The 55,672-nt window shown below is 68.9% G+C and carries 56 protein-coding genes (2 of these 56 only partly in view); 11 read left to right on the forward strand and 45 right to left on the reverse strand.

The features are described 5' to 3' along the window. The 17 genes from BFF94_RS09665 to BFF94_RS09745 form a co-directional block, all read right to left on the reverse strand. Window positions 1–1,063 carry the 5' portion of an acetyl-CoA C-acyltransferase gene (locus BFF94_RS09665; RefSeq protein ID WP_219139251.1) on the reverse strand. It extends 143 nt beyond the left edge of the window, so the window shows 1,063 of its 1,206 coding nt (coding positions 1–1,063); its start codon is at window positions 1,061–1,063; its stop codon lies off the left edge, out of view. A gap of 12 nt (window positions 1,064–1,075) precedes the next feature. Then, window positions 1,076–1,567 (reverse strand): MaoC family dehydratase, encoded by a 492-nt coding sequence (locus tag BFF94_RS09670; RefSeq protein WP_128841337.1) that lies wholly within the window; start codon window positions 1,565–1,567, stop codon window positions 1,076–1,078. Continuing rightward, window positions 1,567–2,367, reverse strand: coding sequence for an SDR family oxidoreductase (locus BFF94_RS09675; protein WP_128841322.1), 801 nt, complete (start codon window positions 2,365–2,367; stop codon window positions 1,567–1,569). The genes BFF94_RS09670 and BFF94_RS09675 overlap by 1 nt, the downstream gene beginning before the upstream one ends. Beyond that, window positions 2,364–3,566 (reverse strand): acyl-CoA dehydrogenase family protein, encoded by a 1,203-nt coding sequence (locus tag BFF94_RS09680; protein WP_128841323.1) that lies wholly within the window; start codon window positions 3,564–3,566, stop codon window positions 2,364–2,366. Before BFF94_RS09680 ends, BFF94_RS09675 begins: the two co-directional genes overlap by 4 nt. Continuing rightward, entirely contained in the window at window positions 3,563–4,798 is a 1,236-nt protein-coding gene (locus BFF94_RS09685) for an acyl-CoA dehydrogenase family protein (protein ID WP_219139252.1), read from the reverse strand. The genes BFF94_RS09680 and BFF94_RS09685 overlap by 4 nt, the downstream gene beginning before the upstream one ends. Window positions 4,799–4,907: 109 nt before the next feature. After that, window positions 4,908–5,798, reverse strand: a complete 891-nt coding sequence (locus BFF94_RS09690) for an SDR family oxidoreductase (RefSeq protein WP_128841324.1) — start codon at window positions 5,796–5,798, stop codon at window positions 4,908–4,910. A gap of 33 nt (window positions 5,799–5,831) precedes the next feature. Next, on the reverse strand, window positions 5,832–6,983 hold the full coding sequence (locus BFF94_RS09695; RefSeq protein ID WP_128841325.1) for an acetyl-CoA C-acetyltransferase: 1,152 nt from the start codon (window positions 6,981–6,983) through the stop codon (window positions 5,832–5,834). After that, window positions 6,983–8,050: an acyl-CoA dehydrogenase family protein gene (locus tag BFF94_RS09700; RefSeq protein WP_219139253.1), complete on the reverse strand. Its 1,068-nt coding sequence runs from the start codon at window positions 8,048–8,050 to the stop codon at window positions 6,983–6,985. The genes BFF94_RS09695 and BFF94_RS09700 overlap by 1 nt, the downstream gene beginning before the upstream one ends. 35 nt (window positions 8,051–8,085) lie before the next feature. Then, window positions 8,086–9,255, reverse strand: coding sequence for an acyl-CoA dehydrogenase family protein (locus BFF94_RS09705; RefSeq protein ID WP_128841326.1), 1,170 nt, complete (start codon window positions 9,253–9,255; stop codon window positions 8,086–8,088). Further along, entirely contained in the window at window positions 9,252–10,061 is an 810-nt protein-coding gene (locus BFF94_RS09710; RefSeq protein ID WP_219139254.1) for an enoyl-CoA hydratase family protein, read from the reverse strand. The genes BFF94_RS09705 and BFF94_RS09710 overlap by 4 nt, the downstream gene beginning before the upstream one ends. 25 nt (window positions 10,062–10,086) lie before the next feature. Next, the gene (locus tag BFF94_RS09715) at window positions 10,087–11,175 is read right to left on the reverse strand and encodes an NAD(P)H-dependent flavin oxidoreductase (RefSeq protein WP_219139255.1); all 1,089 of its coding nucleotides are present in this window, start codon (window positions 11,173–11,175) and stop codon (window positions 10,087–10,089) included. After that, a complete protein-coding gene (locus BFF94_RS09720; RefSeq protein ID WP_128841328.1) occupies window positions 11,172–12,098 on the reverse strand; it encodes an enoyl-CoA hydratase in 927 nt (308 codons plus the stop codon). Before BFF94_RS09720 ends, BFF94_RS09715 begins: the two co-directional genes overlap by 4 nt. Window positions 12,099–12,106: 8 nt before the next feature. Next, complete coding sequence (locus tag BFF94_RS09725; protein WP_128841329.1) at window positions 12,107–12,904, reverse strand: CoA-transferase subunit beta; 798 nt, start codon at window positions 12,902–12,904, stop codon at window positions 12,107–12,109. 10 nt (window positions 12,905–12,914) lie between these two features. Beyond that, window positions 12,915–13,808 (reverse strand): CoA transferase subunit A, encoded by an 894-nt coding sequence (locus BFF94_RS09730; protein ID WP_128841330.1) that lies wholly within the window; start codon window positions 13,806–13,808, stop codon window positions 12,915–12,917. Between the two features lie 9 nt (window positions 13,809–13,817). Next, entirely contained in the window at window positions 13,818–14,714 is an 897-nt protein-coding gene (locus BFF94_RS09735; RefSeq protein WP_128841331.1) for a VOC family protein, read from the reverse strand. A gap of 267 nt (window positions 14,715–14,981) precedes the next feature. Continuing rightward, window positions 14,982–15,398, reverse strand: a complete 417-nt coding sequence (locus tag BFF94_RS09740; protein WP_201260341.1) for a type II toxin-antitoxin system VapC family toxin — start codon at window positions 15,396–15,398, stop codon at window positions 14,982–14,984. Beyond that, the gene (locus tag BFF94_RS09745; RefSeq protein ID WP_128841333.1) at window positions 15,385–15,621 is read right to left on the reverse strand and encodes a FitA-like ribbon-helix-helix domain-containing protein; all 237 of its coding nucleotides are present in this window, start codon (window positions 15,619–15,621) and stop codon (window positions 15,385–15,387) included. Before BFF94_RS09745 ends, BFF94_RS09740 begins: the two co-directional genes overlap by 14 nt. On the opposite strand from BFF94_RS09745, the gene BFF94_RS09750 reads away from it, so the two are divergent. From BFF94_RS09750 to BFF94_RS09760, 3 genes are all read left to right on the forward strand, one after another. After that, a complete protein-coding gene (locus BFF94_RS09750; RefSeq protein ID WP_128841334.1) occupies window positions 15,620–15,799 on the forward strand; it encodes a hypothetical protein in 180 nt (59 codons plus the stop codon). The genes BFF94_RS09745 and BFF94_RS09750 overlap by 2 nt on opposite strands. A gap of 196 nt (window positions 15,800–15,995) precedes the next feature. Then, window positions 15,996–16,298: an ArsR/SmtB family transcription factor gene (locus BFF94_RS09755; protein WP_128841335.1), complete on the forward strand. Its 303-nt coding sequence runs from the start codon at window positions 15,996–15,998 to the stop codon at window positions 16,296–16,298. A 61-nt stretch (window positions 16,299–16,359) separates the two neighbouring features. Then, entirely contained in the window at window positions 16,360–17,370 is a 1,011-nt protein-coding gene (locus BFF94_RS09760; protein WP_128841336.1) for a zinc-dependent alcohol dehydrogenase family protein, read from the forward strand. A gap of 141 nt (window positions 17,371–17,511) precedes the next feature. Here the strand turns inward: BFF94_RS09760 and BFF94_RS09765 are convergent, their stop codons facing one another. The 6 genes from BFF94_RS09765 to BFF94_RS09790 all read right to left on the reverse strand — a co-directional run bounded on the left by BFF94_RS09765 (window position 17,512) and on the right by BFF94_RS09790 (window position 24,982). Further along, window positions 17,512–19,098, reverse strand: a complete 1,587-nt coding sequence (locus BFF94_RS09765) for a FadD3 family acyl-CoA ligase (RefSeq protein WP_281426126.1) — start codon at window positions 19,096–19,098, stop codon at window positions 17,512–17,514. Window positions 19,099–19,139: 41 nt separating this feature from the next. Beyond that, the gene (locus tag BFF94_RS09770) at window positions 19,140–20,183 is read right to left on the reverse strand and encodes a ferredoxin--NADP reductase (RefSeq protein ID WP_128843878.1); all 1,044 of its coding nucleotides are present in this window, start codon (window positions 20,181–20,183) and stop codon (window positions 19,140–19,142) included. Between the two features lie 15 nt (window positions 20,184–20,198). Next, window positions 20,199–20,717: a flavin reductase family protein gene (locus BFF94_RS09775; RefSeq protein ID WP_128843879.1), complete on the reverse strand. Its 519-nt coding sequence runs from the start codon at window positions 20,715–20,717 to the stop codon at window positions 20,199–20,201. Continuing rightward, window positions 20,714–22,474, reverse strand: a complete 1,761-nt coding sequence (locus tag BFF94_RS09780) for an FAD-dependent oxidoreductase (protein WP_219139256.1) — start codon at window positions 22,472–22,474, stop codon at window positions 20,714–20,716. Before BFF94_RS09780 ends, BFF94_RS09775 begins: the two co-directional genes overlap by 4 nt. Window positions 22,475–22,484: 10 nt before the next feature. Continuing rightward, window positions 22,485–23,678 (reverse strand): acyl-CoA dehydrogenase family protein, encoded by a 1,194-nt coding sequence (locus BFF94_RS09785; protein WP_128843880.1) that lies wholly within the window; start codon window positions 23,676–23,678, stop codon window positions 22,485–22,487. Between the two features lie 164 nt (window positions 23,679–23,842). Further along, window positions 23,843–24,982 carry an LLM class flavin-dependent oxidoreductase gene (locus BFF94_RS09790; protein WP_128843881.1) on the reverse strand — a complete coding sequence of 380 codons (1,140 nt, stop codon included), beginning with the start codon at window positions 24,980–24,982 and terminating at the stop codon, window positions 23,843–23,845. Window positions 24,983–25,242: 260 nt separating this feature from the next. Here BFF94_RS09790 and BFF94_RS09795 point away from each other — a divergent pair, with 260 nt between their 5' ends. Continuing rightward, complete coding sequence (locus tag BFF94_RS09795) at window positions 25,243–25,593, forward strand: VOC family protein (protein ID WP_128843882.1); 351 nt, start codon at window positions 25,243–25,245, stop codon at window positions 25,591–25,593. A gap of 60 nt (window positions 25,594–25,653) precedes the next feature. On the opposite strand, the gene BFF94_RS09800 is transcribed toward BFF94_RS09795, so the two are convergent. Further along, window positions 25,654–26,514, reverse strand: coding sequence for a LysR family transcriptional regulator (locus tag BFF94_RS09800; protein WP_219139257.1), 861 nt, complete (start codon window positions 26,512–26,514; stop codon window positions 25,654–25,656). Between the two features lie 159 nt (window positions 26,515–26,673). Here BFF94_RS09800 and BFF94_RS09805 point away from each other — a divergent pair, with 159 nt between their 5' ends. Next, window positions 26,674–28,062: a DHA2 family efflux MFS transporter permease subunit gene (locus BFF94_RS09805; protein ID WP_219139258.1), complete on the forward strand. Its 1,389-nt coding sequence runs from the start codon at window positions 26,674–26,676 to the stop codon at window positions 28,060–28,062. A 9-nt stretch (window positions 28,063–28,071) separates the two neighbouring features. Here BFF94_RS09805 and BFF94_RS09810 read toward each other — a convergent pair whose 3' ends face one another. The 7 genes from BFF94_RS09810 to BFF94_RS09840 all read right to left on the reverse strand — a co-directional run bounded on the left by BFF94_RS09810 (window position 28,072) and on the right by BFF94_RS09840 (window position 33,959). After that, window positions 28,072–28,452, reverse strand: coding sequence for a DUF4377 domain-containing protein (locus BFF94_RS09810; RefSeq protein WP_128841843.1), 381 nt, complete (start codon window positions 28,450–28,452; stop codon window positions 28,072–28,074). A gap of 371 nt (window positions 28,453–28,823) precedes the next feature. Then, on the reverse strand, window positions 28,824–29,612 hold the full coding sequence (locus BFF94_RS09815) for a c-type cytochrome (protein WP_128841844.1): 789 nt from the start codon (window positions 29,610–29,612) through the stop codon (window positions 28,824–28,826). Further along, the gene (locus BFF94_RS09820) at window positions 29,609–31,234 is read right to left on the reverse strand and encodes a b(o/a)3-type cytochrome-c oxidase subunit 1 (RefSeq protein WP_219139259.1); all 1,626 of its coding nucleotides are present in this window, start codon (window positions 31,232–31,234) and stop codon (window positions 29,609–29,611) included. The genes BFF94_RS09815 and BFF94_RS09820 overlap by 4 nt, the downstream gene beginning before the upstream one ends. Continuing rightward, window positions 31,224–31,793: a cupredoxin domain-containing protein gene (locus BFF94_RS09825; protein WP_128841845.1), complete on the reverse strand. Its 570-nt coding sequence runs from the start codon at window positions 31,791–31,793 to the stop codon at window positions 31,224–31,226. Before BFF94_RS09825 ends, BFF94_RS09820 begins: the two co-directional genes overlap by 11 nt. Before the next feature lie 10 nt (window positions 31,794–31,803). Continuing rightward, window positions 31,804–31,983 (reverse strand): hypothetical protein, encoded by a 180-nt coding sequence (locus BFF94_RS09830; protein WP_128841846.1) that lies wholly within the window; start codon window positions 31,981–31,983, stop codon window positions 31,804–31,806. A gap of 10 nt (window positions 31,984–31,993) precedes the next feature. Then, a complete protein-coding gene (locus BFF94_RS09835) occupies window positions 31,994–33,259 on the reverse strand; it encodes a cytochrome c (protein ID WP_128841847.1) in 1,266 nt (421 codons plus the stop codon). A 13-nt stretch (window positions 33,260–33,272) separates the two neighbouring features. Next, the gene (locus tag BFF94_RS09840; protein WP_504740287.1) at window positions 33,273–33,959 is read right to left on the reverse strand and encodes a c-type cytochrome; all 687 of its coding nucleotides are present in this window, start codon (window positions 33,957–33,959) and stop codon (window positions 33,273–33,275) included. A gap of 526 nt (window positions 33,960–34,485) precedes the next feature. Between BFF94_RS09840 and BFF94_RS09845 the strand changes: the two genes are divergently transcribed. Genes BFF94_RS09845 through BFF94_RS09860 form a run of 4 tightly spaced genes read left to right on the forward strand, consistent with a single transcriptional unit; the run spans window position 34,486 to window position 38,741 of the window. Then, window positions 34,486–35,712: a CaiB/BaiF CoA transferase family protein gene (locus BFF94_RS09845; protein ID WP_246637263.1), complete on the forward strand. Its 1,227-nt coding sequence runs from the start codon at window positions 34,486–34,488 to the stop codon at window positions 35,710–35,712. Between the two features lie 52 nt (window positions 35,713–35,764). Beyond that, on the forward strand, window positions 35,765–36,514 hold the full coding sequence (locus BFF94_RS09850; RefSeq protein WP_128841848.1) for an acetoacetate decarboxylase: 750 nt from the start codon (window positions 35,765–35,767) through the stop codon (window positions 36,512–36,514). A gap of 33 nt (window positions 36,515–36,547) precedes the next feature. Then, window positions 36,548–37,750, forward strand: a complete 1,203-nt coding sequence (locus BFF94_RS09855) for an acyl-CoA dehydrogenase family protein (protein ID WP_128841849.1) — start codon at window positions 36,548–36,550, stop codon at window positions 37,748–37,750. A 37-nt stretch (window positions 37,751–37,787) separates the two neighbouring features. Then, window positions 37,788–38,741 carry a 3-hydroxyacyl-CoA dehydrogenase NAD-binding domain-containing protein gene (locus BFF94_RS09860; protein WP_128841850.1) on the forward strand — a complete coding sequence of 318 codons (954 nt, stop codon included), beginning with the start codon at window positions 37,788–37,790 and terminating at the stop codon, window positions 38,739–38,741. 18 nt (window positions 38,742–38,759) lie between these two features. On the opposite strand, the gene BFF94_RS09865 is transcribed toward BFF94_RS09860, so the two are convergent. Continuing rightward, entirely contained in the window at window positions 38,760–40,007 is a 1,248-nt protein-coding gene (locus tag BFF94_RS09865; RefSeq protein WP_372454169.1) for a PucR family transcriptional regulator, read from the reverse strand. A gap of 398 nt (window positions 40,008–40,405) precedes the next feature. Here BFF94_RS09865 and BFF94_RS09870 point away from each other — a divergent pair, with 398 nt between their 5' ends. Further along, window positions 40,406–43,147 carry a winged helix-turn-helix domain-containing protein gene (locus BFF94_RS09870; protein WP_219139260.1) on the forward strand — a complete coding sequence of 914 codons (2,742 nt, stop codon included), beginning with the start codon at window positions 40,406–40,408 and terminating at the stop codon, window positions 43,145–43,147. A gap of 13 nt (window positions 43,148–43,160) precedes the next feature. On the opposite strand, the gene phaZ is transcribed toward BFF94_RS09870, so the two are convergent. The 13 genes from phaZ to BFF94_RS09935 all read right to left on the reverse strand — a co-directional run bounded on the left by phaZ (window position 43,161) and on the right by BFF94_RS09935 (window position 54,601). Then, window positions 43,161–44,063 carry a poly(3-hydroxyalkanoate) depolymerase gene (gene phaZ / locus BFF94_RS09875; protein WP_246637265.1) on the reverse strand — a complete coding sequence of 301 codons (903 nt, stop codon included), beginning with the start codon at window positions 44,061–44,063 and terminating at the stop codon, window positions 43,161–43,163. Continuing rightward, the gene (locus BFF94_RS09880; RefSeq protein WP_128845234.1) at window positions 44,050–44,487 is read right to left on the reverse strand and encodes a phasin family protein; all 438 of its coding nucleotides are present in this window, start codon (window positions 44,485–44,487) and stop codon (window positions 44,050–44,052) included. The genes phaZ and BFF94_RS09880 overlap by 14 nt, the downstream gene beginning before the upstream one ends. A gap of 61 nt (window positions 44,488–44,548) precedes the next feature. Then, window positions 44,549–46,252 (reverse strand): alpha/beta fold hydrolase, encoded by a 1,704-nt coding sequence (locus tag BFF94_RS09885; RefSeq protein ID WP_128845224.1) that lies wholly within the window; start codon window positions 46,250–46,252, stop codon window positions 44,549–44,551. Between the two features lie 47 nt (window positions 46,253–46,299). After that, entirely contained in the window at window positions 46,300–46,764 is a 465-nt protein-coding gene (locus tag BFF94_RS09890; protein ID WP_128845226.1) for a MaoC family dehydratase, read from the reverse strand. Window positions 46,765–46,784: 20 nt separating this feature from the next. Next, a complete protein-coding gene (locus tag BFF94_RS09895) occupies window positions 46,785–48,428 on the reverse strand; it encodes a fatty acid--CoA ligase (protein ID WP_128845228.1) in 1,644 nt (547 codons plus the stop codon). A gap of 294 nt (window positions 48,429–48,722) precedes the next feature. Further along, window positions 48,723–49,121 (reverse strand): lysozyme inhibitor LprI family protein, encoded by a 399-nt coding sequence (locus BFF94_RS09900; RefSeq protein WP_128845230.1) that lies wholly within the window; start codon window positions 49,119–49,121, stop codon window positions 48,723–48,725. 163 nt (window positions 49,122–49,284) lie between these two features. Next, the gene (locus BFF94_RS09905; RefSeq protein WP_027791772.1) at window positions 49,285–49,503 is read right to left on the reverse strand and encodes a YXWGXW repeat-containing protein; all 219 of its coding nucleotides are present in this window, start codon (window positions 49,501–49,503) and stop codon (window positions 49,285–49,287) included. A gap of 62 nt (window positions 49,504–49,565) precedes the next feature. Beyond that, on the reverse strand, window positions 49,566–50,729 hold the full coding sequence (locus BFF94_RS09910) for a DUF1501 domain-containing protein (RefSeq protein ID WP_219139261.1): 1,164 nt from the start codon (window positions 50,727–50,729) through the stop codon (window positions 49,566–49,568). 2 nt (window positions 50,730–50,731) lie between these two features. Further along, window positions 50,732–52,126, reverse strand: coding sequence for a DUF1800 domain-containing protein (locus BFF94_RS09915; RefSeq protein ID WP_219139262.1), 1,395 nt, complete (start codon window positions 52,124–52,126; stop codon window positions 50,732–50,734). 247 nt (window positions 52,127–52,373) lie between these two features. Continuing rightward, complete coding sequence (locus BFF94_RS09920) at window positions 52,374–52,877, reverse strand: periplasmic heavy metal sensor (protein WP_128849129.1); 504 nt, start codon at window positions 52,875–52,877, stop codon at window positions 52,374–52,376. Beyond that, entirely contained in the window at window positions 52,874–53,293 is a 420-nt protein-coding gene (locus BFF94_RS09925) for a hypothetical protein (RefSeq protein ID WP_219139263.1), read from the reverse strand. Before BFF94_RS09925 ends, BFF94_RS09920 begins: the two co-directional genes overlap by 4 nt. Beyond that, window positions 53,290–54,075, reverse strand: a complete 786-nt coding sequence (locus BFF94_RS09930; protein ID WP_219139264.1) for an RNA polymerase sigma factor — start codon at window positions 54,073–54,075, stop codon at window positions 53,290–53,292. The genes BFF94_RS09925 and BFF94_RS09930 overlap by 4 nt, the downstream gene beginning before the upstream one ends. A 226-nt stretch (window positions 54,076–54,301) precedes the next feature. Next, window positions 54,302–54,601 (reverse strand): YXWGXW repeat-containing protein, encoded by a 300-nt coding sequence (locus tag BFF94_RS09935; protein WP_219139265.1) that lies wholly within the window; start codon window positions 54,599–54,601, stop codon window positions 54,302–54,304. Window positions 54,602–54,926: 325 nt separating this feature from the next. Here BFF94_RS09935 and BFF94_RS09940 point away from each other — a divergent pair, with 325 nt between their 5' ends. Next, window positions 54,927–55,672 carry the 5' end (the start) of a purple acid phosphatase family protein gene (locus BFF94_RS09940; RefSeq protein WP_128845451.1) on the forward strand. It continues 940 nt past the right edge of the window, so only the first 746 of its 1,686 coding nucleotides appear in the window; it begins with the start codon at window positions 54,927–54,929; its stop codon lies off the right edge, out of view.

Consider the following 55,672-nt stretch of genomic DNA (forward strand, 5'->3'; position numbering starts at 1 on the left):
CGAGCGCGATCGCGCCGCCATCCACGTTCAGGCGCTCGTCGGGGATGCCGAGCGTGTCGCGGCAATACAGCGCCTGGCACGCGAACGCCTCGTTCAGCTCCCACAGCCCGACGTCGGCCACGGTCATCCCGAAGCGCGCCAGCAGCTTCGGGATCGCGAACACCGGGCCGATGCCCATCTCGTCCGGCTCGCAGCCGGCCACCGCGAGACCGCGGAACGCGCCGAGCGGCGTCAGCCCGCGGCGTGCCGCCTCGCCGCGCGACATCACGACCACGGCCGCCGCGCCGTCCGACAGTTGCGACGCATTGCCGGCCGTCACGAACTCGCCCTGCTCGACGACCTTGCCGCCGCTCCACGACGGCTTCAGCCCCGCGAGCCGCCCGGCTGTCGTGTCGGCGCGCACGCCTTCGTCGCGCGCCGCGCGCAGGCTCTCGTGGCCGGCCGGGTTGCCTTCCTTGTCGAACAGCGCGCGCCGCACGTCGAGCGGCGCGATTTCCGCGTCGAAGCGGCCGGCCGCCTGGGCGTCGGCCGTGCGCTGGTGGCTCTGCAGCGCGAATGCGTCCTGCGCCGCGCGCGAGATCCCGTAGCGGCGCGATACGATCTCGGCCGTTTCCATCATCGCGATGTACGCGGCCGGCTGGTGGTCGAGCACGGCCTGCGAACGCGCGCGATACGCGTTCTTGTGCTTGTTCTGCGTGAGCGAGATCGACTCGACGCCGCCCGCGACGACGATCCGCGCGTCGCCCGCGCCGATGCCGCGCGCGGCGCTCGCGATCGCCATCAGGCCCGACGAGCACATGCGGTCGATCGCCATGCCGGGCACCGACGCCGGCAGCCCGGCTGCCGCGGCCGACAGGCGGCCGATGTTGTAGCCCTGCGTGCCCTGCTGCGCGGCGCAGCCGATCACCACGTCGTCGACGTCGGCCGGCGCGACGCCCGCGCGTTCGAGCGCGGTACGCACGACGTGGCCGCCTAGCGCGGGCGCCTCGGTGTCGTTGAACATGCCGCGAAACGCCTTGCCGATCGGCGTGCGTGCGACGGAAACGATGACTGAGTCTTCCATAAGTCTGGCTCTCTAGAAGTAATAGCGGCTGATCGTGTCGGCGACGCAGCCGGGCTTGCCCTCGCCTTCGCCCTCGATCTCGACGGTCACGCGTATCCACGCCTGCACGCCGCCGTCGAGCGGCTCGACGCGCAGCAGCTCGCCGACGCCGCGCACGCGCGCGCCGACCGTCACCGGCGCCGGGAAACGGATCCTGTCGCAGCCGTAGTTGACGCCGAGCCGCGCGCCGTCGATGCGCACGATCTGCGGCAGGAAGTGATTGACGAGCGACAGCGTCAGGTAGCCGTGCGCGATGCACACGCCGAACGGGCCGTCCTTCGCGCGCACCGGATCGACGTGCACCCACTGGTGATCGCCCGTCGCGTCGGCGAAACCGTCGATGCGGATCTGGTCGATCGCGAGCCACGCGCTCGCGCCGAGCGTGTTGCCGACGGCTGCCACAAGTTCGCCGGGATGCGCGAACACGCGGGGCGTCGCGCACACGGGGTCGAGGGTCGTGTCCATCATGCGTGCTGGCTGCTGACCGACAGCACTTCGCCCGTCATGTACGACGCGTAATCGCTTGCAAGAAACACCATCACGTTCGCGACCTCCCAGACTTCGGCGGCGCGCCCGAAGGCTTCGCGCGACGCCAGTTGATTCAGCAAGTCGGCCGGCGCCGACTTCTTCAGAAAATCGTGCATCGCGATGCTCGGCGCGACCGCGTTGATGCGCACGCCGTATGGCGACGCCTCGAGCGCCGCGCAGCGCGTGAGCGCCATCACGCCCGCCTTCGCCGCCGCGTAGTGCGCCTGTTCCGCCTGCGCACGCCAGCCGAGCACCGATGCGTTGTTGACGATCGCGCCACGGCCTCGGGCCTGCATGTGCGGCAGCATCGCGCGCGTCATCCGGAACGTCCCGGTCAGGCTAATGTCGATCACGCGCGACCATTCGGCATCGTCCATATCGACGATGCGGGCCGCCCCGCCGAGCCCGGCGTTGTTGATCAGCACGTCGACGCCGTCGAGCTGGTCCTGCGCGTCCGCGACGAGCGCCTGCACGTCGGCCTCGACCGCGACGTTGCACAGGCGGCCGTAGACCTGTTGCAGCCCCGTCTCGGCGCGCAGCGTCTGAACCGCCTGTTCGAGGCGCTTCTCGTGGATATCGGAGATGAACAGCGCGCGACAGCCTTCTTCCGCGCAGCGGCGCGCGGCCGCGAAGCCGATGCCGGCGCCGGCGGCGGCCGTGATCAGCACCGATTTGCCGGCGAGCAGCTGGTGGCCGGGTACGTACGCCGGTGCTTTCTGGATCTGGGGTTCGGTCATGCTGTGCCTCGCGGTTCCCTTGGCATGCCGAGCCCGCGCTCGGCCATGATGTTGAGCTGGATTTCGTTGGTGCCGGCGTAGATCGTGTCCGCGCGGGAGAACAGGAATACGCGCTGCAGGTGGGTGAGCTTTTCGTCGGCCGGATCGATCACGTTCGCGCGCGGTCCCAGCGCGTCCATCGCGAGCTGGCCGAGGTCGCGGTGCCAGTTCGACCAGTAGTACTTGTAGATCAGCGCCTCGCGGCGCAGCGGCGCGCCGGCCCCGCCGTCGGCGTCGTCCGAGCAGGACAGCATCCGCAGCGCGTTGTAGCGCATCACGCGCAGCCCGGCCCAGGCGCGGCCGATCCGCTGGCGCAGCACGGGGTCGCGGTCCGCGCCCGATTCGCGCGCGGCGTCGATCACCCATTCGAGCTCGCGGACGAACTGCATCTGCTGGCCGAGCGTCGACATCCCGCGCTCGAAGCCGAGCAGCGTCATCGCGATCCGCCAGCCGTCGCCCGGCGCGCCGACGAGGTCGCGTGCTTCCGCGCGCGCGCCGTCGAAGAACACTTCGTTGAATTCCGCGCCGCCGTTGAGCTGCCTGATCGGCCGGATCTCGATGCCCGGCTGGTCGAGCGGCATCAGCAGGAACGACAGCCCCTTGTTGCCCTTCGACGCGGGATCGGTACGCGCGAGCACGAAGATCCAGTCGGAATCGTGCGCGAGCGACGTCCACACCTTCTGGCCGTACACGCGCCACGTGCCGTCCGCATCCTGTTCGGCGCGCGTGCGCACGTTGGCCAGATCGGAGCCCGCGCCCGGCTCCGAGTAGCCCTGGCACCAGAACTGCGTGCCGGCCAGGATGCCGGGCAGGAAGCGCGCGCGCTGGTCGTCGGTGCCGCATGCGACGAGCGTCGGCCCGAGCAGCCCTTCGCCAATGTGACCCATCCGCCCCGGGCCGCCTGCTCGCGCGTATTCCTCGTGGAAGATCACCTGCTCGGCAACCGTGAAGCCGCGCCCGCCGGCGCCGGTCGGCCAGCCGAGCCCGGTCCAGCCGCCCAGCGCCAGTTCCCGTTCCCACGCCTTGCGCAGTTCGGGCCACGCTTCCTCGTCGCCGGGGCCGCCACGGTATTTCAGGCACGCGAATTCGCCGGTCAGGTGCGACTGCACCCAATCGGCCACTTCGTGCCCCAATTGCTGTTCGCGCGTTTCGCTGTTCATTGGAGTGCTCCCGCGCGTGTGGTCGATGGGCGGGATGCCGCCGCAGCCGATGGTTCGAACGCTTCGTCGCGATGCGATGCGCCGCCGTCGATCGCATGGCATGCGATCCATTCGAGCAGTTGCGGCGTGCTGCCGAACTGCGCGCCCGACGCCTGCGCGCGCTTGAAGTAGAGATGCGGGTCGTATTCCCACGTGAAGCCGACGCCGCCGTGCAACTGGATCGCTTCCTGCGCGCAGAACGCATACGCGTCGTTCGCGGCGGCTTTCGAGGCCGCGATGTCGGCGCGCAACGCGGCGCCCGGCGTCGCGCCCGGTTCTGCATCCCATGCATGCGCGGCGCCGAGCACGGCCGAGCGCGCCGATTCGATCAGCACCATCATCTGCGCGCAACGGTGCTTGACCGCCTGGAACGACGCGATCGCACGGCCGAACTGCACGCGCTGGCTCGTGTAGTCGAGCGTCAGGTCGAGGCATTGCTGTGCGCCGCCGAGCTGTTCGGCGGCCAATACGAGCGCCGCGAACCACCCCGCTCGTTCGAGCACCTGTGCGGCAACGGCGCCGCTGGCGAACAGCGCGTCACGGCTCACACGGGTTTCGTCGAGGACGACGCGCGCGATCGGCCGCGTCGTGTCGAGCGTGTCGAGCGGCGTGACGCTCAGGCCGGCCGCCGTCGCGACGTCGATCGCGAACAGTCCGATCGCCTGCCCTTCGTTCGCGATCCGCGCAGGGATCAGCAGCAGGTCGGCGCGCACTCCGTCGATCAACTGTTCGATCGTGCCGGACAGCGCGTAACCGCCCGCCGCTTCCTCCGCGACGACCGGCAGCCGCCATGAACCGGCCGGCACGCCGAACGGCAGCGCCAGCGTCGCGCTGCACGCGCCTTCGGCGATCCTCGCGAGCCAGCCGGTTGCCGGCGGCGCGGCGGCGCAGCCCGCGAGCGCGGTCGCCGCGAGGCATGCGGTCGAGAAATACGGCACGCACGCGATGCGCCGGCCGAGCTGTTCCATCAGCACGGTCTGCTCGAGCGCACCGAGCCCGAGGCCGCCCGCCGCTTCCGGCAGCGCCAGCGCGTTCCAGCCGAGCTCGCCCGCGAGCGCGGCCCACAGCGCATCGTCACGGCCGGCCGACTGCTCGAGCGCGCGGCGCACGTCGGCGGACGCACTGCGTTCGGCGAGCACGTCGGCCGCCGCGTCGCGAATCATCGCCTGTTCGTCGGTGAGCGAAAATTTCATCAGTTGCTCCGAGAAGCGTGGCCATTTCCCCCCAAGGAGACTTCCTTCGGGGCGCATGGCGGGGAGGAGTGGGAATCCTTCGCCTTCAGGCGGCGGAGGACGTCAACGGTCAGCTCCCGTACACGCACTGCGCGGGCCGCGCGTCGGCGAGCAGTTGCACCACCGCCGGGCCGACCTCGGCCGGCGCCCAGCGCGTGCCGCGATCGACGCTCGGGCCCGTGCGCCAGCCCTCCGCGACCGCGATCATCCCGCCCGCGACCTCGAATACCTGGCCCGTCACGTCGGCCGACAGCGCGCTGCCGAGCCACACGACGAGCGGCGCGACGTTGGCCGGGTCGAAATAGTCGAAGCCGCCGTCCTCCGGCTTCTTCATCATGTCGGCGAACACGCCTTCGGTCATCGACGTGCGCGCGGCCGGCGCGAGCGCGTTCACGCGCACGCCGTAGCGCTGCAGCTCGGCCGCCTGCATCAGCGTGAGCGCGGCGATCCCGGCCTTCGCCGCGCCGTAGTTCGACTGGCCGATCGAGCCTTGCAGCCCGGCGCCCGAACTCGTGTTGACGATCCGCGCGTCGACCGGGTGGCCGGCCTTCGCGGCGTCGCGCCACACGCGCGCCAGCACGCTCGACAGGCAGAAGTGACCGCGCAGGTGCACGCGCATCACGTCGTCCCAGTCGGCTTCGGTCATGCTCGTGAACATCTTGTCGCGGCAGATGCCCGCGTTGTTGACGAGCACGTGGATGTCGCCGAACGCTTCGCGCGCGGCGTCCGCGATCCGCTGCGCGGTATCGACGCGCGTGATGTCGTCCGAATTCGCGATTGCGCGGCCGCCACCGCTTCCACCTCGATTGGCGATCTCGTCGCACACGGCCTGCGCGGCGTCGTGCCGGATGTCGTTGACGACGACCGCCGCGCCTTCGGCCGCGAACGCGAGCGCGTATTCGCGCCCGAGCCCGCCGCCCGCGCCGGTGATGATGACGGTGCGTCCGTTACAGATTCCCATGCTTGTGCCTCGTGGATCGTGAAAGTGACGCGCTCACAGGCGCTCGATGATCGTGACGTTCGCGAGGCCGCCGCCTTCGCACATCGTCTGCAGGCCGTAGCGGCCGCCCGTGCGCTCCAGCTCGTGCAACAGCGTCGTCATCAGCCGCGCGCCCGTCGCGCCGAGCGGATGGCCGAGCGCGATGCCGCCGCCGTTCGGGTTGGTCTTTTCGTGCGGGAAACGCGTGTCGGCGAGCCAGGCCAGCGCGACCGACGCGAACGCCTCGTTCATTTCGACGCTGTCGATCTGCGACCAGTCGAGGCCGGCCTTGGCAAGCGCCGCCTTCGTTGCCGGGATCGGCGCGGTGAGCATCCACAGCGGATCGTCGCCGAGCACGCTCAGGTGATGGATGCGGGCGCGCGGCGTGAGCCCGTAGCGCTTGAGCGCATCCTCCGACACGATCAAGAGCGCGGCGGCCGCATCGCAGGTCTGGCTCGCGACGGCGGCCGTCAGCGAGCCGCCCGGCGCGAGCGGTTCAAGCGTCGCCATTTTTTCGAGCGACGTGTCGGGGCGCGGCGTTTCGTCGTGCATCACGCCTTCGAGCGGCACGATTTCCCGCCTGAAATGACCGGCCTCGATCGCCGCGACCGCGCGGCGGTGGCTTTCGAGCGCATAGCGCTCCATCGCGTCGCGCGACAGGTTCCAGTGATCGGCGATCCGCTGCGCGGCGGCGAACTGCGACACCGGCGCGTCGCCGAAACGCGCGCGCCAGCCGGTGCTGCCCGAGAACGGATCGGTGAAGCCGAGCGGCGCCGCGCAAGTCATCGCGGACGAGATCGGGATCTGCGTCATGGTCTGCACGCCGCCCGCGACGACGACGTCCTGCACGCCGCTCATCACGGCCTGCGCGGCGAAGTGCACGGCCTGCTGCGACGAGCCGCACTGGCGGTCCACCGTCACGCCCGGCACCTGCAGCGGCAACCCGGCCGCGAGCCAGCAGGTGCGCGCGATGTTGCCCGCGAGCGGGCCGATCGTGTCGACGCAGCCGAACACCACGTCGTCGTATTCGTCGGCCGGGATCGCGTTGCGTTCGACGAGCGTCTTCAGCACGAAGCCGCCGAGGTCCGCCGCATGCACGTGCGCGAGCCCGCCCTTGCGGCGGCCGGTCGGCGTGCGCAGCGCGTCGACGATATAGGCTTGTTTCATCAATTCGTTTCCTCGAGGTCGAAGGTCTGCGCGGGGCCGATCGGCAATGCGTCGCCGAGGATCGCTTCGGCCACGCGGGCCTTGTGGAACGCGCTGTCGCCCCAGCTTCCGGCGAGCGCCCAGATCCGCTTCATGAAGATCTGCAGGTCGAGCTCCCACGTGTAGCCGATCGCACCGTGCACCTGCATCGTGTGGCGCGCGGCCAGTTGCGCGGCCGAGGTCGCCGCGAGCTTCGCGTGCGACACGAACACCGCGCGCTGCGGGTGATCGTCGGCGATCGCCTGCGCGGCGCGCGCGACCACCGGCCGCGCGAACTCGTAGCGGATCGCGACATCGGCAAGCAGATGCTTGAGCGCCTGGTACGAGCCGATCGCCTTGCCGAACTGCTTGCGCTGCGCGCTGTAGTCGATCGCGACGTCGAGCACGCGCTGCGTGAGGCCGAGCAGTTGCGCGGCGACCGCGAACGCGCCGTGGTCGAGCGCGCGATCCAGCAGCGGCGCGGCTTCGTCCGCGCCCGCGATGCGCGTAGCCGGCGACGGTTCCCAGTCGAGCGTGAACAGGCGCCGCGACGGGTCGACGCTGTCGACCGCGCGCCATGCGCACTGGGCGGGATCGACGCGGTGCAGCTCGCCGCGGTGTTCGCACAGCAGCGTCTGCGCGACGTGCACGTCGGCCGCATACGGGTTCACCGGATGCACGAGCGCGACGCGCGCGCGCCCTTCGGCGATGTCGCGCAGCAGCGCGTCGCGCCAGTCGCTCGCAGGCAACCGCGCGAGCACGCCGGCCGACACGAGCGCCGTGTCGAGCAGCGGCTCGGGGCTGCCGAAGTAGCCGTACGCCTGAGCGAGCAGCGCCCATTCCGCTTCGGTCAGGCCAAGGCCGCCGTGCGCCTCGGGCACCGACACGGCGGTCAGGCCCTGCGACGCGAACAGCGCCCAGAGCGCGTCCGAGCGCCCGGTCGGCGTGGCCCAGAGCTCGCGGATCAGCTCGGGCGTCATCTCGGTCATCAGCAGGCGCTTCACGCTGTCCGCGAGCGCTTCCTGGTCTTCATCGAATACGAAATCCATACGATGTCCGTTCAGTGAGGGGAGCGCCGGCGCCGTTACGCGCGCGGCATGCCGAGCATCCGTTCGGCGACGATGTTGCGCTGGATCTCGTTGGTGCCCGCGTAGATCGTGCCGGCCTGCGCGAACAGGAAACCGTCGAGCCAGTGGCCGAGCGTCGCGTGCTGCGCGGGCGTCTGCGGGACGACCTCGCCGTGCGCGCCGAGGATGTCGAGCGCGGTCTGGTGCATGCGCAGGTCGAGCTCCGACCAGAACACCTTGTTGGTGCTCGACTCCGCGCCGATGTGGCCGCCCTTCAGCAGCCGGCTCGCGGTCGCGTAGGTCGACAGCGCATACGCCTGCGCATCCATCCACGCCGACACCACGCGCTCGCGCAGCGTCGGGTCGCGGTCCGCGCTGTCGCGATGCGCGAGATACAGGTCGCGCAGCGCCTGCGCGGTGCGCTGGAAGCGCGCGGGCGAACGCAGCATCAGCCCGCGCTCGAAACCGGCCGTCGCCATCGCGACCTGCCAGCCCGCGCCTTCGGCCGCGAGCCGGTTCCCGACCGGCACGCGCACGTCGTCGAAGAAAATTTCCGCGAAACCGGTCTGCCCGTTCAGCTGCCGGATCGGCCGCACGGTGATGCCCGGCGCGGACAGCGGCACCATCAGGAACGTGAGCCCGTGGTGGCGCGACGATTCGGGATCGCTGCGGAACAGCCCGAACAGCCAGTCGGCCCACACCGCGCGGGTCGACCAGATCTTCTGGCCGTTCAGCACGTATTCGTCGCCGATGCGGATCGCCGTCGTGCGGATCGCGGCCATGTCCGAGCCCGCGTTAGGCTCCGACCAGCCCTGCGCCCACACGTGCTCGCCGGCCGCCATCGCCGGCAGGAAGCGCGCCTTCTGCTCCGCGGTGCCGAAATCCATCAGCGTCGGGCCGAGCAGGAAGATGCCGTTCTGGTTCACGCGCATCGGCGCGTCGGCGCGCCAGTACTCTTCCTCGAAGATCAGCCACTCGATCAGGTCGCAGCCGCGCCCGCCCAGCTCGCGCGGCCACGTGACCATGCTCCAGCGGCCCGAGTGCAGCGTGCGCTCCCATTCGCGGTGTGCGGCGAAGCCTGCCTCGGTATCGAAACTCGGCAGCCGCTCGCGCGGCACGTGCGCGGCGAGCCATGCGCGGATTTCCGCGCGGAACGCCTGCTGCTGCGGCGTATAGGTCAGGTTCATGCGCGTGCCTCCCCGGCGCTCGCCTGCGCGTCGAAGCGCGCGTCGCGCTTCTCGACGAACGCGGCGCGCGCCTCGGTCGAGTCGTTCGTCATGTACGCCTGCAGCGTGAAGCCCTGCTCCCAGCGGTACTTGTCCTCGAGATCGCCGTCCTCGACGCCGTTCAGCGCTTCCTTCGCTAGCCGGACCATCGCCGGGCTCTTCTCGGCGATCCTGCGGGCGATCGCGAGCGCCGCGTCGCGCAGCGCGTCGCGCGCGACGACCTGCTCGATCGCGCCGAGCCGGTACGCTTCGGCCGCGTCGATCATCTCGCCCGTGAAGTACATCGTGCGCACCTTCTGTACGCCGAACAGCCGCTGCAGGTGCGCGCCGCCGCCCATCGCGCCGCGGTCGATCTCGGGCACGCCGAAGCGCGCGCAGTCGGCCGCGACGACGATGTCCGCCGCGCCGCAGATGCCGATCCCGCCGCCGAGCACGAAGCCGTGCACCGCCGCGATCACCGGCTTCGGGTTGCGGTGCACCGCGCGGAACGTCTCGTAGTTGCCCGCGTTGACCGACACGATCCGCTCCGGATGCGCGGCCAGCTCCTTGATGTCGACGCCCGCGCAGAAGCCGCGGCCTTCGCCGCGCACGACGATCACGCGCACGTCGTCGTCCGCGCCGAGCGCGTCGAGCGCACGGGCGAGCGCATGCCAGCCCTGCGCGTCGAGCGCATTCACGGGCGGCTGGGCGATCACCAGTTCGGCGATGCCGTCGGCGCGATCGATCCGGAACGGCGTCGCGCCGGCCGGTTGGTTGGATGCTGTCATCTCCTCTGCCTCCCTGTGATTGTGTTCACGCGGCCTGCGCTGCCGGCGCGCTACGCAGCGCGGCCAGTGCGTCGAGCCGCTCGCCGGCCTCCGCGACGATCCGCGCGATCAATGCGTCGCACGATTCGATCGCGCCGATCATCGCGGCCGCCTGGCCGCTCGGCAGCACCCCCTCGTCGGGGCGGCCTTCGACGATCGCGCGCTGGATCAGGAACGGCGCGTTCGCGGCCATCAGCGTCTGGCTGGCGGTGTAGTCGTGCGAGCGCAGCGCCTTGATCGCGAGGCCGAGCATGTCGCTCGTGCGCAGGCCGTTCTGGCGCCGCCAAGCTTCGGCCGTCTTCAGCGCGAACAGCGTGCGGCGCAGCGGGCCGAAGCGCTCGAGCTTCAGCAGGTACGGGTTGTCGATCATCCGTTGCGGCAGCCCGTCGAGCGCTTCCGATACGCGGATCCGAGCCGGGTCGCCGACCGCGACGTAGCGGTCGAGCGTCTCGCGCGGCACCGGCGATTCGGCGGTCATCAGGAAGCGCGTGCCCATCGCGATGCCGGCCGCGCCGTACGCGAGTGCGGCCGCCAGCCCGCGCCCGTCGAAGAACCCGCCGGCCGCGACGACCGGCACCCGCACCGCGTCGAGCACTTTCGGCAGCAGCAGCGTGGTCGGCACCGAGCCCGTGTGGCCGCCGCCTTCCGCGCCCTGCACCGTCACGATGTCCGCGCCGAGTTCGACCGCCTTCGCCGCGTGCTTCGGCGCGCCGACCGTCGGCATGCAGACGATGCCGGCGTCCTTGAAGCGGCGGATCGTCTTCGCGTCCGGCCCGCGGCCATAGCTGACCGCGCGCAGCCTGTGCTTGATCGCGAGATCGACCACCTGCGCTGCGTTCTTCTGGAACATGTGGAAATTGATGCCGAACGGCTGGTCCGTCAGCGACTTCACCTTCAGGATCTCGGCCTCGACCTGTTCGGGCTCGAGCGTCGCGCCGGCCAGGAAGCCGAAGCCGCCCGCGTTGCTTGTGGCCGCGACGAGCCGTGCGTCGGCCACCCAGCCCATCGCGGTCTGCACGATCGGGTAGCGGCAGCCGAGCAGGTCGCACAAAGGGGTATGCAGCGTCGTGCTCATGCGGCCGCTCCGTTGACGGCGACCGGTGCGGCGTCGGCCAGCGCTTCGCCGTCCGCCGGTTCCGGCCGGCGCTGCGAGCTGGCCATCTTGCGCGCGTCATAACCGCCGAGGCGGTCGCCGCTGACGAGCTCGTTATGCGCATGCGCGAAGTGATGCCACGCGAATGCCGCGTCCATCGCCGCGCGCTTGCCCTGCAGTTCCTCAACGTGGTTCAGCGCCTGCTTGGTCAGCGTGAGCCCGAGGCGCGGCATCGTCGCGATCTTCGCGGCGATCGCGTAGGTCGCATCGCGCAGGCGCTCGCGCGGCACCACGCGGTTGACCATCCCCATCTGGTACGCGCGCTCGGCCGGCATCCGCTCGCCGAGGAACAGGAATTCCTTCGCGATGCGCGGGTTCAGCTCGTACGCATGCGCGAAATACTCGACGCCCGGAATCCCCATCCGCACGACCGGATCGGCGAAGAACGCATCCTCCGACGCGACGATCAGGTCGCACACCCACGCGAGCATCAACCCGCCCGCGATGCACGCGCCCTGCACCATCGCGATCGTCGGCTTCGGCAAGTCGCGCCAGCGCCGGCACATCCCGAGGTACACCTCCTGCTCGCGCGCATAGAGGAACTCGCCGCCGTCCTTGTCGACGTGGTCGTACCAGAGCGACGCGCGATCGAACGACTCGTGGATGTCGCGGCCCGGCGTGCCGATATCGTGCCCCGCCGAGAAGTGCTTGCCGGCGCCCGCGAGCACGATCGCCTTCACCGCGTCGTCGTGCGCCGCGCGCCGGAACGCCGCGTCGAGCGCATACGTCATCTTCGAGTTCTGCGCGTTGTGATACTCGGGACGGTTCATCGTGATCGTCGCGATGCCGTCCTCTGCCGCGTAGTCGACGACACCGTCGCCGAACGTCATCCGGGTCGCTTCCATGTGGGGCCTCATCCTCGGCGCGGCGCCGGATTGTTGCGCACGATCGTCGCGCGCAGGTTGTGCGGATCGAGCGAGCGCACGATGCGCAGGTCTTCCGGGTTCGGCGCGGCCGTCGTGCCGATGTCGGACGCAGCGATCAGCGGGAACCCCGTCGCGTCCTGCACCTCGTCGAAGCTCACGCCCGGATGCAGCGAACGCACGCGGATCGCGTGGTCGGGCCCGCCGAAATCCATCACGCACAGGTCGGTGACGATGCTGCGCAGGTCGACGAAGGTCTTCATCCCGGGCAGTCGGCGCGCGGGGTTGTAGCCGACCGTGCACACCATGTCGACTTCGCCCGCGACGAACGTGCGCTTGCCGTGGCCGCTGACGAAGAACGAGTTCGCGTGGTTCGTCGTGTTGCCGGGGAAGCCGCGCGCGCCGAGCAACTGCGTCTTCGGCTGCGCGTAGTCGTCGCCAAGCCACGAAATGTTGGCCTGGCCGAAGCGGTCGATCTGCGTCGGCATCACGAGCGCGTGGCGGCGGCCGTGCCACAGGCAGTCGAACACGCGTTCGTACGTCATCCACCCGCTCGCCTTCACGCGATAGCCGTCGGAGCGCGGGCCGAGCGGCACCGGCTCCTCGACGAGATACGCTTCGCCGTCGGTCAGCATCAGCCCGTTGTTGTACGCGAGCCGCGCGAGGCCAGCCGCGAGCCGCGGGCCCGTGCCGATGCCGGTCGCCAGCACTTCGCCGTCGTCGCGCCAGAGTCGCGCGGACGCGACGATCATCAGTTCCGCGAGGGTATGGTCGAGAGATTCGCTCACAGGCGCTCCTTTACAGAATCGGCAACGGCAGCGTCGTCACGTGCGACAGCCCGCCGACGCCTTCGAGGTACTGGCGTTCGTCCCGGCCGACCACGTCGCGCAGGTACGCCGCCGTCTTCGCGTCGTCTTCCGCGCTGGCGCAGTACGCGCGCAGGTGCGGCAGGTCCCAGCCGTAGGCCGGCCCGCACGAGCTCGGATGCGCGCCGCCCGGCGCGTGCACGACGCCCGTGACGAGCGAGCGCTCGAACGGATGGCGTTTCGCGGCGTCGAGGTCTTCGCTCGCGAGCGACGCGTCGACCGTTTCGGCCGACACGTAGCAGCGCTGCGCGGCGCGCGCCATCCACGCATCGAAGAACGGATCGGGGCCGTCGATGCGCGTGTTGCCCATCCGGTCGGCCGCGTTCACGTGCAGCAGCGCGACGTCGAGTTCGATCGCGGGCATCGCGAGCAGCGTCTCGCCGTCGTCGTACGGCGATTTCACCGTACGCAGTTGCGGCGCGTGATCGAGCAGCGCGGTGCCGAGCCCGGCGCGGGTCGGCAGGAACGGCAGGCGCGCGGCGGCCGCGCGCAGGCCGAGCTGCAGCATCCCTTCGTCGAGTTCGAGCACGTCGATACGGCCCTGTTCACGGGCCCGGCGGAAATGCGGTTCGAGCGGAATCACGTCGAGCGACACGAAGCCGAACACCGCCTTGCGCACCTTGCCCGCCGCGCACAGCAGGCCGACATCGGCGCCGCCGTACGCGACGACCGTCAGGTCCTTCAGGCTCGAGCGCGCGATTTCGCGCACCAGCGCCATCGGCTTGCGCCGCGGCCCCCATCCGCCGATGCCTATCGTCATGCCGTCGGCGAGTTGCGCGACCACGTCGCGCGCGGACATCGTCTTGTCGAGAGGTTTCATCGTCATCGTGCTGGCTTACCGGTATCCGATGCTGAAATCGTGGCCCCACTGGCTCACCTGGGTGGCCTCGAACACCGCGTGCTTCGACCAGTCGACCGTGAGGCCGCCGAAGCCGTATTCGAGATCGAAGCCGCCGGGGGTCTTCATGTAGAAAGAGATCATCTGGTCGTTGCAGTGCCGGCCGAGCGTCGCGGACATCTTCACGTCGTGCGCGGCGACGCGATCCAGCGCGCGGCCCACTTCGTCCATCGAGTCGACTTCGGCCATCACGTGCACGCAGCCCGACGGCACGGCCATCTCGAACAGCGCGAGGCTGTGATGGCGCGCGTTGCGGCAGTGCATGAAATGGATGCGCTTTTCGGGTTCGGCCGGATCGGGCGTGAACTTCACGCGATAGATGTCGGACAGCTCGAAGCCGAGCACGCCGCGCACGAATGCGTCGGTCGCGTCGAACTGCGGCGCGGGCAGCACCGCGTGGCCGAGCCCCATGTCGCCGGTGACGAAACGCGCGACGCCCAGCGGCGACACGAAGCGGCGGAAGTCGCAGCGCGCGCCCCAGTACAGCTCGTGACGGTTGCCGGACGGGTCGGTGCACCACGCCATCGCCTGCACGCGGCGCAGCGCGGCTTCGTCGCGGGTGGCGCGCACCGGCTCGACGCCCGCCCGCTGCAGGGCCGCCAGCGCGGCGTCGAACGCGGCGCCGTCGGGCAGTTCCCAGCCCGACGCGAAATAGCGGTCGGTCGAGCCGGGGACGATCACGTAGCGGAAATCGCGCTCGTCCATCTTCAGGTACAGCGCGCCGTCGGGCGCGTCGAGCGCCTGCATGCCCAGCACGTCTTCCGCGTAGCGGCGCCACGCATCGACGCGCGTCGCCTCGACGACGACATAGCCAAGCGCACGGACATCGATCATGTCGGCCTCCTCCTGGTTCAGAATCCGTTGTTCGTGAAAGGATTCTGGCCGGTCGGGGGTGGCGTTACATCGTCTGTTGGGACGAGAGGACGGGCGAGAAAAGGCGGGAGTTGCGACGCGGAACGTGCGCCGGAGGGGAAGGCGGTGCCGGCGCGTCGCATGCGCCGGCCGTGCCGGGCCCGATCACGGGAGCCGGCGTGCGAGCCGGGGCGGCCTGCCGGCCGCCGCCCGAATCATCGCCGTGCAACGCTGACCGGCGCGGCGACGCTAGTCAAACGGGTTCAGCAACCGGACACCGGTACGAGCAAAATCGTCGACGTTGCGCGTGACCACCGTGAGATCGTTGATCAGCGCGGTGGCCGCGATCAGCTTGTCGAGCTCGTGGGTCGGATCGGGCACGCGCAAATGCCCCCACATCTGGCCGATCTCGATATCGACCGGCAGGATGTTCGGCGCATAGCCGGACAGGATCATCGCGATCCAGGCTTCGAGCGCCGACGCCTGGCTGTGATCGCCGCGATGACGGACCAGGTCGACGCCGCGCCGAAGCTCGGCCACCGTCACGACGGACAGGTAAAGCGGGCTCGCGTGGGCTTCGGCCTGCCTGAAGAACGCCCGCACGCCGCGGTTGGTTCGCTTGCCCTTCCTGATTTCGCTGATGACATTCGTATCAATCAAAAACACGCCTGACCTCGCCGGAATCCTGAACACGTTGGAAATCCGCGTCTTCGCCAACCTCGGGCATGCTCATCAGCGCTTGCGCAAATGTCCGCCGCTTCGGCCGGCCGAGCGCATCGGCCAGGATGGCCCGATGCTCCGCTTCGGCGCTCCGGCCGTTTGCCGCAGCCTGCTCGCGCAGGCTCTGAACGATACTGTCTTCCACGTTACGCACCAGTAGATTTGCCATGGTTACCTCCATTCAGGTTGCTATCAATGATAGCGCCATGACGGTGGATTGCAAGCATTGCTATCATCGTCACGATGAATGGAAGGCGGTGGTTGGCGTCGGCGAGCAGCAACGGCAGCATGAATCCATCCCGCTTCCGCCGCTCGCCCGACACGTCGAACTGCTGTCAGCAAGGTAAGCCGGATCGAAGCAATGAAATAGACGGCCGAATGGCTATTCGCGGCAGGATGCTTGCGTGGTACGGCGTCATTCACCGCCGCCGGTCGGTACGCACCACGACAACTCAACCGCCTGGAGGCCGGTTCAAAAAGACCCCGCATGACGGCGGCAGGCGCTCGCATTGACATATCGGTAAATTTCGATATGATCGCGTGATGGACTTGCTCGAAATATTCAAAGCCCTCTCGAACCGTACACGCCTTGAAATCCTGCAAGGGTTGAAGGATCCCGCGAAGAACTTCCCTCCGCAGGATGAAGGTGACGTTCTGACGGTGGGCGTCTGCGTCAGCAGTATTCAAGAAGGTGTCGGACTGTCGCAGTCAACGGTGTCCGATTATCTTGCAACCCTGCAACGGGCAGGCCTGGTCGAAGTCAGGCGCATCGGTCAGTGGACCTACTACAAGCGCAACGAAGCAGCCATCAGTGCGCTTGCCAAGACCATCGGGAAAGAACTGTAATTTTTTACCCCATTATATCGACAATTCCCGATATCCCTTTTTACCGAAACGAGGATGTGCGATGAAAGCAATGCGACTCAAGTCATTTGGCGGCCCGGAATCGTTCGAACTTTGCGACGTGCCCAAACCTGTCCCGCAGACGGGACAAGTCCTGGTCCGGGTACATGCAACGTCCATCAATCCGCTGGATTACCAGGTCCGACGGGGCGACTATCCGGACCTGGTACGACTACCGGCCATTACCGGACACGACGTCTCCGGCGTGGTCGAGGAAGTCGGGCCGGGCGTGACGACCTTCTCTCCAGGAGACGAAGTCTGGTACACCCCGCAAATATTTGACGGGCCGGGAAGTTATGCCGAGTACCACGTTGCCGCCGAAAACATTGTCGGGAAGAAGCCGCCGTCGCTGAGCCATCTTGAAGCGGCAAGCCTGACCCTGGTTGGCGGGACGGCGTGGGAAGCACTGGTCGTGCGAGCGGCGCTAAGCGTGGGGGAAAGCATTCTGGTACACGGCGGCGCGGGCGGCGTCGGTCATGTGGCGATCCAGCTCGCAAAAGCCATCGGCGCAAGGGTGTTCACAACCGTGCGCGAAGCCAACTTCGAGTTCGCACGAAGCCTGGGGGCCGACGTGATAATCGACTACGAAAAGGAGGACTATGTCGACGTCATCATGCGGGAAACGGGTGGCCGCGGAGTCGATGTCGTGTTCGACACTATCGGCGGCAACACATTGTCGCGCAGCCCCGACACGCTCGCGCAACTCGGCCGCGTCGTCACGATCGTGGACATCGCACAGCCGCAAAACGTCCTTCAGGCGTGGGGCAAGAACGCGAGTTATCACTTCGTGTTCACACGACAAAACCGCGGGAAGCTCGATGAGTTGAGCGCATTGATCCTGCGAGGTCAGTTGCGGCCACACGTCGGCGCAGTCTATTCGCTTGCCGACATTCCGCTCGCCCATGCCCGGCTGGAAAGTCCCCGCAACGGTGTTCAAGGAAAAATCGCGATTGCAGTCGGGCCGTCTGCTCATCTCGCCGGCGTGACCTGCCCCAGCGGAGAAAGGAAGTCATGAAGAAGGGCCGGTTTACCGACGAACAGATGGTGACGCCCTGCCCGATCCCACCGCTGCCGCCGAATACCAGCACAGCGCCCTGCGGAAACCCGTTGTCGTTCATGCATTCATCCCGTTCGTCCGCTTCTGCTGCTTCGTCGATCAGGCCGCCGCCTCGGTCCCCGCGCGCAGCCGGTACTTCAGCACCTTCCCCGCGGCGCTCGTCGGCAGTTGCTCGACGAACGTGAAATGCCGCGGCACCTTGTAGTTCGCCATGTTGCGGCGCGCCCAGTCGTTCAGTTCGTCGGTGTCGGCATGCGCGCCCGGCCGCAGCACGACATACGCGTGCCCGACTTCGCCCAGCCGCGTGTCGGGCACGCCGACCAGCGCGACCTGCGCGATCGCCGGATGCGCGGCGAGCAGCCGCTCGATCTCCGCCGGATAGCAGTTGAAGCCGCCGACGATGAACATGTCCTTGATGCGGTCGGTGATCTTCAGGTTGCCGTTCGCGTCGACGCAGCCGAGATCGCCCGTATGCAGCCAGCCCTCCGCATCGACGGCCTCGCGCGTCGCGTCCGGCTGGTTGAAGTAGCCGCGCATCACGTTGTAGCCGCGCACCCAGATCTCGCCGGTCTCGTCCGGCCCGAGCGGCTCGCCGCCCGGCCCCGCGATGCGCAGCTCGACCTCCGGCATCGGCCGGCCCGACGTATAGGCAACCGTCTCCGCATCGTCGCCTTCACGGCACAGCGTCGCGAAGCCGCACGATTCGGTCAGCCCGTAGCCGGTCAGCACCGTCTCGAAGCCGAGTTCCACGCGCATCCGCTCGATCAGGCTCGGCGCGATCGCCGCCGCGCCCGTTACCGCGATCCGCAGCGACGACAGGTCGCGCGTCGCGCGATCGGGCGCGTCGAGCAGCGCGTAGTACAGCGTCGGCGGGCCGGGCAGCACCGACACGCGATCGTCGGCGACGCGCCGCAGCACGTCGGCCGGCTGGAACACGAGATGCGGCAGCACGGTCGCGCCGCTCGACAGCGCGGCGAGCCAGCCGGCCTTGTAGCCGAACGTATGGAAGAACGGATTGACGATCAGGTAGCGGTCGTCGTGACGCACGCCCGCGATCGTCGCCCACGCCTGCGCGGCGCGCAGGTTCTGGCCGTGCGCGGTCATCACGCCCTTCGGGCGACCCGTCGTGCCGGACGTGAACATCAGGTCCATCACGGTGTCGGGCGTCACCCGCGCCTCACGTTCGCGCACCGCGGCCAGCGGCACCGCCGCGCCGCGCGCGAGGAACGCGTTCCAGGTCTCGTCGCGCGCGCCGGGCGGCGGCTCGCCGTCGAACACGACGACGCGCTCGAGCGTCGCGGGCCGGTGCGGCGCGAGCATCGCCGGATACGATTCGCCGAGGAAGGTGCCGCAGCAGAACAGCAGCCGCACGCCACCGTCGTGCAGGATGCCGCTGACCTCCATCCCCTTCATCCGCGTATTGACCGGCACGAGGATCGCGCCGACGGTGTGGATCGCCAGCGCCGCGACGATCCATTGCGGCAGGTTCGGCGCCCAGACCGCGATGCGGTCGCCGGCCTCGATGCCGCTTGCCAGCAGTGCGCGGGCCGCATCGAGGCGCGCGGCGTCGAGTGCCGCGTAGGTCAGCCGGCCATGCTCCGACTCGATCGCCGGATGCGCGCCGTGGCGCGCGGCAGCCCGCGCGATCAGCGCGGGCGTCGTCAGGATTTCATTGTCCATCGTCATAGGCATCAGGATTGCCGTGCGCGCCGCCGGCGCGCCGCGGCTCAGTCGGGAAACACCACGCGCAGCGCTTCGCTCGCGGGCCGCGCGCAACAGGCAAGCGTCCAGCCGGCCGCGATCTCGTCGTCGTCGAGCACGTGGTTGCTGTCGAGCGCGACCTCGCCGCGCTCGATCCGGCACATGCACGCGCCGCATTGCCCCATCCGGCAGGAATTCGGCGCCGGCACGCCCGCGCGCAGCATCGCGTCGAGCAGCGTTTCGCCGGGCGCGCTGTCGAACGCGAACGCGTCGCCGTCGAGCACCGTCTCGATCGCCGCGCCGTCGCCGGGCGCCGCCGTTGCCTCGGCCGACGCCACGGTATCGGCCTGCGCCGGCGCATCGGGCAGCGACGCGAAACGCTCGACGTGCACGCGCGCACGCGGCAGCCCGAGGCCGAGCATCGCGGCCAGCGCGTTCTCCATGAACAGCGCGGGCCCGCAGATGAACGTCTCCTGCTGGCTGAACGGCCGCGCGAGTTCCTCGAGATGGCGCTGCTGCGGGATGCCCTGCACGCTGTCGAGCCAGTGGATCACGCGCACGCGCCCCGGATGGCGCTGCGCGAGCTGCTGCAGCTCGCCGCGGAAAATCACCGAACGCTCGTCGCGGTTCGCATAGATCAGCGTCAGCATCCCGCGCCCGTGCACGAGCGCCGATTTCAGGATCGACAGTACGGGCGTGATGCCGCTGCCGCCCGCGAACAGCAGCAGGTCGCCGTCGAGCGTGCGCGGCGTGAACACGCCGGCCGGCGGCAGCACGTCGAGCGCGTCGCCCGCGTGCACGCGGTCGCACAGCCAGTTCGACGCGCGGCCGTCGCGCACGCGCTTGACGGTGATCTTCGGCGCGGCGTCGATGCCGGGTGCGCTCGACAGCGAATAGCAGCGCGCGACGCTCGCGTCCGCGCACGGCACGTTCAGCGTCAGGAACTGCCCGGGCCGGTACGCGAATGCGTCACGCAACGCGGCCGGTACGTCGAACACGAACGAGCACGCGTCGTCGCTTTCGGCAATCACTTCGGCAACGGTGAGCCGGTGAAAGCGTGAATCGCTCATGGCCGGTTCCTCACGTCACGCGGCCACACGGCTCGCGGGCGCGCCGGGCGTCGTATAGGCGCCGTCGAGATAGACGAGCGGATCGACCTCGCCGCTCATCAGCACCTCGCGGATGCGCCCGATGAACACCGTATGCGTGCCGTACTCGAAGCGGCCGTCCTGCTCGCACACGAGGCTTGCCTGCGAGTCGCGCAGATACGGCACGCCGTGCGGCGACGTGTGCCAGTCGCCGGTCGTGAAGCGCGCTTCGCCCTTCAGCCGGCCGCTGCAGTCGATCGCGACGCCTTCGTGGCGCGCCGACAGCACGTTCACGCAGAACGGTGCGCCCGCATCGAGCGGCGGATACAGCGACGCGGTGCGGTTGATGCAGATCAGCAGCGACGGCGGATCGGTCGACAGCGAATCGACCGCCGTCGCGGACATCGAGTAGCGCCGGCCGTCGTGCGCGCTGCTGATGACCGTGACGGAGCGCGCGAGGCGGCGCATCGCGAGCAGCATGTCGGTGCGCAGCGGATGGGTGGTGAGATCGCTCATGGTCGTACTCCGTCAAGTTCAGTCGTGGATGGCCGGGCTGGCCGGCCGCCGGCATCGGCCGCCTGCGCGGCCAGGTGGTCGGCGGCGATCACCCCGAAGGTCATCGCCGGGCCGAGCGTCGAGCCTGCGCCGGGGTAGCTCGCGCCCATCACCGATGCGCTGGTGTTGCCGATTGCGTAGAGGCCGTCGATCGGCTCGCCGTCGGCGCGCAGCACGCGGGCCAGCGCGTCGGTGACGAGCCCGCCCTTCGTGCCGATGTCGCCCGCATCGATCCTCACCGCGTAGAACGGCGCCTGGTCGACCGGCCCGACGCACGGGTTCGGCTGGTTCCGCGGATCGCCGTAGTACGTATCGAACGCGTTGTCGCCCTTGCCGAACGCTTCGTCGATACCGGTGGCCGCATAGCGCGCCATATCGCGCAGCGTGTCGTGCAGGCCGGCCGCATCGACGCCGATCCGCGCGGCGAGCGCGTCGATCGTGCCGGCCTTCACGAGCACGTCGCGAAACGCGGCCGGAATCTTCGCGTCGGGCATGATCGACGCCGGCATGATCGGCCCGCACGGATACTTGCGGCGAAAGCGCGCGTCGAACACCATCCACGCCGGTACGCTCACGCCGGTGCGCGCATGGTCGCGATACATCGCCGGCACGAATTCGGAATACGGCGCGGCTTCGTTGACGAAGCGCTTGCCGAGGCGGTTGACGATCACGCAGCCCGGCAAGTTGCGTTCGACGAACAGCGCGCGCTGCTTCTCCTCGCCGGCGACACCGACCGTCGGCGCGCCCCATACGTGCTCCATCAGCGCCAGCGCGCCGCCGAGCCGGTGGCCTTCGGCGATCGCGTCGCCGGTGTTGGACGGCGGCGTCGCGCTCCAATGCGCCTGCGTCGGCTGCGGCAGGTAGCGTTCGCGCATCGGCTGGTTGCGCTCGAAGCCGCCCGCGCCGAGGATCACGCCGCGCCGCGCGGCGATCGTCACGGGCTGCCCGAAGCGCTGCGCACGCACGCCTGTCACGCGGCCGTCCACGTCGAGCAGGTCGCGCATCGGCGTGTCGAGCCACACCGGCACGTTGCGGTCGAGCAGCGCGCGGCGCAGCCCGCCGATCAGCGCATTGCCGAGCGTCAGGCGCCGGTCGCGCCGCGTGCGGCGGCGCATGCCGATATCCAGCCAGTAGCGGCCGAACTGCGCGATCGCGAGCTTCATGAAGCCGGGCCCGCGCGAGAACAGCGTGTGCGCTTCCTTCGACGTCACCGCGACGCGCCCGCCGATCAGCGTGCCGGGCGACGGCGGCCGCAACCGGTCGAGCTCGTCGCCGAGCAGCCCGCCGTCGAACGGCAGCGGGTCGAGCGCGCGATAGCCCGGCATCGCGCCCGGCAGCTTCTGGAAATAGTCCGCGTACTTCGGCAGCGCCTGGTAGCGTACGGGCGTCTTCGATTCCAGGTAGCGCAGCATCTCCGGCGCGCGGTCGAGATACGCGTCGAGCTTGTCGGGCGTCGACGCGCCGGCCACGCACGCGTCGATGTAGCGGCGCGCGGCCTCGCGCGAATCGGTCGCGCCGAGCTCGGCGATATGGTGGTTGCACGGCACCCAGATGCCGCCGCCCGATACGGCCGACGTGCCGCCGTACAACGCCGTCTTCTCGATCACGACGACGGACAGGCCGCGGTCGGCCGCGCGGCATGCGGCGAGCAGCGCGCCGGCGCCCGAACCGACCACCACCACGTCGAACGCGTATTGCTGTGCTTGCGTGTCGTTCATCTCGGCCCCGTCAGATGAAGAAATCCGTGTTCTCGCGGCCGAGCATCACGGCGCCGAGGTTCTGGCCGAAACGGTCTACGTTGTTCGCGTAGTGCGCGCGGGCCGCATGCAGGTCGAGGAAACGGCGCACCAGCGGATTGCGGTGATAGATGCCGTTGCCGCCCGCATAGCGCAGCAGCGCGTTCGCGGCCTGCGCGCAGCGCTCGGCGACCTGCGCGGACTGGTAGCGGAAATGCACGCGGCGCTCGATCGACACGGCCGGGCCGCCGGTGACCGACGCCATCAGCTCGGCGAAATTGCGCTTGAGCAGCACCTTCATCTCGTCGATCGCGACGGCCGCGTTCGCGCAGGCGTTTTGCGCGCCCGGATCGTCGGTCGTCTTCGCGCCGCTGTTGGCCGACACGCGCGTGGCCGCATAGCCGGTGAAATCGTCGAGCGCGCCCTGCAGCGCGCCGATGCACGACGTGCACACCGCGCGCACGAAGATCTGCGCGAACGGCAGCTTGAACAGCGGCGCGTCGTTGACCGCCAGGCCGGGGCTCGTGCCCATCATCCCGTCGATCGCCTTGTGCGTGCGGTACGCGGGCACGAACACGTCGTCGACGACGATGTCGTGGCTGCCCGTCGCGCGCAGGCCGAGCACATCCCAGTCCTGCTGGATCCGGTAATCGGATTTCGGCAGCAGGAAGGTCCGGTATTCCGGCGGCTGGCCGGCTTCGGCCGGCGGCACCAGCGCGCCGAGGAACACCCATTCGCACAGTTCGCTGCCGCTCGAGAACTTCCAGTGGCCCGACAGGCGGAAGCCGCCGTCGACCGGGCTCACGCGGCCGACCGGCATGTAGGTCGACGCGATCAGCGTCGCCGGATCGTCGCCCCACACGTCCTGCTGCGCGTGCTCGTCGAACAGCGCGAGCTGCCAGTTGTGCACGCCGACGACGCCGTACACCCACGCGGTCGACATGCAGCCGCGCGCGAGCGCCATCTGGATGTCGAAGAAGGCCTGCGGATCGAGCTCGTAGCCGCCATAGCGCTTCGGCTGCAGCACCTTGAAGAAGCCGGCGGCCTGCATGTCGGCGATCGTCTCGGCCGGGAGGCGGCCCTGCGCTTCCGCCTGCGCGGCGCGGCCGGCCAGCGTCGGCGCCAGCGCCTCGGCCCGGGCGATCAGCGTGGCGGCCAGTGCGTTCGAATCGTTGTCGCGATGCACGAATGTCTCCTGTGGAACGGAGCGCGCGCGGCGGGGCCGGCTCCGGTCTCTCTCAAAGTTGTTCGTCGCGGCCCGCGCCGCGAGCGATGGGTCCTGCCGCCGATGGTCGGCGTCGCGCGGCCGCGCCGCATCGTCCAACCGGACGACGGGCGCGGCCCGGTGCATCATGCGCAGGCGCGCTCCGTCTCGCTGTTGAAGAACGGGATCACGTGCTCGCCGATGTTGCGGATCGTCTCCATCTGCGCTTCATGCGGCACCGTGCCCATCTGGCACAGGAACAGCACTTCGTCGACGCCGGCTTCCTGCAGGCGGCCGACATAGCCGATGCAATCGTCCACCGTGCCGTACGCGTGGTTCGGGTTCATCATCGCGAGCGCCGGATCGGCGAAGTTCACGACGACTTCCTCCGACGCGAAGCGCGAGCGGATCACCATCTCGCCGGTGTCGGCCTGCACGAGGTCGTCGCCCCACTTCGCCGGGTCCGGACGCTCGCCGCCCGTGTACCAGTACGCGAGCGATTCCATGAAGTAGCGCTGGCCGCGGATGCCGATCTTGCGGGCGGCCTGGCCGTCGGCCATCACGACCGTCGGGCACAGCGCCGCGAGGTGCTGGGTCGGGCGGAAGCCGACCTGGTCTTCCGGCTTGCGGTTCGCCCACGCTTCGCGGTACACCGCGTTCTTCTTCGCGACTTCGTCGGGGCCGCCGAAGCCGAGCACCAGCGCGCCCATTCCGCGCTGGCCGGCGCGCAGCAGCGCATCGGTGTTGGTGCACGCGAGGTACATCGGCGGGTGCGGATCCTGGAACGGCTTCGGGTGGATCGGGCGCTTCGGGATCTTGATGTACTTGCCGTCGTGCTCGATCTCGTCCTGCACGAACATCTTCGGCACGAGATACATCGACTCGTCGATCATCGGTTGCAGTTCGTTGAGGTCGTAGCCGAACGCGCCGGCTTCCTGCTGGCTGCCGCCCTTGCCGACGCCGAAATGCACGCGGCCGCCCGACAGGATGTCGAGCAGCGCGACGCGCTCGGCGACCTTGATCGGGTGGTTCATCGCCGGCGGCAGGCACACGACGCCGTGGCCGAGACCGATGCGCGTCGTGCGGCCGGCCAGGTACGCGAGGAAGGTTTCCGGCGCGCTCATGTGCGCATAGTTGGTCAGCGACGTGTGCTCCACGCACCAGATCGTGTCAAAGCCGACCTGCTCGGCGAGCAGCGCCTGTTCGACCGTCTCCTTGAACACCCGGTGGTCGCCCTCGCGCGACGCGTCGGTGGTCTGGGCTTCGTAGATGAGGGAAAACTTCATTGCGTGCGTCTCCATGTATGTTGGACGAGTCGGGGTCGCGCAGGCCGCCCGCACGGTACGGACGAATAGCGACGGTCCACGGATGGGAGTGTCGGCGCGCGGGCGGCCGCGGACATCGTCTGTTTGGAGTAACGGCATGCCGGCGGGGACAGAGGGGTTTCACGGTCATCCGATCGGACTGCGTGAGCGCGCGAACGGCGCGCTAGCATCGAACGGCGGCGCATTGCACGCCGCCGAAATCAAGACAAGGGAGAACCGAGATGAAGGTATCGATGCTGCTGTATCCGGTCGACGACATCGACACGGCGCTGCCGCTGTTCGTCGACGGGCTGGGCCTGAACGTGAAGTTCCGCGACGGCGACCGCTATTGCGCGCTCGACGGCGGCCCGCTGACGATCGCGCTGGTCGCGGGCGACGAGCAGATCGTCGAGCGCGCGGCGCTCGCGCTGCGCGTCGACGCGGACGACGACCTGTATGCGGCGATGGCGCGGGTCGTGAAGGCCGGTGCATCGGTGCGCGTGCCCGTGCAGGCCGGGCCGCACGAGTACCGCGCGGTGCTGGAGGACAAGAACGGCGCGCTGCTCGTGATTTCGCAGAAACGGGCCGCATGACGGTGCGCGGCGCGGGCGCCGGATGCGGGCGCCTCACGCGCTTGACGTGCACGACGTCCGTTACGCGTGCGAGCCCGATGCGCGCAGGTCGCTGGTTTCCAGCAGTTCGAGCAGCGTGCCGGCCGGCTGGCTGAGCCGCTTAGCGGCCAGCGCGATGAATTCGACGTCGGGCAGCACCGGCAGCCCGTCGCCGTTCACGGGCGGCGCCAGGCCGCGCGCGGACAGGTATTGCGACGTCGCGGTCAGCCCGAGCCCGGCGCGCGCGGCCGCGATGCAGCCCGGCTGGCTGCTGCTCGAACACACGACTTCCCAGCCGATCCCCTTTTCCGCGAGCGCATTCAGCACGACCGCGCGCGTGACGCTCGGCTCGGCCACCAGCACGAGCGGCAGCGGCCGTTCCAGATCGACGACGGTGCCGGGCCTTGCGACCCACTCGAGCCGCGCGCGCAGCAGCGGCGTGCCGCGCCGCTCGCCGAGCCGCCGCTTGCCGACCATCAGGTCGAGCGCGCCCGCATCCATCAGTTCGTAGAGCCGGCTCGTCATGCCGGTCGTGATCTCCAGCGCGACGTCGGGATGCGCGGCGCGGAACGCGGCGAGCACGTCCGGCAGCGCGACGAGCGCGAGGTCGTCCGACGCGCCGAGCCGCACGCGCCCCTGCAGCCGCGGCTTGCGGAACTGCGATTCCGCGCGGTTCAGCGCCTGCAGGATCACGTTCGCATGCACGAGCAGCGCCTCGCCGTCGGCCGTCATCGCGATCGAATGCGTGTCGCGCACGAACAGCCGCCGGCCGACGCTCTCCTCGAGGCGACGAATGTGTTCGCTGACGCTCGACTGGTTGAGCCCGAGCTGCCGGCCCGCTTCGGTGAAGCTGCGGCAGTTCGTGACGGTCGCGAACGTCTTGAGCCAGACGGGATTGAGCATCCTGCATTATCATCGGCATCAACGATGACAGTCAATGCCTTGAGGCAGCTTCCCGATGACCATCGGAATCGGTACCATCGAGCGCTTGAAGACCGGCAGGCGCCGCGCGATCGCGCAAAGGCGCCGCCCGCGCCGGCCTGTCGCCCCACCGATTTCGTCATGTCCCGGGAACCCACACACTCCGCGCTGCTCTGGATCGTCGCCGCTGCATTCTTCATGCAGTCGCTCGACACGACGATCGTCAACACCGCGCTGCCTTCGATCGCGCAAAGCCTGCACGCGTCGCCGCTCGCGATGCAGCCCGTCGTGGTCGTCTATACGCTGACGATGGCGATGCTCACGCCGGCGTCCGGCTGGCTCGCCGACCGGTTCGGCACGCGCCGCGTGTTCTCGGTCGCGATCCTCGTGTTCGTGCTCGCGTCGATCGGCTGCGCGGCGTCGCATACGCTCGGCCAGCTCGTCGCCGCGCGCGCCGTGCAGGGCATCGGCGGCTCGATGCTGCTGCCGATCGGGCGGCTCGCCGTGCTGCGCCGCGTGCCGGGCGAACAGTACGTCGCGGCGATCGCGTTCGTGTCGATTGCCGGCCAGCTCGGGCCGATCGTCGGGCCGACGCTGGGCGGCTGGCTCACGCAGGCGATTTCGTGGCACTGGGTGTTCATCGTCAACGTACCGGTCGGCGTGGTCGGCTTCGTCGCCGTGCAGCGCTACCTGCCGCACGACCAGGCGACGCAGCCGCCGCCGTTCGACTTCGTCGGCTGTGCGCTGCTGTCGGTCGCGATGATCGCGCTGTCGCTCGCGATCGACCCGCCGATGCCCGCGCATCGCGCCGCGTGGGCGGCCGGGCTCGCCGGGCTCGGGCTGGCGAGCGCGCTCGCGTACCTGCCGCATGCGCGGCGGCGCGCGCAGCCGCTGTTCCGGCTCGGGCTGTTCCGCGAGCCGAACTTCGGTTCGGGGCTGCTCGGCAACCTGCTGTGCCGGATCGGCACGAGTTCGGTGCCGTTCATGCTGCCGCTGCTGATGCAGGTGCAGCTCGGCTATACGCCGCTGCAATCGGGGCTGATGATGCTGCCCGCCGCGATCGCGGGCGTCATCGCGAAACGCTGGATCGCGCCGCTCGTGAAGCGCTTCGGCTATGCGGCGTTCCTGGTCGTGAATACCGGAATCGTCGGCTGCGCGATCGCGGGGTTCGCGCTGGTGTCGGCGCGGCCCGCGCCGGTGCTGGAAGGCGTGCTGCTGATCGTGTTCGGCGCCGCGAACTCGATGCAGTTCGCGGCGATGAACGGCGTGACGCTCAAGGGGCTGTCGCATGCCGACGCCGGCAGCGGCAACAGCCTGTTCACGATGATGCAGATGCTCGCGATGGGGCTCGGCGTGTCGATCGGCGGCGGGCTCGTCAACCTGTTCGCCGCCTATTGGGGCTCGATGGCGCACGGGTTCATGCTGTCGTTCGCGTGCATGGGTGTGGTGACGCTGCTGTCGTCCGCCGTGTTCCGGCGGATCGATACGGCCGCGCCGCCGCATGCGGTGGCATCGCGGCCGGCCGCGTGAACCCGGCCGTCAGTTCGCCTGGCGGCGCTCGACGACACGCTTGAGCACCCAGCGGATCGACGAACCGTCGGCCGGCGGCCGCGCGACGCGGTATTCGTCGATTTCGAGCGTGTACAGGTAACCGGGCTGGTACGCGAAACCCTCGATGCCCGCGTACCACAGGCTCCACGGCTCGCCCGGGCTGCTGCGCACCTGCAGGCATTCCATCGGCGCGACGCCCGTGCAGCGCGCGGATTGCGGCGCGACGTAGACGGTCTTCGTCACCGGCTTGCCGTCGGCCGGACGGGCCGCGTTCGGCGCGGTGACGGCCGCGTCGGTCTGGCATCCTGCGAGGAGCGTGCTGCCGGCAAGGACGGCCGCGCCGAGCAGCGTTCTGGATTGGCGAATCATCTAATGGTCCTCTGGGAGCGTTGGAGGGCCGGTTAGACGACCGGCGCGGCGCGAAAATTCACAAATACCTTACAGAAAGCGATCCGCCACCCTCATTCGTGGGATGTCGCGTGCGCGCCGGTACATTACCGTGCTCCGGTTCCGCCGCGCGCATCGCCGGCGGCGGCCGCTACAGGAGACAACCCGAATGACCACGGCGCCCGCGGCCATGTGTCGCTCACGACGACGAGCCAGTACCTGCACGCGGACGACGACTGGCGGCATCGCGAAACGGAGGAGAAGCACCGGATCGGGTGGTGAGGTTTCGGCCGGCCGGGCTCGTCCCGTCCGGCAGCGACGCTGCGCTGCCGCCCGACCGCCTGGCGATCCGGTTAGCGCACCGCGCCCGCGTACCAGTCCGCAGCCGCCGCGATTTCATCGGGTGTCAGATTGCGCGCGATATTGCGCATCTGCTCGGAGGCATCGTTGTGTCGTGCGCCGCTCGCGAAATCGGTCAGTTGCGCCTTCGTATACGCGGCCGGCAAGCCGTCGAGCCACGGGCTGCCCGCCTGGTGGTCGATCCCGCCGTGGCACGTCGCGCACGCCGGGACATTGCGCATCGGCGCACCGTGCCCGACGATGTCGGGCGCGCCGCCCGTCCGCGACGGTGCACGCGACAACGACGCATAGTACGCGGCGAGATCGCGCAGGTCCTGATCGTCGAGCCCGCGCACCATCGGCGACATCACCGCGTTCTGTCGCGCGCCGCTCGCGAAATCGCGCAGTTGCTTGTACACGACGATCGCGTACTGCCCGGCCAGGTTCGGCGAGTTCGCATTGCTCATTCCCTTCTCGCCGTGGCACATCGTGCAGCGAAGCGACAGCGTCGCGCCGCGCCCGACCGACAGCCGCGTCGTGTCCGCCAGCAGTTGCGGCGTCAGCTCCACGCGGCTGACCTGGTACGCGGGCGTCACCGTCTCCTCGCCGCCCGCGAGCCATTTGCGCGGCACGCCAGCCGCGCTGCAGATCGCATTCCACACGCCCTGGAACTGCGGATCGCGCTGAACCGACGGCAGCCACACGAACCCGATCAACGCGGACACCAGCGCCACGCCGAGCGTCCCGCCGACGCTCGCGCGAAACCACGGATTGCGCAACGAGAACAGGCGTTCTTCGCTCATCGCCGTGCTCCGATCATGATCGCCGGAACCGACGTGTCGTCGCGCGCCATCAGTTGCACGATCGGATAGCCGTAATTGACAACCGTCAGGCCGATCATCAGCGTGAGCCACAGTGCGAACCCGTTGAGCGCAACGGGCACCGACGGCGATTCGTGCACCGGCGTACTGAAGCGATATGGGTCGGGTTCGACGCGCGGCGCGGTGTGCCCGCGGATCAGCACGACGAAGAACAGGATCGCCGAAGCGACCAGCACGAGCCCGCCGACCGCCGACATCACAACCCACACGGCCTGCGCCGCCAGCGCCGGATCGCCGTAGTCGTAGTAGGCCATCCGGCGCGGCATCCCGAGAATGCCGACCCAGTGCCACGGAAACGTCGTGACGATCATCCCGATGAACCACAGCCAGAGCTGCCAGCGCATCAGGCGCCATTGTTTGAGCGCGCGTCCGGTCAGGTGCGGCCACAGGTCGTAGGCAATCGCGAAGTACATCGTGACGATCGCGCCGGCAAAGATCAGATGGAAGTGCCCGGTGATCCACTGCGTGTTGTGGATCGTCGTATCCAGTTGGTAGCTCATGTTGATGAGGCCGCCCGCGCCGCCGAACCCGAGCATCACGAACGAGAACGCAAGCGCGAGCATCTGCGGGTTGTCCCACGGCAGTGCCGCGATCCAGCCGAATGTGCCCTTGCCGCCGCGCAGCCGCGCGGCGATCTCGACCGACGCACAGATCGTGAAGACCGTCAGCAGGGTCGGCACCGCGACCAGCGACGTGAAGACCGACTGCAGGAACTTGAACCCGGCGCCGACCTGCGGATCGGTGAACAGGTGATGAATGCCGATCGGCATCGACACGACGAGGAACAGGATGAACGAGATGCGTGCCATCCCGTCGCTATACAGGCGGCCGCCGATCGCGCGCGGAATGATCGTGTAGTACGCGATGTAGGCCGGCATCAGCCAGAAGTAGACGATCGCGTGCAGCGTCCACGAGAAGAACACGCGCGCCAGCCCCGCGTCGATGGTCGTCCTGAAGCCGAGCGCGACCGGCAGGATCTGGAACAGCACCTCGAGTGCCGCGCCGACCGCGGTCCAGCCCCACAGGTATGCGCCGGCCACCGTCGCGAACATCGCGAGCGGTACAGTCTGGCCCGGGTGGTCGCGCTTCCACCCGGCCAGATTGATCGACATCAGCGCGACCCAGATCCACGACCCGACCACGACGAGCACCACGCCGATGTAATAGAACGCGTCGCCGATCATCGGCGGATAGAACGTGTACAGCACCGATGCCCGCCCCATCGCCACCGGCACGCTCGCCGACACCGCGCCGAGCGCCAGCAGCGCCAGCCCGCCCCAGGCCCAGCGCGGACCGATCAGCGGCCGCTTCAGCGCGAGTTCGGTCACCGCGTAACCAAAGCCCATCGCGATCAGCGTCGGGAATACGTAACCCATCACGGTGCCGTGTTCGGTCACCGACCGGTAGTACAGCTCGGGGTCGCGTAGCCATGAATGAAGCGGGCTGCGCACGATCATCTGCCATGCGCCGAGCGGCAACGCGACGCCGAACGAGATGAACGCAAGCCAGAAATGCGCGAGGACGAGGCGTCGGCTATTTAACACAGCTCAGTCTCCGGGTGCCGGCGGCCATCTGCTGGAAAGCCGCCTTGTCGATGACCTTCACGTGCGCCCACATGCCCTGGTGGCCGGTGCCGCAATACTCGTGGCACGGCATCAGGTGATCGGCGGGTTCGGGAAAGCGCGTCCTGAATGTCGCGATGTAGCCGGGCTCCACCATCGAATTGAGGTTGGTCCCGGTCACGAGGAAGCCGTGCACGACGTCGGCGCTCGTCGCGCGGAACGTGATCGGCGTATCGGCGGGCACGAGCACGCATTGCGGCGTGAACGAATACTGCTGCGCGACGATCCGCACCGTCACCGAGCCGTCTGCTTCCAGCGCGCTGCCGAGATTGCTCTCGACGAACTCGCCCGCGACGTGCAGCGACTCCGGCCGGATCGTCTCGACGCGCGACGGCGGCATCATGCCCCAGTGCAGGCCCGTATAGATGACCATGCAGACCATCACCGTCACGATGCCCACGGCAACCGTGGCCCAGCGCCGTTCGATGCGGGCAGCGATATCGGCGGAGGCCGTCGGTTCGTCGATGGAAGGATTCTTCATGGTGATCTGGCTAGCGGATCACGCCGCGCGGCAGGAAGACCAGGAAGTAGAACGCGAACCATAGCGCGACGACGATCGCCGTCGCAGTGCCGGCCAGCGCGATCGCGCCGCGCGGGCCGCGCCTGACGATCTCGTCGACGCGTTCGTGTTCCGGGTCGGAAGCACCGTCGTGCGGCGCGGGCGATGGCATCGTCGTGTCCTCAGAAGATCGGCGCCGAGCGCAGCGCGTTGACGTCCTTCGCGCTCACCGGCTTGCCGTGATTACCCCATGTGGTGCGGACGAACGTGACGACGGCCGCGACCTCCTCGTCCGACAGCAACTGCGCGAACGGCGGCATCCCGTACGGCATCGGATTGCGGCGCGTGCCGGGCGCATAGCCGCCGTTCAGCACCATGCGGACCGGGTTGACCGACGACGTCATCTGGATCGACTGGTTGCCGGCGAGCGGCGGAAAATGCGGCGGCTTGCCGCGCCCGTCCGACGCATGGCAGATCGCGCATTGCGCGTCGTAGATCTTGCGGCCGAGCGGTGCGAGGCGATGGGTCTCCTCCGCAACGGTCGCCGGCGGCGGCGCCGTATCGACTTCGCCGCCCGAGCGCCCCGGCAACGACTTCAGATACACGGCGACCGCACGGACGTCCTCGTCGTTCAGGTACTGGAAGCTGTCGTAGACGACCTCGGCCATCGGCCCGTAGACCGCGCCGCGATGCGACACACCGGCCTGCAGCAGATCGACGATCTCGGTCAGGCTCCAGTCGCCGAGGCCCGCTTCGCGATTCGACGTCAGCGACGGCGCATACCACTGCTGCAGCGGAATCAGCCCGCCCTGGTACGCTTTCGAGCGCGAGTTGCCGCCCAGTGCGTTGATCTGCGTATGGCACATCGTGCAGTGGCCAAGCCCCTCCACGAGATACGCGCCGCGATTCCATTCCGCGGATTGCGCGGGATCGGGCTTGTACTCGCCTGCGTGGAAGTACAGCGTGCGCCAGCCGAGCAGCAATTGCCGCTGATTGAACGGGAAACGCAGTTCGTGCGCACGGTTCGGCTGATGGACCGGCGGAACCGACAGCAGGTACGCATAGATCGCATCGGAATCGGCGCGCGTCACCTTCGTATACGACCCGAACGGCATTGCCGGATAGATGAACTGGCCGTCGCGCGAACGGCCGTCGTGCATCGTCCGGTAGAACTCGTCGGCCGTCCAGGCGCCGATGCCGGTTTCCTTGTCCGACGAGATGTTCGGCGAATAGATCGTGCCGAACGGTGTCTCCATCGGCCGGCCGCCGCCGAACAGCTTGCCGGCGGGAATCGTGTGGCACGCGATGCAGTCGCCCGCGCGCGCCAGATATTCGCCGCGCGCGATCAGTTGCGCCTGCCCGTCCGGCTTCGGCGCATCGGCCGCCTGCGCAGGCACGATGCACACGAGCAGGACGGCGAGCGCTTCGAGGATGCGTGAACGGATCACGGTGCGGCTCCGGCTAGTGGCCCATGCTGCCGCAGGCGAGCGGCAATTTCGCTGTGTCTTGCGCCGCCGGCATCGGATTCTGCGGCGCCGGTTGCGCGGCGAGCCACGCCGCGACCGCCGTGATGTCGTTCCCGGACAGCTTCGATGCGATGTCGTGCATGCAATCCGGCGCCAGCGCTCGGCGCGTGCCGTAACGCCACGCACCCAGTTGCGCGCTGATGTAGTTCGCGTGTAGCCCCACCAGCCCGGGAATCGCCGGCGCCATGCCGGTCAGTTCGCGGCCGTGGCAACTCGCGCAGGCAGGCACGCCGCGCTCGGGATCGCCGGCCGTGACGAGCGCGCGCCCGCGCTCGAGATCCTTCGGATCGGCGGCAGGCGCTGCTGGCGGCGGATACGGCGGATGCTGCGCGGCGAAGTGCTCGGCGATCTGGCGCAGGTACGGGTCGGGCAGATACGCGAGCAGGTAATTCATCGGCGGATACTTGCGGCCGCCGTCGCGAAACGCACGCAGCTGCAGGTACAGGTAGCCGGCAGGCTTGCCGGCGAGACGCGGGAAGTAGTCGCTGTCGGTGCCCTCGCCATGCGCGCCGTGACACGCAGCGCAACCCATCACGCGCGCCTGCATCGTGTCGGGAGCGGCCTCGGTCGCCGGTTCGGCCGCGCAGGCCGGGGCGCTCCACCGGAGGCATGGCACGATCAGCGCGACGATGAGCAATGCGATGCGATACGTCACCGGCGTCCTCGTTTGTCTGACTTTTGTGGGAGCAACAACGTCGCACCGTGCGGTCGTTCGCGTGGCACGCGCTCGCGACCGCAACTTGCATCGCCTCGATCGTGTTGTCGGGCGAAGTGCGTTTAACCTTAGGAGCTAACCGGGACAGTTTCAAGAAATCCGTTCGTCAACCTGGCGCAAGCAAAATGAATGCGTCGACGGCTGGTGGCCCCAACCATTCGACGCACCTTCACCGTGTTCCGATGCCTGTCCGCTTCGCACCATTGGATGCATGCGCAACGACCCGGAAAGCGATGCTTCCGCTCGACCGGCGCCCTCTGTTTTACTCGATCGGCTCGCGACGCCGCTTTGTGTCTTTCCACAAATCGCATTGGTGATTTCAACAGTTCGGCGCGCGCATCGCGTTGCTAGAGTTCAGCACGACCGCTCGCGCAGCCGGTCGGCGATTCCCGGCAGGATTCCCCGGGTACTGGAACGCGGCAAGGGAGGCATCGTGAAGGCAGACAATATCTTCTCCGACCTGAAGGTCGTCGACCTCGCCAGCTACATCGCCGGGCCGGCCGCCACCACGATCCTGTCGGACTACGGCGCGGACGTGATCAAGGTCGAGCCACCCGGTCAGGGCGATCCGTATCGGCAGTTCTATGCGACGCCGCCCAATCCCGTGTGCGAGCGCAACTATGCGTGGCAGCTCACTAACCGGAACAAGCGCAGCCTCGCGGTCGACCTCAAGCATCCGGCCGCGAAGGACGTGCTCGCGCGGCTCGTCGAATGGGCCGACGTGCTGGTCACGAACTTTCCGCCGAAGGTGAAGCATGCGCTCGGGCTGACCTATGAGCAGGTCGGCCCGCTGAACCCGCGCCTGGTCTATGCGGACATCACGGGTTACGGCGCGCACGGCCCGGAAGCCGATCGGCCGGGCTTCGACATCACCGCATACTGGGCGCGCACCGGCCTGATGGAAGTCACGCACGACGCGGGCAGCCCGCCGACGCTGCCGATCCCCGGCATCGGCGATCACGCCACCGCGAGCACGCTGTACTCGGCGATCGTCACGGGCCTCTACCGTCGCGAGAAGACCGGACGCGGCGGCCATGTCGGCACGTCGCTGATCGCGGAAGGCGCGTGGGCCGCGGCCGCGTGGATCGAAGGCGGCCTGAACGGCGCGCGCTTCTTCGGCCAGCACAACCGCAAAAACCCGCCGAACGCGCTGCTCAATCCGTATCGCACCGCCGACGACCGCTGGGTGCTGCTCGTCGCCGCGCAGGAAAAGGACTGGCCCGGCTTCGTCGGCGCGGTCGGCCTGCCGGACCTGCCGCGCGATCCGCGCTTCGCCGACGTCCGCCTGCGCGTGCAACACGCCGCGGCCCTCGTCGAGATCCTCGATCCTGTCTTCGCGAGCCGCCCGCTCGCCGAATGGAAGCAGGCGCTCGATGCGCAGCGCGTGATCTACGGCGTCGTGCAGATCGCCGAGGAGATCGTCAACGATCCGCAGATGCACGAGAACGGCGTGTTCCTGCCGATCGACGATCCGGCGGTCGGCGCACGGCATACCGTCGCGAGCCCGCTGCACGTCGCCGATACGCCGAAGGAGCCGCCGCGCCGCGCGCCGCGCCTCGGCGAGCACACGCGCTCGGTGCTCGCCACGCTGGGGTTCTCGGCCGCCGACACGGACGGCCTGCTGCAGAGCGGCGCGGTCAGGCAGGAAGGCGCCGACTGATCCGTATCCGTTTGCATGGCGGCACGTGACGCCGCCCATAGAGGGGAACACGATGACCGAAGCCGAAGTGCTCGCATCCGCATTCGCGATGCCGCTGACCAGCCCCGCATACCCGAAGCCGCCGTTCAGGTTCGTCGACCGGGAATTCATCATCATCACGTACCGCACCGACCCGGCCGCGCTCGAACGCGTGGTGCCCGCGCCGCTGAAGATCGTGGAGCCGGTCGTGAAATACGAGTTCATCCGGATGCCCGACTCGACCGGCCTGGGCTCGTACACCGAATCGGGCCAGGTGATTCCGGTGACGCTCGACGGCGCGCCAGGCGGCTACACACATGCGATGTATCTCGACAACCTCGCCGGCATCGCGGCCGGGCGCGAACTGCTCGGCTTCCCGAAAGTGCTCGCGTCGCCGAAGCTCGAAGTGCGCAACGACAGCCTCGTCGGCACGCTCGATTACAACGGCGTGCGCGTCGCGACCGCGACGATGACCTACAAGTACCATGCGCTCGATATCGAACAGGTCCGTCAGTCGTTCGAGACGCCGGGATTCCTGCTGAAGATCATTCCGCACGTGGACGGCGTCACGCCCCGCCTGTGCGAGCTCGTGCGCTTTCACTCGTTCGACGTGAACATCAAGGGCGCATGGACGGGCCCGGCCTCGCTCGAACTGCATCCGCACTGCCTCGCGCCGGTCGCGAAGCTGCCTGTGCTCGAAGTGCTGTCGGCCGTGCACATGGTCACTGACCTGTCGCTCGGCAACGGCGAGATCGTCCACGACTATCTGCGCTCGGCCGCCTGACGCCGCGCCTCTTCCGTTACCCGGAGCCCCGCCATGACCACCCGCGATCATGCTTCCCCCCCGCTACCCGAAGCGGACGGCGATTTCTACCAGCTCGCGCGCACGCTGCCCGACGACGAAAACCAGATCCGGCTGAGGGTCCGCGCGTTCATGGAGAAGGAAGTCCAGCCGATCATCAACGAGTTCTGGATGCGCGACGAATTCCCGTTCGAGCTGCTGCCGAAATTCAAGGCGCTCGGCATCGCGGGGCTGCCGTTCCAGGGTTATGACTGCCCGGGCAAGAGCACGACGCTGATGGGCTTCGTGATGATGGAGCTCGCGCGCGTCGACGCGTCGATCTCGACGTTCTTCGGCGTGCATACGGGGCTCGCGATGGGCTCGATCGCGATCTGCGGCTCGGACGAGCAAAAGCGCACGTGGCTGCCGCCGATGGCGGCGCTCGACAAGATCGGCTCGTTCGGCCTGACCGAGCCGCTGGTCGGCTCGGGCGCGTCCGGCGGCCTGACGACGAGCGCGCGGCGCGACGGCGACACGTGGATCCTGAACGGCCAGAAGAAATGGATCGGCAATGCGACCTGGGGCGATCTCACCGTCATCTGGGCACGCGACGTCGCCGACAACCAGGTCAAGGGCTTCATCGTCGAGAACCGTACGCCCGGCTTTCACGTGGAAAAGATCCAGCACAAGATGGCGCTGCGCGTCGTGCAGAACGGGCTGATCACGATGACGGACTGCCGGGTTTCCGAGGCGAACCGGCTGCAGAACGCGAATTCGTTCAAGGACACCGCGCAGGTACTGAAGATGACGCGCGCGGCCGTCGCGTGGGAGTCGGTCGGCTGTGCGACCGGCGCATACGAACACGCGTTGCGCTACGCGCAGCAGCGTCAGCAGTTCGGCCGGCCGATCGCGTGCTTCCAGCTCGTGCAGGACCTGCTGTTCCGCATGCTGTGCAACATCACGTCGACGCAGGCGCTGTGCTTCCGGCTCTCGCAGATGCAGGACGCCGGCATCATGCAGGACGAACACGCGTCGCTCGCCAAGGGCCTGTGCACGGTGCGCATGCGCGAAACCGTCGGCTGGGCGCGCGAACTGCTCGGCGCGAACGGCATCCTGCTCGACCATCACGTCGGCCGCTTCGTCGCCGACGCCGAAGCGCTCTATTCGTATGAAGGTACCCGCGAAATGAACGCGCTGATCGTCGGTCGTGCGGTCACGGGCTTCAGCGCATTCGTGTAATTCCGCCGCCGTTCATCCTGCTGAAAGGAGCGTCTCCATGGCCACCCCGATCAAGCGTGTCGCGGTCATCGGTACCGGCGTCATCGGCGCGAGCTGGGCCGCGCTGTTTCTCGCGAAAGGGCTCGACGTCGCGGCGACCGACGTCGCGCCGGACGCCGAAGCGCGGCTTCGGCAATATCTCGACGCGGCCTGGCCCGCGCTGGAAGAACTGGGGCTCGCGCCCGGCGCGTCACGTGAGCGCCTGACGTTCACGCACGATCTTGCCGAGGCCGCCGCCGGCGCGGGGCTCGTGCAGGAAAACGGCCCCGAGCGGGTCGACTTCAAGCGCACGCTGTACGGCCAGCTCGATGCGCTGCTGCCGCCCGACGTGCCGATCGCGTCGAGTTCGTCGGGCCTCACGATGAGCGAGATCCAGAAAGGCTGCCCGGCGCACCCGGAGCGCTGCGTGATCGGCCACCCGTTCAATCCGCCGCACCTGATTCCGCTCGTCGAGATCGTCGCCGGCGCGCAGACGTCGGAGCAGACCGTCGAGAAGGTCACGGCCTTCTACACGTCGCTTGGCAAGCGCACCATCCGCCTGCACAAGGAAGTGCCCGGGCACGTCGCGAACCGGCTGCAGGCCGCGCTGTGGCGCGAGGTCGTGCATCTCGTGTCGACCGGCGTCGTCAGCGTCGCGGACGCGGATGCGGCCGTCTGCTGGGGCCCCGGCCTGCGCTGGGGGCTGATGGGCCCGACGCTGCTGTTCCACCTCGGCGGCGGCCAGGGCGGTATCGAGCACTTCTTCGAGCAGTTCACCGGGCCGATGACCGCGTGGTGGGCCGTGCTCGGCACGCCGCAGCTGTCGCCGGACGTGCAGCGCACGCTGATCGACGGTGCGCTGCGGGAAGCGGACGGCCGCTCGATCGACGCGCTCGCCGACCTGCGCGATCGCCAATTGCTCGGCTTGCTGAAGCTGCGCAACGAAAGCGATCGCGTCGCGCGCAACGATTGACCGGCCAGCCGGCGGTGATCAGTGCACGGCCTGTGCAGCGCGGCGCAGCTTCAGCGCCACGTCGAGCCGCGACACCCACGACACGTCGTCGAGGCTCGCGCCGAGCAGTGTTTCGATCCGCTCGATGCGATAGCTGAGCGTGTTGGCGTGAATCGCCAGCGCGCCGGCCGTCTTGCCGAGACGCTGGCCCTGCTCGAAGTACGATTCCAGCGTCGCCAGCAGTTCAGGTTCGGACGACAACTGCTCGAGGAGCGAAACCAGATAGCGCCGCACGTTGTCGGCGCGGCGTGCGCCCTCCTCGATCACGATCGACGCATACGGGCACACCTTGTCACGCCGGTCGTTCGCGGCGCCCGCGTCGAGCGCCTTGACGGCTTCCTCGACCGACGCGGCCCAGCCCGCCGGCCCTTCGTTCATCAGGCCGATACCGATCCGGCGAATCTGCGGCAGCGCGGCGACCAGCGCGCGGGCGCGCTCGGTCGTCAGCCGGTCGCTCCGGCACAGCGAATCGCCATGCACGCACGGCGTCCACAGAATCAGCCGGCCGCGATGCCACGCGCGCACGAGGTTGTCGGGCGACGTGCCGAGATGCCGCGCCGCCGCGATCCCGATGCGCTCGCACGCTTCGCCGCGCTCGCCCGGCGTGTGGCCGTCGAGATCGACGTCGATCGCCAACGCGATGCGCGACACCGCGAAATCCAGCCCGAGCGCTTCGGCGGTCGAATGAAATCCCTCGATATCGCCCGGCGAGTGGAACACGATGCTGTACAACTGGTGCAGCAGCGTCTCGCGCCAGCGCGCCTGCTGGTACTGCTCGGCCAGATAGGTCTGGACGATGGTCTGCGCGACGACGTCGAAGTAGTCGAACAGATACGGCGATACGCTGTACAGGAGCTCGTCCGCGATCGCACGGTCGTCTTCGCCGAGACCGATATACGCGCGCCAGACTTCGCGCATCCCGACCCGCAACGCCAGCAGCGTGGACTGCAACGGCACGCGCTGGTACACGCGGCGGCGGCCGATGTCCTGGAACGCATCGACGTCCTGCGTGGACGGCGGTGCGCCATCCAGCAGCGTGCGAAACCAGATCGTCGCCGACATCTCGACCGATTCGAAAACATCCCGGGTCGCGGCCGGCGCGAGCGACTGATGGCCGTCGAGCATCGCAAGTGTTTCATACGCGCGTTCGACGACCGGAGAAAGATCCTCCGCCAGCGACGTCGTCCGTTCACGCAGACGGTCGCTGATGCGGGGTACGTTATTCAACACGAAATTGTCCTCTCGACCCGCGCGCCACCTGGGTTGTTTCGGTGAGTGAAACGCGAGCATGGTTGATCCGACCGGAACGCACTGCGCGTCCGGCATCCATCGAAACGGCCGCTCCACATGCGATGTGCGGGGCGTCGTACTTGTGCATGGCAGCACGTGCGAAGGCCGTTTCGTGTCCCCTTCCGCCCCACGATTGGGCGTATGATTTCGCGCATGGCGCGGCGGTGCCGCCGCGCCTCGCAAGGTGCACCGAGGTCGGCCGGCGGCACGCCGATCGACTCGATACGGGGTATGGTGCCGCCGCGCGGCCCCCCCGCGTATCCCGCGTTCGGGGGAGTGCGAACACGTCGTTGGGGGAGCCGGCGAGCGGCAACCCGATCCATCCGGAGCCGTCGATGCTCGTAGCCGATGTCACGCCCGCCAGGCGGCCGCTGTCGCTGGTCGCGACCAAGGTGCTGCCGCCGCGCCTGCCGGCCGGTCTCGTCGATCGGCCGCGGCTCGTCGAACTCGCCGAAGAAGCTGAAAGCAAGCGGCTCACCGTGATCCAGGCGCCGGCCGGATTCGGCAAGACGTCGCTCGCCCGCCTGTGGCTCGATTGCCTGCGCACACGCGGTGCGCTCGCCGGCTGGCTGTCGCTCGACGTCGGCGACGACGAACCGGCCCGCTTCTTCCACTACTTTGCGCAGGCGTTGCAGCAGGCCTGCGGCGACATCGGCATCGCGGCCGGCCTGTCTGCCGACGCGTCGCTGCTGCCACCCGATGCGATCGTGTCGACGCTGATCAACGAACTGGTCGACGTCGACGACGAGTTCTACCTGTTCATCGACGACTACCACCTGATCGGCTCGCCGGCGATCCATGCCGGCATCGCGTATTTCATCGCGCACGCGCCGTCACAGGTCCACGTCGTGATCTGCACGCGCACCGAACCGCCGCTGCCGCTCGCGCGGCTCAGGGCGCACAACGAGCTGATGGAGATCGACGCGGCCGAGCTGCGCTTCAGCTTCGACGAGACGCAGTCGTTCGTGCGCCGCGAGTGCCCGGGCACGCTCGCCGATGCGACCGTCAAGTCGCTGTTCGTCAGCACCGAGGGCTGGGCGGCCGCCCTGCGCATTGCCGCGTCGGTGCTCAAGCGCGGCGGCGCACCGGGCCACGACGGCGCGGCACGCATCCCGTCGGGCGCGTCGCGGCCGTTCGCGGCCTACCTTGAAAGCATGCTCGAACGCCTGCCTGCCGACCTCGTCGATTTCATGCTGCGCACGTCGGTGCTCGACCGGCTGAGCGCGCCGCTGTGCGAAGCCGTGACCGGTGTCCCGACGAGCCGGCAGATGCTCGACACGATCGTCGCGCGGCAACTGCTGCTCCAGCCGCTCGATCCGGATGGCGAATGGTTCCGCTATCACCCGCTGATGGCCGAGTATCTGCGGCAACGGCTGGCCACCCAATGCCCCGACGCGGTACCCGACCTGCATCGCCGCGCGTCACGCTGGTACGCGTCGCAAGCGCTGTGGACCGATGCCGTCACGCACGCGCTCGCGGCCGGCGCGCGTGACGAGGCCGTCGCGCTGATGGCGCACTGCGCGATGACGCTCGTGATGCGCGGCGACCTGCTGACGCTGCTCGGCTGGCAGCGCCAGTTCCCGGCCGACTTGATGCAAGGCCAGGTTCGCGTGTCGCTCGCGATCGCCTGGGGCATGGCGCTCGCGATGCGTTTCGACGATGCGCTGGCGATGCTCGACACGATCGAGCGCACGCCGGGCACCGACGTCGATCCGGCCGACATCCGCCACGAGTGCCAGGCCGTCCGCTCGGTGATCGCGGCGCTGCAGGACGATCCGCGCCGCGCGTTCGCGCTGGCGCAGCCGTGCCTCGACCGTCCGTCCACCGATACGTGGACGACCAACGTCGTGTCGAACGTCGTGCGCTTCGGCCACTGGAAGACCGGCAATCTCGAAGCGCTGTACGCAACGCCGTGGATTCCGCAATCGGGCGACGACCGCCGCCTCGTGTTCGCGTCGGTCTATCGGCTGTCGCTGCTCGGCCACGCGGAATTGCAGCAGATGCATTTCGAACTCGCCGAACGCTATTTCTCGGAAGCGATGCAGCTCGGCACGCGCCATTGCGGCCCACAGTCGATCTCGGTCGCGATCTGCGCACCGATGCTCGGGCAGATTCGCTACGAGCAAGGCCGGCTCGACGAGGCCCGCGCTCTCGTGATCGACCTGATGCCCGTGATCGACGTCGCGGTGCTGCTCGACAGCCTGCTGACCGCATACAAGCTGCTGATCCGCATCGCCATCGCCCGCGCCGAATTCCCGCACGCGTATGCGCTGCTCGATCGTGCACAGGCGCTTGCCCACACCCGCGGCTGGCCGCGCCTGACCGCGGCCGCGCTCGTCGAGCGCACGCGGCTCCACATTGCCGAGGGCCGGCTCACCGAGGCCGCCGCGTGCGTGGTGCAGTTCGACCGGCTCGCCGACGGCGATCGCGACGCGCAGGTCGACGCGTCGCTCGAAATCGACACCTATCGCGCACTCGCCACGGCTTGCGTCGCGACGGCCCGTAACGACCTGAAGGGTGCGGTTGCCGCGCTCGACGACGGCCTGCGCTGCGCGTCGCTGCGGCACAGCGACTATCTCGCGCTGCGCCTGAAGACCGTGCTCGCGCTGGTCCGGCTGCGCGGCGGCGAACGTGCGGCGGCGCTCGACATGTTCACCGAGGTGCTCGAGGTTGCCGAACCGGCCGGTATCTACCGGTCGATCGTCGACCAGGGGCCCGAGATCGGCGAGTTGCTGCAGGCGATGCGCGACCAGGCACGCGCATCGGCGCAGACCCGGGACCGGCTCGCGTACATCGAGCGCCTGCTCGACGGCTGCCGCGCGCAGTACCAGTCCGACGCCCAGCCTGCGCGAGCGGCCCAGCGCGACATGCTGAGCGTGCGCGAGCGCGACATCGTCGAACTGATCGCGCGCGGGCAGTCGAACAAGGAAATCGCCCGCACGCTCGGCATTGCGCCCGAAACCGTGAAGTCGCACATCAAGAGCCTGTTCATGAAGCTCGAGGTGGACAAGCGCGCCCGGGCGGTTGCGGTCGCGCAATCGCTCGGGCTGCTCGGGACGCACCGTTTGGACAGTTGAACGGCCCGGTGCGTCAGTCGATTTCCTGGCGAAGAAAGCGCTTCACCATCGGCGCCACTTCGGCCGCTCGCGCGACCAGGAACAGATGGCCGTCGTCGATCACGTGAAGCTCCGAGCGCCGGATCCGCGCGGCGAGAATCCGCGCGTTCACGAGCGGCACGATCGGATCGTCGTTGCCGTGCAGCACGAGCGTCGGCTGGCGCAGCGCGTGCAGCCACGGCAGGCTGGTCCACCCGGTCGCCGCGAGCAGCTGGTACAGGTAGCCGCGCCCGCGCGGCGGCTGGATGTGCCGCCCGTGCTCCGCCAGCATCGCGGGATCGCGCCGGTACGCACCGCCGTAGAGATCCGCACCGATCCGGCTCAGATAGCCGGGGTCGGTATAGCGACGCGGCCCCGCCAGCTTCGCCAGCACCGACGGCCGGCCCGGCACCATCACGACGCCAGGTGACGTCGCCGCAAGCACGAGCCGCCGGCAGCGCACCGGATAGCGCCGCGCGAACTGCTGCGCGAGCGCCCCGCCCCACGACACGCCGAGCGCATCGACCGGACCGTCGTGGCCGAGACGCGCGAGCAGCCGGTCGGCCAGCACGCTGAGCGTCGAGAAGCGGTACGGCACCAGCGGTGCCGGCGAACCGCCCACGCCCGGCACGTCGAACGCGATCACGCGCACGTCGTCCAGCGCAGCGACGAACGGTTCGAGCAGCTCCAGGTTCGCGCCGATGCCGTTGAAGACCAGGAGCGGCGGCGATGCGTCGCTGCCCGGTTTCACGCCCACGCGCAGCACCTGGCCGTTCACGTCGATCGTGCGGATCACGAAGCCGCCGGCCGTCCGGCCGTCGGCCCCGCCGGGCGCGACCGGCGGCGCAGCGGGCGCGCGGCCCGGCAGGTCGCCGCCCGCGGCGTCAGCGCTGTGCATCGCCGTCCTTCGGTTTCAGCAACGCCTTCAGCTCCTCGATGTGCTCGCCGGCACGCTTGGTGATCGCCGCCATGCTTTCCGTCTGCGCACGGTAGGCCGTATCCGCCAGGTCCTGCATGTCGGCGAGCGCCTTGTGCAGCGCCTTCTGCACCAGTTCGCCGGTGTTCGCACCGGGCGTCACGCCGGACGTCGCAACCTGCTCGACCAGCGATTGCAGGCTTGCAAGCGTCGAACGCATGATTTCGGCCTGCTTCTGCCCGAGCGTCTGTGCACCCGCGAGCGCCGCGGTATTCGCGGCGGCCAGCGCTTCGATATCCTTGCGGCGCGCTTCCATCACCGCGCCGACATCGATGCCCGGCAGCTTGAACTGGGTGAGCATCTTCGTGTATTCCGCGAACAGGTTGGCAGGATTGGTGGGTTCCATCATCGGATCTCCGTAGAACAAGGGATTGAAAAATGCGGCCGTCGGGCGGCCGGCGGTTGCGTCATGCTGCGACGACATAGGTACCCGGCGCCTGGACGCCGGCCGGATAAGCTTCGCTGCCGAGCGCGGCCGGTGCGTCGCGCCGCTCGCCGGAGCGCGTGGCCAGCCAGTCGCGCCAGTCGCTCCACCACGAATCCTTCTCCGTGCGTGCGTCGGCCAGCCAGGTGTCGGCACTGGCCGGCAGCGCGGGGTTGATGAAATACTTCGCCTTCGGATTGCCCGGCGGATTGATGAGGCTCTGGATGTGCCCGCTCGAGCTCAGCACGAACCGCGTGTCGCCGCCGAACGTTCGCGCGGTGCTGTAGACGCCCTTCCACGGCGTGATGTGATCGGTGATACCCGCCACCACGTACTTGTCGCACGTCACCTCCGACAGGTCGATCGGCGTGCCGAGCACGCTCAGCGCGCGCGGCTTGCCGAACAGGTTGCCGGAGAAGATGTCGAGCAGTTCGCCGTGCAGCTTCGCGGGCAGGCGCGTCGTATCGTTGTTCCAGTATAGGACGTCGAATGCCGGCGGCGTCTTGCCGAGCAGGTAGTTGTTGACCCAGTAGTTCCACACCAGATCGTTCGGCCGCATCCACGCGAACACGCGCCCCATCTCCTCGCCGGACAGCACGCCGTGCGCGATGCTGTTCTGCTTGGCCGCCGCGATCGCCTCCGGCGTCGCGAACAGGCCGAGTTGCGAATCGGTCGTATTGTCGAGCACGGCCACCATCAGCGTCGTCGCGTTCACCGTCTTCTCGCCGCGGCACGCAAGATGGCCGAGCAGCGCCGAGATCGTCATCGCGCCGGAGCACGCGCCGTGCAGGTTCACGTCGTCGCTGCCCGTGATGTCGCGCACTGCTTCGATCGCTTCGAGCAGCGCGCGCACGTAGGTGTCGAGGCCCCAGCCGCTGTGCTCGGCGGTCGGATTGCGCCAGCTCACCGCGAACACCTGGAATTCGTTCTTCACGAGGTAGTCGACGATGCTCTTGCCTTCCGACAGGTCGAACACGTAGAACTTGTTGATCTGCGGCGGCACGATGAGCTGCGGGCGGCCGTACAGCTGTTCGGTGGCCGGCGCGTACTGGATCAGCTCCAGCACTTCGTTGCGGAACACCACCGCGCCCGGCGTCGTGCCGAGATTGCGGCCGACCTCGAATGCCGTCTTGTCGACCTGCGCGGGCATGCCCTGGTTGCCGAGCAGGTCGGCGACGAGGTTTTTCGCACCGCCGAGCAGGCTCGCACCGCCCGATTCGACAATCTTCTTCAGCGCGGCCGGGTTGCCGATCAGCGTATTGGTAGGCGACATCGCGTCGCCGAACAGCGACATCACGAACTGCGCACGCTCCTTGCTTTTCGGATCGAGCGCGGAGCGGTCGACGAATCCCGTGAGCGATTCGCGCCACGCGAAGTAGCCCTGCATCGTCATCCGGTACAACGCGTTGTCGTGCCATGCCGGATCGGCGAAGCGGCGATCGCCTGGCGGCGGTTCGATATCGGCGGTGCCGAGCAGCACGCGCGTCATCTCGCGGGCAAGCACGGTTTCCTGCCGCGCGACGAGCGCCGGCTGGCGCATCGCCTGCGTGACGAGCTGCTGCATGGTGGCCAGCACGTCGCGCGGCCGCAGCCCGACGAACGGGTTCGGGCCCAGCATGCCGTCGGCGGCAACGGACGCAATTTCGTCCGCGGGAGCGGCACGGGTCGGTTGTTCAGTAGTGTTCATGGCTTGGATCCTAGATTCGGGTAGTCGGCCGGCCGGTGCGCGTCGCGTCACGCGACCAGCAAGACGAGGGATTCGGCGATCAGCGCCGGCGTGTCCTCGCCTTCGATCTGCAGTTCGTTCATCACCTTGATCAGCACGCGCCCGCCGTCCTTCCTGGCAACCGACACGAGCGTGATGCGATTGCGCACGCGCGCCCCCGCTTTCACCGCCGCCATGAAGCGCACCTTGTCGAGCCCGTAGTTGAGGCCGGCGGACGCGTCCTCCGGAATCAGGCCGAGTTCGATCGCGAACCTGGCCAGCAGCGACAGCGCGAGATAACCGTGCGCGATCGTGCCGCCGAACGGGCTTTCGCGCCGGGCGCGCTCGACATCGACGTGAATCCACTGGCGATCCCCGGTGCATTCGGCGAACGCGTCGATACGCGCCTGGTCCACGAGAAGCCAGTCCGACACACCGAGCTCGCGGCCCACGAAGTCGTCGATGCTGGCAAGGCGGTATTCGTTGATGCTCATGTTCTGCTCCTTGAATGCGCTCACGCGAACCGGGCGCGCAGCGCCTTCTTGTCGATCTTGCCGACGCTCGTCCTGTCGAGCGCGTCGACGAACCGGACGACCTGCGGCACCGCATACTTCGAGATTCTTCCAGTCGCGCTGAAGCGCGTCACGTGGGAGCGGATACCCTCCTCGCTGAGCGTGAAGCCGGGCTTGCACACGACGAACGCCATCGGCCGCTCGCCCCACTTGTCGTCGCGCACGCCGATCACCGCGACTTCCGCGACGCCCGGATACAGCGAGATCAGGTTCTCGATCTCGAGCGACGAGATCCATTCGCCGCCCGACTTGATCACGTCCTTGATGCGGTCGGTGATCTGCAGCGCGCCGGACGGATCGAAATGGCCGACGTCCTGCGTATGCAGATAGCCGCCTGCCCAGAGGATTTCGGACGCCTCAGGATTTTTCACGTAGCTCTGCGTGAGCCACGGTGCACGTGCGACGATCTCGCCGTACGCGTGGCCGTCGCGCGGCAGCTCGCTCATGTCGTCGTCGACCACTCGCAGGTCGACGAGCGGCACCGGGCGGCCCGCCCGGCAGCGCAGGCGAACCTGCTCGTCGGCATCGAGCTGCTCCGCGCCCGGCGGCAGTTGCGCGAGGCTCAGCACCGGACACGTTTCCGACATCCCGTAGCCCGCGAAGATGTCGATCCCGTGCGCGAGCGCGGTGCGCGCCAGCCCTTGCGGCAGCGCGCCGCCGCCGATCACGATCTTCCAGCGGCCGAGATCGGCGGTCGCGGCCGAGTCGCAACCGAGCAACATGTGCAGGATCGTCGAGACGCAGTGCGAGAACGTCACGCCTTCGTCCTGCACCAGCTTCACGATGCGCTCGGGCACGTAGCGGCCCGGATATACCTGCTTCACGCCGAGCACGGTCGCGACGTAAGGCATCCCCCAGGCGTGAACGTGGAACATCGGCGTGAGCGGCATGTAGACATCGCCCCGATGAAAGCGCTGGCCCGATGCCGGGCTCGACAGCGCCGCCATGATCGCGAGCGTGTGCAGCACGAGCTGGCGGTGCGTGAAATGCACACCCTTCGGCAGGCCGGTCGTGCCGGTCGTATAGAACGTGGTCGCCCGCGTGTTCTCGTCGAAATCGGGAAACGCGTAGTCGACCGCGCTCGCCGCGAGCAGCGCCTCGTATTCGCCGCTGAACGGAATCGCGTGCGAGCACGGAGCGCTATCCTGCTCATCGATCAGGATGAACGTGCGCACCTGCGGCAACCGCTCGCGAATCGCGTCGACGACCGGCAGGAAATCCGCGTGCACGAGCAGGACGTCGGCGTGCGCATGGTCGATCGTGTATGCGATCTCGTCTTGCGACAGCCGAACGTTCACCGTCTGCAGCACGGCGCCCATCATCGGCACTGCGAAGTAGCACTCGAGGTAGCGATGGCTGTCCCAGTCCATCACCGCGACCGTGTCGCCATGCCGCACGCCGGCGGCGGCCAGCGCGTTCGCGAGCCGGCCGATCCGTTCGCGCAGCGTTGCGTAGCTGATCCGCCGATCGCCCCGATAGACGATTTCCTGGCTGGCGGCCTGCGCCATCGGCGTGTGCAACAGTTGCTTGATCAGCAACGGGTAGGCGTAAGCCGACGATGCCGGTGCCCATGTGTCGTCCTGCATTGACCTCTCCTTGAGTTCGTAAAGGAATGGCGGGCTGTCACAAGGGGTTGAGCGCTTGGCGCACGAGTGGCATCCCGATGACGCAATGTTCCGGCCGGACGGGATCGTGAACCATCCCCTGAACGGGGGTCCCCCTGCCGGAGGCGGCTGGGGTTACGTGCGGCGTTGCGCCGCGCATTCGTCAGGAGAATGAAAGATCAGGCCCGGAACGAGCCGGGCTGGAGGAGACGGATGGGGAATGGGGACAGGGGCGGTGGTGCACCGGCTGCAGGCTGCCGGTGCCCGTGTGTGTGCTCAGTGTGCGAGTTCGAGCCCACCCAGGCCGCCATTGCTGCGGCATTTCGCACGATCGCCTTGCACCTGCCAGTCGATCTTCCCGCACAGCACGTCGATGCGCTTGCGGTAATTGTCGATCAGGCATTGCGTCGTCGTGCAGCGGTTACGCGCTTTCAGCCACGCCCTCTGGGTCGCCATGAACTGCTCATACTCGGGCGGATCCTCGACCGGATAGTTGGAAAAATCGTAGAGCATGTGCTGGTAATCCGCGTTGAGTGCATCGTCGAGACGCGACAACGCCGGATTGGCGCAGATTTCGCGCTCCACGAACGTGGATGCCTTCGCGCAGTTGAACGACGCGGCGTGCGCGCCGGTCATGCCGGCCGCGACGGCCAGCGCAACGAGCCATGCTTTCATGTGGGTGCCGTAACGAGGAAGACAGCGGCCGCGGATCGGCTCGCCGTGACGGACGAACGGGAATGCCCGTCGCCGGGACCCGGCAGCTTAGGTCAACGCGCGTCGCATTTCAATACGCTGCTCCGCTTCCCGGCACCCGCGCCACATGGCACGTCGCACGCGATCAGTACACGCCCACCCAGTGCCCGGGCACCCACGCCCAGTGATTGCCGGCCCACCGGTAGTGCCCCTTCGCCCATCGATAGCCCGGTGCAGGCATCGGAGGCGGCACCTCGACGACCGGCGCCGGTTGCGGCGGCCGCACGGGTTCGACTACGCACGCGGACATTAGCGTCGCACTGGCTGCGACCAGCACGGTGAGCGAAACGGATCGAATCTTCATCATCTTGCATTCTCCCTTTTGTGTAGTGGATGGATTCATTGCCGAAGCGGTAACGCCGCGCGTCACGCCGCCCCGCGAATCAGGCCGGTCATCGGCCGCGTCGCGCCGCTTTCCGCGAACAGCGCGGACGCGGTGCGGCGGGGATCGAGCCGCAGGCTTTCGGCGGCGGCGCCCGAGATCAGCGCGTCGAGCGATGCGGTCGGCTTCAGGTCGCGCCCTTCGTACAGGTCGCCCGGCCGCAACCCCGGCCAGTCGGCGATCACGCGACCGCCCGCGACCGCGCCGCCCGCGAGCATCGCGACCGACGCCTGCCCGTGATCGGTGCCGCCCGTGCCGTTCACGGCGGCCGTGCGGCCGAACTCGGTCGCCACCAGCACCGTGGTCTGCTGCCATGCGGGCCCGAGGCCGTCGCGCAGCGCGGCGAGCATCGTGTCGAGCGCCTTCAGCTGATTCGCGAGTCGCGCGTTCTGCGCGCTGTGCGTATCCCAGCCGCCCGTCTCGATCATCGCGATCCGCGGGCCGTCGTCGCGCGCGAGGAACGTCGCGGCGAGCTTGCCGACACCCGCCGGATCCTGCCGCGCATGCGCATCGCCGGCGAGGCCGCGTGCGTCCATCGCCGACTGCCACAACGGGCCGAGCTGCGCGTCGGCCTCGTAGAGCGCCGACACGCGCGCGAGCAGGTCGTCCGGCGCGGCCGGCAAACCGGACGGCGCATACGACGCGGCCTGCACGGTGCCGCGCAACGCGAGCGGCACGGTCGGCGCGAACGCGATCGCGTTTTCGCGCGTCGCCGGCAGCAGCGCGGCGAGCCGGTTCAGCCACCCGTCCTTCACCTGGTACGGTGCGCGGCCGCCCGTCTCGAGCACGTTCTGGCCATCGAAATGCGAGCGGTCGCGATACGGCGACGCGATTGCATGGACGAACAGCGCCTGCCCGTCGCGATACAACTGCGCGGTCTGTTTGAGCGACGGATGCAGCGCGAACGTGCCGTCGAGCCGTGTCGCGGCCGCCGTGTCGATCGCGAGCGGGCCGCGCAGCGACGCATACGCGGGTTCGGCATACGGGACGACGATGTTCAGGCCGTCGGCCGCGCCGCGCTGGATCACGAACACGAAGCGCCGGTCGGTCTCGACGTTCGCGAACACGATCCGCGGCGCGACGAGGATCGCGCCCGCGCCGGCTGCGGCAACGCTGAGGAATTGTCGGCGGGAAAAGGACACGGCCATGGTCATCTCCGTTGGAAATCGGGTGATACGAGCAGCAGCGCGAGCGACGTGGTCGCACTTTCGGCGCGCGACAGCGCGGTCGCGGTCGGCGCGCTCATCGAACCGGCGAGCAGCGTGTTGCCGAGCGAGCGCGGGTCGAGCCGGTCGCCCGTGCGCGCGGCCAGGCGCTGCGCGAGCTCGACGCGACGCACGAGCGCGTCGGGCGCGGCCCAGCTCGCGGCAACGTCGTCGTAGCCGGCCGGCGAGCCCGGCCGCCACACCGGCTGGCCGAGCTGCGCGAGCAGCGGCGCGGCCTTCAGGTCGCCCGTGTCGTGCCAGCCGAGCCCGCGCAGCGACGACACGGCCCACTCCCACGGCGTCTTGAACTTGCGGTTGACCGGCGACCACGCATCGGGCGCATCGACGAGCGCGCGATAGACGGTCGGCAAATCGCCGCCGCTCGCATCGAACGCGCGGGCCAGCCGGTCGGTCAGCGCGGGCGGCGGATTGTCGGCGACGAAATGACGGGCGAGCTGAAACGCGATGTGCCGGCCGGTCGCGTCCGAATGCGCGAGGTCGCGCAGGACCGCGCGCGCCTGCGCTTCGCCCGGCTGATCGTAAGTGCGCCCCATCACCGTGCGCGTGCCCGGCTCGTGCAGCTTCGGACGGAACACGAATGCGCCGGGCGCGGCGTCGCCCGGCTGCGGCCCGCGCCCGCCGGCGATGCTCCAGCCGGTCAGCGCGCGTGCGAATTCCGTCACGTCGTTTTGCGTGTAACCCGTACGCACGCCGAGCGTGTGCAACTCCATGATTTCGCGCGCGAGATTCTCGTTGAGCCCGCGCTTCGCCGACGGATTGCGTGCTTCCGCGCGCAGCGCGGCCGGGCTGTCGGGGCCGACCGAGCGCGCCTGGTCGAGAAACAGCTGCATCGCGGGATGCTGCTCGACGGCGACGAGCATGTCCTCGAAGCGGCCGAGCACGTGCGGGCGGATCGCGTCGCGTTCGAACGCGCCCGCGTACGCGGCCACCTGCCCCTTGTCGACCGATACCGCGAAATGGTTCGCCCAGAAATGCACGAGACGCTCGACGAACGGCGCGGGCGTGTTCAGCGCGCTGTTCAGCCGCGCGGCGACGGCGCTGCGATACGCGTCGTAGCCGTCGCGCCGGATCGACTGTTCGGTCGTGCGCTTCGCTGCCGGATCGTCGCCCGTCATCGCGTTGCGCGCGTTCGCGAAGCGCGTCGCGAGCGCCACCGCGTCGGGCTCGCCGGCCCACGCCGCGGGCCGTGCGTCGTAACGGTCGAATTGCGCGACGAGCGCAGCCTTCGGATCGGCAGGCGGTGCTTCGTCGGCCCGCGCGCCGAGACCGAAGCGGTTCAGCGCGATGGCGGCCGGTGAGATGTCGTTCGGGTGGTCCATGACGGGGGCTCTCGCGATGCGTACCCGTGTTTAACGCGGGCACGTCGGGAAATCCGTCGCGGGAATCACAAATATTTCTTGAGTCGCGGCAGCGGTGTACGGAAGGAGCGGCAGAATTCGCGCAGCGCGACGCGGTACGTCGTCGACGCGCAACGACCGCGCGATGCGTCGGGGCCGGCGCACGCATTGCGCGTGACCGAACGCGAGTGTCGGCGACACGCAGATCGCATGTCGCCCCGCCCGATGCTTACCGGCTCGCCGGCGCGTCCGGCTTCTTCTGCAGCCTCGGCGGCAAACGCCAGTTGCCGCTGTGCTGCAACCCGTCGACGAATTTCACGCGCTCGTCGGGTGTCAGCGTCGCCGCGAAATCGACGACGCTGCGCTCGACCTGCGCACGCATCGCGGTGTCGGCTGCACGCGTGCGATCGAGCGCGGCGTCGATCGCCGCACGATCGAGTTGCGGCGCGGCCAGTAGATCCAGCACCGTGATCCGGCCGTCACGCCCTTCCCGCGCGAAATCGCGGCCGTCCTTGCGCGCCGCCTTCAGCGCGGCGGCAAACTCGCGCTGCCGCGCATCGGGCAATTCGTCCGCCGCGAAACGCAACGCGGTGCGCGACGCAGGTGCGCCGGCCGCGTGCGGATCGCCATGCGTCGAGAACCACTGATACGCGCCGCCGCCGATCGCGCCGAGCATGAACACGTTCAGCACGACCGAGCCGACGAGGATGAATTTCCAGCCACGCTCACTCATTCATCGCTCCAATCCACGCTCGGACCGCCGAACGTCGTCGTCAGATAACCCGGTTCGTGCTGCGACTGCGGCACACTGCCGAGCATCAGCATCGACACGGCCACGGCGCCCGCGAGCGCGCCGGCCAGGCCGACGCCCGCGAACGCCGCGCCCGACCACCACACGGTGCCGCGCCGCCGCGCGCGTTGCGGCGCGGGCGCCGTCGCGACAATGCGCTCGACGAGCGCCGGCGCGGGCGGCGCGACCGTGTCGTACGCGAGCCATGCATCGAGGTCGGCGGCATCGTCCAGTGCCAGCAGCGCTTCGCGCGGGTTCGCATGCGCCCACGCCTCGGCGGCCGCGCGCTCGCCGGCCGGCCAGCGCCGTGCATCCGAGCCGTACGCGGCGACGATGGTACGAAATCGTTCGGGTGTCATCGGTTGTCCTCGCTAGGTGGGTCGCCGGCCAGTTGCGCGCGCAGGTTGCGCCTCGCGCGCGCGAGCAGGCTTTCCAGCGCATCGACGGTGATGCCCATCAGGTTGGCCGCTTCCACATTCGACATGTCCTGATAGTACTGGAGCACGAGCGCTTCCCGCTGCCGCGGCGGCAGCGCGGCAAGCGCCTGCCGCACGCGCGCATCGCGCGAACGCAGTTCCGCCTGCGCGGCCGGCTCCGGTTGCGTGTCCGGCACGTCGGGCAACGTATCGACGGGCTCCTCGCGCCGGCCGCGCAAGCGGTCGTAGCACAGGTTCAGCACGACGCGATGCAGCCACGTGTCGAAGCGCGCCTCGCCTTCGCGCCAGCGCGGCGCCTGATTCCAGATTCGCAAGAACGTCTCCTGCGCGACGTCCTCGGCTTCGTTCCGGTCGCCGAGCATGCGCGTCGCCAATGCGAGCAGCCGCGGCAGCTTGCGTGCCACGAGCACGCGCACCGCCGACGAATCGCGCGCGCCGACGCGCGCGACGAGTTCCGCGTCCGGATCGCGGTCGCCGCGATCGCTCAACGCCGCGTGCTCCGCGGCGCGGCGCGCGGGCGCCGCCCTGTGCCGGCAGGTATGCCCGCCGCCCCGCTGAAGCTCATCGTCGTGCTCTCCTTGCATGCGTCCGGCCATCGCCGGATGGCGCCACGCCGACTGTTCGGCGCCGCCGCGCGCATCGCGCCCGGCGTCGCACACGGCGTCGGCCATGTCCGCTTCATCGACATCCGGTTCGAACGGCATATCGATCCTGTCGGCCGGCCGCGCGAGCGTCGGCCGGCGCGCTCAATATACGACGACCGGCGCGGGCCGGTAATACACCGGACGCGCCGGCACCACGACGCAGCCGGCCAGCACGATGGCTGCGGCCGCCAGTATCACGATGGTTCGAAAAGGCATGGCTTCGACTCATGAGGTTGCATGGAGGGGCCGCCGCGCCGGCACTGCCTGCCGCGCGGCGGCGTGCGCGTCAGGCCCAGTGGCCCGGCACCCAGCGCCACGCCGGGCCGCGCGCGGCCCAGTGCCCGGGCACCCAGTGGTAACCGACGCGAACCACTTGCCAGTGGCCCGGAATCCATACGTAGCGGCCCTGCCGCCAGTGCCAGTGGCCCTGGTCCCACACATAGCCGGCGCGCGGCGCCGGCATCACTTCGACGCGCGCCGGCGGCGGCGCGTAAGGCGCGACGACGACGGCCTGCGCGAACGCGGCGGACGCCGCCAGCGCGGCCACGCATGCCGCGGCAAACCGCAATGGAACGGTAAGTTTCATGAAAGACTCCGAAGTAGCTGGCATCGACCGGAAGCGGCCGTTCATGCGTTAAACGGCGCGGGCGAAAAAAATCCGTCGCGGTGCCGGCAAATAAATTTCGACTGAGGCGAATCCGCTTCGGAGCGGGCCTGGACGGCCGCGACGCGCAAGTCTGCGCATGGGCCACGGCTCATGCGGGGTTGCCGCGCTGTCACAACCCGGCAAAACTGCCCTTCGACAATGCGTGACACCGGGATCCCGCTCGTTTCCGGCCCACGCCCCGGCCGCGCTCGCGCATGGCCGCGCGGTTCCACATCTCGCGTCCCCATCAACGAAAACACCGACCATGTCGAACCAGGACAATCTCCCTGATCAGCCGAACGAGCCGGCCGCCTCGGTATCGCGTCGCGGCTTCCTGAAACTCGCCGGCGTATCCGGCCTCGCCACCGCCGCCGGCGGCCTCGCGGCAGCGAGGGCCGCCGCGTCGAACCCGGACGGCACGCCCGAACAGGTCCACCTGACGTGGGGCAACGACCCGACGTCCGAGGTCGTGATCTCGTGGGCGTCGCTCGCGCCGGCCGTCAATCCGCGCGCGCGCATCGTCGCCGACGGCGAACCGGCGCGCACCGTGCATGGCGTACAACGGCTGTACACGGACGGCCTGAACGGCGAAACCGTGTTCGCTTACCACGCGCGCGTGCACGGGCTGAAGCCGGATACGCGCTACCGTTACGAGATCACCGCGGACAACGACAGCAACGCCGCGCAGCCGTTCTCCGCGAATTTCTCGACCGCGCCGCGCGGCCGTGCGCCGTTCCGCTTCACGAGCTACGGCGATCTCGCGACGCCGAACGGCGCCTGGGTGCTGTCGTCGCCGCAGAGCCGCTTCGCGGTGCAGGCCGTCGAGCAGTTCCAGCCGTTGTTCCACCTGCTGAACGGCGATCTCTGCTACGCGAACCTGAACCCCGCGCACCAGCCCGAGGTGTGGCGCGATTTCGGCAACAACAACCAGACCTCGGCCGCGAATCGTCCGTGGATGCCGTGCCCCGGCAATCACGAGATCGAGTTCAACAACGGCCCGCAGGGGCTCGA

It is taken from the genome of Burkholderia catarinensis (assembly GCF_001883705.2).
In the GTDB taxonomy this organism is placed as follows: domain Bacteria; phylum Pseudomonadota; class Gammaproteobacteria; order Burkholderiales; family Burkholderiaceae; genus Burkholderia; species Burkholderia catarinensis.

Excerpts from the sequence above, each read along its gene's own strand:
- BFF94_RS09775 (WP_128843879.1), bottom strand. The coding sequence starts at position 20,717 with ATGAGCGATCTCACCACCCATCCGCTGCGCACCGACATGCTGCTCGCG.
- BFF94_RS09765 (WP_281426126.1), bottom strand. The coding sequence starts at position 19,098 with ATGACGATGGACAATGAAATCCTGACGACGCCCGCGCTGATCGCGCGG.
- BFF94_RS09760 (WP_128841336.1), top strand. The coding sequence starts at position 16,360 with ATGAAAGCAATGCGACTCAAGTCATTTGGCGGCCCGGAATCGTTCGAA.
- BFF94_RS09805 (WP_219139258.1), top strand. The coding sequence starts at position 26,674 with ATGTCCCGGGAACCCACACACTCCGCGCTGCTCTGGATCGTCGCCGCT.
- BFF94_RS09915 (WP_219139262.1), bottom strand. The coding sequence starts at position 52,126 with ATGGACCACCCGAACGACATCTCACCGGCCGCCATCGCGCTGAACCGC.
- BFF94_RS09880 (WP_128845234.1), bottom strand. The coding sequence starts at position 44,487 with ATGGAACCCACCAATCCTGCCAACCTGTTCGCGGAATACACGAAGATG.
- BFF94_RS09750 (WP_128841334.1), top strand. The coding sequence starts at position 15,620 with ATGGTTACCTCCATTCAGGTTGCTATCAATGATAGCGCCATGACGGTG.
- BFF94_RS09670 (WP_128841337.1), bottom strand. The coding sequence starts at position 1,567 with ATGGACACGACCCTCGACCCCGTGTGCGCGACGCCCCGCGTGTTCGCG.
- BFF94_RS09710 (WP_219139254.1), bottom strand. The coding sequence starts at position 10,061 with ATGACAGCATCCAACCAACCGGCCGGCGCGACGCCGTTCCGGATCGAT.
- phaZ (WP_246637265.1), bottom strand. The coding sequence starts at position 44,063 with ATGCACAGCGCTGACGCCGCGGGCGGCGACCTGCCGGGCCGCGCGCCC.
- BFF94_RS09695 (WP_128841325.1), bottom strand. The coding sequence starts at position 6,983 with ATGAAACAAGCCTATATCGTCGACGCGCTGCGCACGCCGACCGGCCGC.
- BFF94_RS09735 (WP_128841331.1), bottom strand. The coding sequence starts at position 14,714 with ATGATCGATGTCCGTGCGCTTGGCTATGTCGTCGTCGAGGCGACGCGC.
- BFF94_RS09895 (WP_128845228.1), bottom strand. The coding sequence starts at position 48,428 with ATGCAGGACGACACATGGGCACCGGCATCGTCGGCTTACGCCTACCCG.
- BFF94_RS09715 (WP_219139255.1), bottom strand. The coding sequence starts at position 11,175 with ATGAGCACGACGCTGCATACCCCTTTGTGCGACCTGCTCGGCTGCCGC.
- BFF94_RS09935 (WP_219139265.1), bottom strand. The coding sequence starts at position 54,601 with ATGAAACTTACCGTTCCATTGCGGTTTGCCGCGGCATGCGTGGCCGCG.
- BFF94_RS09860 (WP_128841850.1), top strand. The coding sequence starts at position 37,788 with ATGGCCACCCCGATCAAGCGTGTCGCGGTCATCGGTACCGGCGTCATC.
- BFF94_RS09920 (WP_128849129.1), bottom strand. The coding sequence starts at position 52,877 with ATGAGTGAGCGTGGCTGGAAATTCATCCTCGTCGGCTCGGTCGTGCTG.
- BFF94_RS09790 (WP_128843881.1), bottom strand. The coding sequence starts at position 24,982 with ATGAAGTTTTCCCTCATCTACGAAGCCCAGACCACCGACGCGTCGCGC.
- BFF94_RS09905 (WP_027791772.1), bottom strand. The coding sequence starts at position 49,503 with ATGAAGATTCGATCCGTTTCGCTCACCGTGCTGGTCGCAGCCAGTGCG.
- BFF94_RS09850 (WP_128841848.1), top strand. The coding sequence starts at position 35,765 with ATGACCGAAGCCGAAGTGCTCGCATCCGCATTCGCGATGCCGCTGACC.
- BFF94_RS09700 (WP_219139253.1), bottom strand. The coding sequence starts at position 8,050 with ATGGATTTCGTATTCGATGAAGACCAGGAAGCGCTCGCGGACAGCGTG.
- BFF94_RS09830 (WP_128841846.1), bottom strand. The coding sequence starts at position 31,983 with ATGCCATCGCCCGCGCCGCACGACGGTGCTTCCGACCCGGAACACGAA.
- BFF94_RS09930 (WP_219139264.1), bottom strand. The coding sequence starts at position 54,075 with ATGCCGTTCGAACCGGATGTCGATGAAGCGGACATGGCCGACGCCGTG.
- BFF94_RS09900 (WP_128845230.1), bottom strand. The coding sequence starts at position 49,121 with ATGAAAGCATGGCTCGTTGCGCTGGCCGTCGCGGCCGGCATGACCGGC.
- BFF94_RS09755 (WP_128841335.1), top strand. The coding sequence starts at position 15,996 with ATGGACTTGCTCGAAATATTCAAAGCCCTCTCGAACCGTACACGCCTT.
- BFF94_RS09890 (WP_128845226.1), bottom strand. The coding sequence starts at position 46,764 with ATGAGCATCAACGAATACCGCCTTGCCAGCATCGACGACTTCGTGGGC.
- BFF94_RS09780 (WP_219139256.1), bottom strand. The coding sequence starts at position 22,474 with ATGAACGACACGCAAGCACAGCAATACGCGTTCGACGTGGTGGTGGTC.
- BFF94_RS09870 (WP_219139260.1), top strand. The coding sequence starts at position 40,406 with ATGCTCGTAGCCGATGTCACGCCCGCCAGGCGGCCGCTGTCGCTGGTC.
- BFF94_RS09745 (WP_128841333.1), bottom strand. The coding sequence starts at position 15,621 with ATGGCAAATCTACTGGTGCGTAACGTGGAAGACAGTATCGTTCAGAGC.
- BFF94_RS09795 (WP_128843882.1), top strand. The coding sequence starts at position 25,243 with ATGAAGGTATCGATGCTGCTGTATCCGGTCGACGACATCGACACGGCG.
- BFF94_RS09855 (WP_128841849.1), top strand. The coding sequence starts at position 36,548 with ATGACCACCCGCGATCATGCTTCCCCCCCGCTACCCGAAGCGGACGGC.
- BFF94_RS09815 (WP_128841844.1), bottom strand. The coding sequence starts at position 29,612 with ATGAGCGAAGAACGCCTGTTCTCGTTGCGCAATCCGTGGTTTCGCGCG.
- BFF94_RS09770 (WP_128843878.1), bottom strand. The coding sequence starts at position 20,183 with ATGAGCGATTCACGCTTTCACCGGCTCACCGTTGCCGAAGTGATTGCC.
- BFF94_RS09690 (WP_128841324.1), bottom strand. The coding sequence starts at position 5,798 with ATGGGAATCTGTAACGGACGCACCGTCATCATCACCGGCGCGGGCGGC.
- BFF94_RS09675 (WP_128841322.1), bottom strand. The coding sequence starts at position 2,367 with ATGACCGAACCCCAGATCCAGAAAGCACCGGCGTACGTACCCGGCCAC.
- BFF94_RS09685 (WP_219139252.1), bottom strand. The coding sequence starts at position 4,798 with ATGAAATTTTCGCTCACCGACGAACAGGCGATGATTCGCGACGCGGCG.
- BFF94_RS09800 (WP_219139257.1), bottom strand. The coding sequence starts at position 26,514 with ATGCTCAATCCCGTCTGGCTCAAGACGTTCGCGACCGTCACGAACTGC.
- BFF94_RS09720 (WP_128841328.1), bottom strand. The coding sequence starts at position 12,098 with ATGGAAGCGACCCGGATGACGTTCGGCGACGGTGTCGTCGACTACGCG.
- BFF94_RS09910 (WP_219139261.1), bottom strand. The coding sequence starts at position 50,729 with ATGGCCGTGTCCTTTTCCCGCCGACAATTCCTCAGCGTTGCCGCAGCC.
- BFF94_RS09810 (WP_128841843.1), bottom strand. The coding sequence starts at position 28,452 with ATGATTCGCCAATCCAGAACGCTGCTCGGCGCGGCCGTCCTTGCCGGC.
- BFF94_RS09825 (WP_128841845.1), bottom strand. The coding sequence starts at position 31,793 with ATGAAGAATCCTTCCATCGACGAACCGACGGCCTCCGCCGATATCGCT.
- BFF94_RS09705 (WP_128841326.1), bottom strand. The coding sequence starts at position 9,255 with ATGAACCTGACCTATACGCCGCAGCAGCAGGCGTTCCGCGCGGAAATC.
- BFF94_RS09730 (WP_128841330.1), bottom strand. The coding sequence starts at position 13,808 with ATGACGATGAAACCTCTCGACAAGACGATGTCCGCGCGCGACGTGGTC.
- BFF94_RS09885 (WP_128845224.1), bottom strand. The coding sequence starts at position 46,252 with ATGAACACTACTGAACAACCGACCCGTGCCGCTCCCGCGGACGAAATT.
- BFF94_RS09680 (WP_128841323.1), bottom strand. The coding sequence starts at position 3,566 with ATGAACAGCGAAACGCGCGAACAGCAATTGGGGCACGAAGTGGCCGAT.
- BFF94_RS09925 (WP_219139263.1), bottom strand. The coding sequence starts at position 53,293 with ATGACACCCGAACGATTTCGTACCATCGTCGCCGCGTACGGCTCGGAT.